The sequence below is a fragment of the Vibrio sp. PNB23_22_6 genome (assembly GCF_052877535.1).
Genome location: NZ_JBNFXP010000031.1, coordinates 1 through 41,816, shown reverse-complemented (window position 1 = coordinate 41,816; position 41,816 = coordinate 1). Strand labels below are relative to the sequence as shown.

Sequence of the window (41,816 nt, the reverse complement as noted above, 5' to 3'; positions counted from 1 at the left end):
GGAACCCCTCCAGGGTGTTGTCTTACTCTTCACAAAGTAAGCTTGAAAAGTGTTTTCCCAACACGGCTTTTCAAGTGATTTCTTATGATGTGTTCACAAGAAGCAATATGGTGGAGGGGGACGGATTCGAACCATCGAAGGCGGAGCCGGCAGATTTACAGTCTGCTCCCTTTGGCCACTCGGGAACCCCTCCAGGGTGTTGTCTTACTCTTCACAAAGTAAGCTTGAAAAGTGTTTTCCCAACACGGCTTTTCAAGTGATTTCTTATGATGTGTTCACAAGAAGCAATATGGTGGAGGGGGACGGATTCGAACCATCGAAGGCGGAGCCGGCAGATTTACAGTCTGCTCCCTTTGGCCACTCGGGAACCCCTCCAGGGTGTTTTCTTACTCATTGCAGAGTAAGCTTAAGAGTGTTTTCCCAACGCATCTCTCAAGTTCGGAGCGAATCATAGCAAACTCGCTCCGGCTGTAAAGCGTTTTTCTTACGTTTTCACATCGAATGCTGCCTTTTTGGGCAAAGATGATAGAAACTCGGCATTTTGTATGTGGAATATACAAAGTAGATACTGACTTTTTACTCGAATTTACACTCCTTGACGTTATTAAGGGATTCAACTGATAAACTGTAGGCAGTTTAATGAGATAACCCTAAATGACATCAAAATTATGAGCATGAAAGCCACTTTATCTGTTTTAACGCTTTCTATATTGATGGCATCACCGACCGCTATTGCAGCAAAGCGTGGTCCATCGGCTGTTACGGTTGTGACAGAGCAAGTAGAAACGCATGAAATTAACCAATCTCTGTCGCTTATTGGCAAGTTAGAAGCCGCTGAATCTGTGGTGGTTGCCTCTGAGGTCTCTGGAAAGGTCAAACAAATCACCGTTAGTGCGAACCAAAACGTTCAGCAAGGTCAGCTCTTGGTCCAACTCAATGATGATAAAGCTCAAGCGGCTTTGATTGAGGCAAAAGCTTACCTCAGCGATGAGCAGCGCAAGCTCAAAGAGTTCCAACGTTTGTTAGAACGCAATGCGATTACCCAAACTGAAATTGATGGGCAAAAAGCGCGTGTAGAAATAGCACAAGCACGCCTTGACGCGGCTAAAGCTAACCTAGCGGATCTTCACATTACCGCCCCTTTTGCCGGTACCGTTGGTTTTATTGATTTTAGCAAAGGTAAAATGGTGAGCGCAGGCACCGAGCTCTTAACGCTTGATGATTTGTCGGTGATGGAACTGGACTTGCCAGTGCCAGAACGTTACCTGTCAATGCTTTCTGTTGGTATGGAAGTGCACGCAACGACCAGTGCTTGGGGTAATCTCGACTTTACAGGAAGAGTGACTGCCATTGATACCCGCATTAACGCGGAAACGCTGAATTTGCGCGTTCGAATTAAGTTCGATAATCCTGAGAATCGCTTAAAACCAGGTATGTTAATGAATGCAGCGTTGGCATTCCCGGCTATCGAAGCGCCTATTATTCCAGTGCAAGCCCTAGAGTACTCAGGGACGAAACGTTTTGTTTACGTAATCGATGAAAACAACAAAGCCAAGCGTCAGCAAGTTTTCCTTGGGGCTCGAGTTGAGAACGAAGTGGTGATCGACTCAGGTGTGGAAATTGGCGACAAGATCGTCGTTCAAGGCATTGTTAATATGCGCGATGGTGTAGAAGTAAAAGAGATTGCCGCGCCTTCTGAAGTAAAAAATGCCGATGCCAAGGGCGAGCAACATGAAGCCGCTAAGGAAGTGAATTAATGTTACTTTCTGATGTTTCGGTAAAACGCCCTGTTGCTGCGTTGGTGTTAAGTTTGCTGCTCTGTGTTTTTGGCTTTGTTTCATTTACTAAGCTTGCAGTCCGCGAGATGCCAGACATCGAAAGCCCGGTGGTTTCGATCAGTACACGTTATGAAGGCGCATCGGCCACGATCATTGAAAGTCAAATTACTTCGGTACTTGAGGATCAGCTTTCGGGCATCAGTGGCATCGATGAGATCAGCTCAACGACGCGCAACAGTATGTCGCGGATCACCATTACCTTTGAATTGGGTTATGACTTAAACACCGGCGTGAGTGATGTTCGTGATGCCGTGGCGCGTGCACAGCGTTCGTTGCCGGATGAAGCGGACGATCCCGTTGTTTACAAGAATAATGGTTCTGGTGAAGCCTCCCTCTATATTAACCTCAGTTCATCAGAGATGGACCGTACCCAGCTAACGGATTATGCCGAGCGCGTACTCATGGACCGTTTCAGTCTGATATCGGGCGTCAGTTCGATCGACTTGTCCGGTGGTTTGTACAAAGTGATGTACGTGAAGCTAAAGCCGGAGCTGATGGCGGGGCGCTCTGTCACTGCCTCTGATATTACTGCCGCTCTGCGAAGTGAAAACTTGGAAAGTCCAGGTGGTGAGGTTCGTAACGATTCAACCGTCATGTCAGTACGTACAGCACGTACGTACAATACACCGGAAGACTTCCAATATCTTGTCGTGAAACGTGCTAGCGATAACACGCCTATTTATCTGAAAGATGTGGCGGACGTGTTCATTGGTGCGGAAAACGAAAACTCAACCTTTAAGAGCGATGGTGTAGTCAACATTAGCTTGGGCGTCGTTCCGCAATCAGACGCCAACCCACTAGAAGTGGCACAGGCGGTGCGCTCAGAAGTGGATAAGATTCAGAAGTTCTTACCGGACGGTACGCGTCTGGCCATCGACTATGATGCCACAGTATTCATTGAACGCTCGATTGATGAGGTATACAGCACGCTCTTTATTACGGGTGGTCTGGTTATTTTAGTCCTCTATATTTTTATTGGTCAGGCTCGGGCAACGCTTATTCCAGCGGTCACTGTGCCGGTATCGCTGATTTCTTCTTTTATCGCCGCCTATTACTTTGGTTTCTCGATAAACCTGATCACCCTGATGGCATTGATTCTGTCGATTGGTTTGGTGGTTGATGACGCGATTGTGGTGGTAGAGAACATTTTCCACCATATAGAACGCGGTGAATCACCACTGCTTGCTGCCTATAAAGGTACGCGGGAAGTTGGCTTTGCAGTGGTCGCTACGACACTGGTTTTGGTGATGGTGTTCCTGCCCATTTCCTTCATGGATGGCATGGTTGGTTTGTTGTTTACCGAATTCTCAGTCTTGTTGGCGATGTCGGTGATCTTTTCGTCATTGATCGCGTTGACGCTAACGCCAGTGCTTGGCAGTAAGATTCTAAAAGCAAACGTAAAACCAAACCGTTTTAATCTCGTCGTGGATAAATTATTTGCCCACCTAGAAACCGGCTATCGAAAAACGTTAAAAGGTGCACTTAAGTTACGTTGGGTCGCTCCGTTGGTGATTGTTGCTTGTATGGGCGGCAGTTATGCGTTGATGAATCAAGTGCCTGCACAGTTAACGCCGCAAGAAGACCGAGGTGTGATCTTCGCGTTTGTTCGTGGTGCAGATGCAACATCTTATAACCGTATGTCTGCGAATATGGATATTGTAGAAGACCGTTTAATGCCGTTACTCGGTCAAGGTTTCTTAAAGTCATTCAGCATTCAAACGCCCGCCTTTGGTGGTAATGCTGGAGACCAAACTGGCTTCGTGATCATGATTTTGGATGATTGGAACGAAAGAGATGTGACCGCGCAAGAAGCCTTAAACCACGTTCGTAAGTCGTTGGCCGGTATTCCTGACGTACGCGTTTTCCCATTCATGCCAGGTTTTCGTGGGGGCTCAAGCGAACCTGTCCAGTTTGTTCTCGGTGGGTCTGATTATGATGAGCTACTGGTTTGGGCAGAGATGCTAAAAAACAAAGCGGAAGAATCACCGATGATGGAAGGGGCGGAGATCGATTACTCCGAGAAAACGCCGGAATTATTGGTCTCGGTTGATAAGCGCCGCGCAGCAGAACTGGGTGTGAGTGTCAAAGACATCTCAGACACATTAGAAATTATGCTCGGCGGTAAGAGTGAAACCACCTTCGTTGAACGTGGTGAAGAGTATGATGTCTACTTGCGTGGTGATGAAAACAGCTTTAGCAATGCGGAAGACTTGAGTCAAATTTACCTGCGCACCAATAACGGCGAATTGGTGACGTTAGATGCGGTCACTAAAGTAGAGGAGGTCGCGGCGTCAATTCGCCTGTCTCACTACAACAAACAGAAATCCATCACCATTAAAGCGAACTTGTCGGATGGTTTTACGTTAGGCGAGGCACTGAACTTCCTCGACCAACAAGCGATTGATAATCTGCCGGGTGATATTTCGGTGAGTTACTCTGGGGAGTCGAAAGACTTCAAAGAGAACCAGGCTAGCGTCGCGATTGTCTTTAGCTTAGCTTTACTGGTGGCTTATCTAGTACTTGCCGCGCAGTTCGAAAGCTTCGTTAACCCATTAGTGGTAATGTTCACCGTTCCAATGGGGGTATTTGGTGGGTTCTTAGGCCTTGTGGTTATGGGGCAAGGAATGAACATCTATAGCCAGATCGGTATGATCATGTTGATAGGCATGGTGACCAAAAATGGTATTTTGATTGTTGAATTTGCTAACCAACTCCGTGATCGAGGTATTGAGTTTGAAAAAGCCATTATTGATGCCGCCGCTCGTCGTCTTCGTCCGATCATGATGACGGCGTTTACTACGCTAGCTGGGGCCATTCCACTCATTGTTTCCACCGGAGCCGGTTATGAAAGCCGCGTCGCGGTCGGTACCGTGATTTTCTTTGGTATGGGCTTCGCAACCTTAGTGACGTTATTCGTTATTCCAGCAATGTACCGCCTGATCTCTGCGAAGACTCGAGCGCCAGGACATGTGGAAGCGGAGCTTAATAAAGCGCTTAGTCACGATAACAAGGGGCGTATCGCTCACCCATAATATGAGCGATAGCGTAGCCAATCAAAGCGTCGAACACTGGTTGTTCGGCGCTTTTTTATGTCAATCATTTCTGCCATTTCTCAAGCGTTTTTTCTACGCTATACCACTTACTTACCTGAGTCGGTATCACGCATCGTCCATTGCTCGGCTGTTCACTATGCCGTGTGGTTAATAAGAGGATTATTAAAACCGCGAGCTGCCGGTTTAAAACAAAGAGAACGATGAAGCAATTATTGGATCGTGATACGGGCTTTCACTTGTGTGAGGGGGCGTTTTTTGGCGGTAGAATAAAGCCCACCGAAATGGGCTTTAGTTTTCAGTTTAAGAGGTAAACGTCTTAGCGAAAGATTACGCAGGAATCGCAACAGTTTGTGCGACAACCACTTGATTGAAGTCCATGCGAGCTTGCTGTGCTTGCTCAGACAATTGCAGTTTTTTGTCTTGAGTCGCTGTTACAGCATCAACTAGAGCCTGCAATTCATCTTGCATGTCTTGAGGTAGGTGATGATCAGAAAAGTTGGTGTCGTTGCTGTGCTCCAAGGCAAAGGCACGAATACGTTTACGCATTTTCATCAGTGCTGCTAATGCTTCACGTTCTTCTTCCGCCGCTTCTTGAGCCGCATCACGTGCACGTTCGAACTTCGCCATCGCCATCCCTTCCGTTGACCATGGGTCAATGTCCGGAAGTTCTTCAATGTTGATAGTTGGCTCGACGTAATCTTCTTGATGTCTGATATCGAGTGATGTTGCGCGCACGGCGGAGACCATCAGCATGACTGAGATACCAAGTAGAGGTAAACCGCCAACGATCGCTGCTGTTTGTAGTGTGCTTAAACCGCCCATAAACAGGAGAACAGTCGGCAAGAACGACAACGTGAATGCCCAGAACATACGGTTCCAGCGCATTGGTTCTTCCGTTACGTTATTTTGCACAACAGAAGCGAGGATGTAAGAGATCGAGTCAAATGTCGTTGCGGTAAAGATGATACAAAGTATGGTAAATACAGCGATCACGACGGTGCTCATTGGCAGCGCATCCAACATAGCGAAAATAGCAGTGGTAGCGCCTTCAGCATTGAGAATGCCAACCACGTCAAGTTCACCGGATAGCTGCAATGATAGGCCGTAGTTACCTAAGATCATGAAGAACAAGAAACAGCCTAGAGAACCGAAAAAGATCGAGCCAGAGACCATTTGCTTAATAGTGCGACCACGAGATATGCGTGCGACAAACAAGCCCATGCTTGGTGCAAACACCAGCCACCACGCCCAGTAGAAGATAGTCCAGTCTTGTGGGAAATGAGTATCATCAAAGCTACCGTAGCCACCAAATGGTTCTGCCCATGTCGCCATGACAAAGAAGTTAGACAGCATACGGCCAATCGAATCGAGACCGGTTTCCAACATAAAGATGGTTGGACCTGCTACTAATACGAAAGCAAGTAGACCCATTGCGCCCCAGAAGTTGATGTTACTCAACACCTTGATGCCTTTCTCCATACCTGCGTAAGAGGAGTAGGCAAAAATGGCGGTACAGATGAGAAGAACAAGTACTTGGCTAAAGGTATTCTTTGGTAAACCAAACAGGTAGTGCAGGCCTTCACCAATCAGTGGTGCCGCTAAACCTAAACTGGTTGCCGCACCGCCAAGCAAGCCGAAGATGAATAGTACATCGACCACTTTACCTGCCGCGCCTTTACTGCGCGCTTCACCTAGTACAGGCATGAGTGCACTTGATACTTTTAGCACTGGCTGTTTACGCACATAAAAGAAGTAAGCGATCGGTAGTGCTGGGATAAGGTAAATTGACCATGCGATTGGCCCCCAATGGAACAGGCCATACGTTGCCGCCCAGCGAACCGCTTCTTCACTGCCTGGTTCTAGTTGGAATGGTGGCGACTGGTAGTAATATGCCCATTCGATACAACCCCAGTAAAGAATACTGGCACCGATGCCACCGCAGAACAGCATTGCAGCCCAAGACGCTGTTGAGAACTCTGGCTTTTCATCTGGGTCGCCGAGTTTAATTTGTCCCATGTCGCTGAAGACAACATAGATCATAAATACAAAGGCAGCGAGGCCGAGTGCCAAATATAGGAAGCCAAGTTTGTCTGTCATGAAGGTTTTCGCGACAGCAATCCATTCAGCGCCTTCTACAGGAAATAAAATTAAAGGGAAAACAATGGAGAGAAGTAGCGCAATGGCGCCAAAAAAAGTGGGTTTGTCGATAAGAGAAAATGCGTTTTTCAAAGTTCATCGTCCGTTAATGAATAGTTAATTATTATGGGGTGGAGTAAAAAAACGTTCAAACGAGGAAGCTTGTCGTAAAGAAAGATAATTTTGTTCATACCCAAGTAACCTCGAGATGCTTGGTTCATCGAGAATGACTTAGCTTGAAGTCACTTGGGTATAATGACTAACGTTTACACAAGTGCGAGAAGAACACCGCCAACCGTTAATAATGCAGAGAAGTATTGGCTTGCTGAGTATGAATCGTCTTCTTCTGCTTCAATGGTGTCGGGGTGAGCCATAGCTAACGCACCATGGGCAAAAGGTTCCACTTGCTCACCGACGGTTTTGTTTTCCGCTTCTACTTTTTTGCTTTCGTGGTCAATGTGCTTCAGTGCAGCAAGCAAGGATATACCTCCGAACATTAGCACTCGTTCACTGAGTGCAGGTAAAAAGGTGTTATTTTTGTATTGGTGAAGTGAGTAATTTCTTACGTGAATTCTATAAGAAATAGATCTGTTTCTGTCGATTTTACATGACTGAAAAATAAGCAAAAACCCGACCGGCTTTTCGCAGCAAGGTTAGGAAATAGGCAAATATGCTATTTGCATCGAAGAGTGTTGTTCCGTTCGGCAAGGTGTTGGTACGCTTGGAGGAGATTGTCTCTTTGGACGAATCGTACTGGTGGCGCTAATACGTTGAGTTGGTAATCTGCGCTATCTGTTGTGATCGCTTGGCTAGGGGTAATCACGACCACATTTAAGTTTGGATTGCGGTTGAGGATCGATGCTGCCGTGCCTAAGCCGCCTTCAGTGTGGAATTTACCGGCAACGTGAATCACTTGAGTGCCGGGATGTTTTTCTAAGTATTTGACGATGGACTCCGCCATGGTCTCATCCCATGTAACCTGAGCTGCGTATTGCTTTTCAGTTTGTTCCGGTTTGCCATGGTGCATGGATGCCATGAACTTTTCTTTGTATGGGCTGCTTGCTGTGTTGATTTCATCCGCAACAAAATTGCGCTCATCGCTATCGAGTTTATCTAGGTAAGCGACACCTTGGCGACCAATACAACGCACAATGTTTTTTGGCGCGTTTGCGGCAATGACTGGAATCTCAGTTTGCTTGGCAAATTCGACCAACGGGCGGTAATCACTTGCGTAATTTGGCCATGCATTACTTTGTTTCATGAAGTACTGCTCGCCAATTTCACCGTTTAGGTATGAATCCAAGATCGCTTGCTTATCACGCGCCACTTGTTCCATGGAAAGTGCAAGAGGACGGTTTATAGAAGATAGCTGTTTTAGCATGTCGGTCTGAAAACGGTGGATACCAGCGTGTGTATGCCATTCACCAATCAGAATCACATCGGCTTGCTGTAGCTCTGGCGTTAATTGATTGACAGAGATGGCTTCACCAGAAGGAGCATGAAGTTGGTAGTCATAGAAACTGGTCACGTTACCAGCAACGGTATTAGGAGTGGTCGGTGTATTAGATGTACAGCCTGTAATTAAGCTCGTAAAAATCAGACCTAGGGTAGAAAAGCGCATTGAAAGCCTCCAGAAATGTCTGAATGATATTGGTGGAGGCTGACTAGCGAATGAGTAATGGCAATTTAGTCTTTGACGTTAAGCCTTGCCACTCTCCACAACGGTTTTTTTGCGGTAAACACGCAACATAAAATCCGCCTCACACTGGAAAAGTGTAGCGGACTTGAGCTCCTCTCGAAGTTCGTCTGTTGCTTTCCATGCTAAAGGTGTCATCTGCAGAAGATCGAAGGCGACACCATTTTGTAAATCCATGCTGTAGTTAAGCTGTTGCTGATGCTCTAGCTCAAAGCCTTCGATGTTCTCAGGCTCTTCGTTGTGGAGGCGCACGTCTTGGTAAATACGCTCACGGAATTGATATAAGTGGCGAGCCGCAGGGGTGACGGTAATGACCACGCCGTTGTCTCTTATCACTCGTTGCAGTTCCTCGGCTTTGCACGGAGCGTAGATACGCAGAATGGCATCTAATGATTGCTCAGCAAATGGTAAGCGATGGCTCGATGCCACACTGAAATCGCAGTTAGGGTAACGCTTTGATGCAAAGCGAATGGCGATTTTTGAAATGTCCAAGCCGAAGACTTGTGCTTGTTCATCTTGCGCTTGCAGTGATTGTTGCACTTGATCAGTGTAGTACCCCTCACCACAGCCAATATCGAGCAATTGGTGGCGAGTACCTTCTGTGTACTTTGCACACAGGCGAGCCACTTCTTGGCGCAATGGATCGTAATGGTTCCCGTCAAGGAAGCGACGACGCGCTTGCATCATCTCTTTGTTGTCACCTGGATCTTTAGAGCGCTTGTGGTGTGCTGGCATCAAGTTCACATAGCCTTCTTTTGCTAGGTCAAACTGATGGTTGTTTTCACACTTAAACGTCTTTACGGTTAGCGTTAGCGGTAAGTGACATAGAGGGCATTGGTAGTTCATGACGATCTCTGACGGAGGTTAGGGCGACAAATTCTACCAAAAGGATAGCCTCAAGCGAAATAAAAAAGGCCGGATAAACCGACCTTAAATAATCTGAATTCTGGTTCCACACCATTTATCTTACGGAGATGATGGTCACCAGTTCATGGCTTTCTCCAGGTTGTAGAGTTTTACCTTGTTCAATACTTGGCGCATGAAGAGCGGATTCGACACAAAGCATTGTTTCATAGCCGTTGTCTGCCATGTCACCCATACCTTGTGCGCCTTCTGCCCAAGGATTCCACAATACTGCAGAGTTATGACCGTGGTTTTCTACGCTCAGTGTGCGGCTGAATACTGGATCTTTCACGAAGATTTGCGCTTCAGGCTGAGTGTAAACACGATCGATAGTGTCCGTCAGTTGCAGAACGTCACCACCTTGGCATACTTCGCCGGCTTTCAAGCTATCAATATATTCAGATCCCATACCGGTGGTGTGCGCTTGCTTGACGTCACCCACGTTGAGGTAAGTGTGCAGTGCACCAGAGAACGTCCAAGCATCGTCATCAATATTGGTCACTTTTAGTGTGATTTTCAGTTCTTCACTCACTTCAACAATTAGGCGAGCATCAAACATGTGTGGCCAAATGTCGTGAATCTCTTTTGAAGGGAGCAAAGCCAGTTCAACGATCACACCATTGTCGTTTTCGCGATGCTCAACCAGTTCCCATTCTGCTGTACGAGCAAAACCGTGTGCCGGCGCGGCAATGCGACCAAACCAAGGCCAGCAGACTGGGATACCGCCGCGGAGTGCGGCTTTACCATCAAAAAGGGCTTTTTCGCTCATCCAAATGAGATCGTCTTGACCTGCAGGCGTAAACGAAATCACATGACCACCGTGTAAAGCGATACCAGCGATGGCTTTATCATGAATAATGCGAACCACTTTTACTTGGTCGATTTCTACGACAGTGACATTGTCAGATAGAACGGTTAAGGCAGGTAGAGTATTTAAATCCATGTGATGTTTCCTATAGCTGGGGGCGGAGGGACCTTGACCCATTTACCACGGTTACTAGGGCGCATGTTGAAGGCAACCCTCAATTTCCAGATACAAAAAAGGCGACTCTAAGGCCGCCTTTTATTCAAATCTTATGTTTCAAACACAAGCTTCGCTAATAACTCAATATCTAATTACTTAGAAACGTGAGCGATTAGGTCTAGAACTTTGTTTGAGTAACCGATTTCGTTGTCGTACCAAGATACAACTTTAACGAAGTTATCAGTTAGAGCGATACCAGCTTTAGCATCGAATACTGAAGTTTGAACTTCACCGATGAAGTCTTGAGAAACAACTTGATCTTCAGTGTAACCTAGAACGCCTTTTAGTTCGCCTTCAGAAGCTTCTTTCATTGCTGCACAGATAGCTTCGTAAGATGCGCCGTTCTTAAGGTTAACTGTTAGGTCAACTACAGAAACGTTAGCTGTTGGTACGCGGAAAGCCATACCAGTTAGTTTGCCGTTTAGTTCTGGAAGAACAACGCCTACAGCTTTAGCAGCACCAGTTGAAGATGGGATGATGTTCTGAGAAGCACCACGACCACCGCGCCAGTCTTTAGCAGAAGGACCGTCTACAGTTTTTTGAGTTGCTGTAGTCGCGTGAACTGTTGTCATAAGACCAGATTCGATACCGAACTTGTCGTTAAGAACTTTAGCGATAGGCGCTAGACAGTTAGTAGTACAAGAAGCGTTAGAAACGATGTCTTGACCTGCGTAAGAAGCGTGGTTAACACCCATTACGAACATTGGAGTTGCGTCTTTTGAAGGACCAGTAAGAACAACTTTCTTCGCACCAGCTGTGATGTGCTTACGAGCTGTAGCATCGTCTAGGAATAGACCAGTTGCTTCAGCTACTACGTCAACACCGATTGCATCCCATTTTAGATCTTCTGGGTTACGCTCAGCTGTTACACGTACAGTTTTACCGTTAACGATTAGGTTACCGCCTTCAACTTCAACAGTACCGTTGAAACGGCCGTGAGTTGAGTCGTACTTCAGCATGTATGCCATGTAATCTACGTCGATAAGGTCGTTAATACCTACAACTTCGATGTCGTTGCGCTCTTGCGCTGCACGGAATACGAAACGACCGATACGGCCAAAACCGTTAATACCTACTTTGATAGTCATTATAGTTGCTCCACAACTTAATTTCTGATTAAAGATAACTGGTAGTAAAATTACAGAATCCAGTAAACATCTGCAACAGATAATCGGACTTAACTTGTCTAAAGTCAAAAAAATGCGACGTTTTTTTTAACAATTCTTCGCAAGTGCTCGATTTTTAAACTTTTTGCTGGCTATTCTACATTCCAGTTGGCGTAATATAACTTTTGAGATAAGTACTCGTAGCAATTTAATTACACGTGGTGTTCTGGTGAGAAAGTATGTGCTACAAATGTTACGAGAATCAAGTTTTTTGCCAAAAAAGTCATGACCAAAAAAAATAGAAGGAATAACCATTGGTGAAAGAAAGTAGAGTAAAGGTGATGAAGTCTGATGAACAGTGGCGTGAACAGCTTTCAGATGAAGAATTTCGAGTCTGTCGAGAGCAAGGCACAGAGCCACCATTTACGGGTAAGCTATTGCATAATAAGGAGACAGGTGTGTACGCCTGTACCTGTTGTCATGCCCCTCTGTTTGTTTCAGATAGCAAGTATGATTCTGGCTGTGGTTGGCCAAGTTTTGATGCGCCAATTGATGATAAAGCAGTACGATATTTAGATGATCTAAGTCACGGAATGGTTCGAACTGAGATTCGATGTGCGACCTGTGATAGCCATTTAGGTCACGTTTTTGAAGATGGTCCCCAAACAACGGGTGAACGTTACTGCGTGAATTCGGTGTCGTTAATTTTCAACAAATCTGGTCAATAATACGGATATTCATTGAAAGAATGTTTCATCCTTTCAATGAATAGACGACTTGTTCACGATGACCATGCATAAATAAACTCCCGAGTTTAACGGGAGTTTATTATTTTATAAATCGTTAGGAATCATCCTTGGTGAATAATTTCCTTTGGCTATCGACTTAGAAATAGAACTAGCCAGATCTTCCAACTCTTCATACGTTTCTGCTTTTGTAAAATTGAACATCCGCTTCAATTGGGTTTCATCGGCAAGAGGCACATCAAAGCGTTTCCCCACCATTGCCCATAAGTAAGCTTGCTCTTTATTTCCTAGGCCTTGGTTAATGCTCGCCATGGACTCGAGTATGACAGGATTCAGATTGCTAGCGTTGGACATCGATAACGCATTATTAAGTAAAACGAGTGTTTTGTGTGGGTCGCGGCTAGTATAGAAGGTCGCGAGGGCATATTGCAGTTCAGCGGAATTTAACTCTGGTTTGCCTTCTTTTTGAAGAAACTGACGACGGGCCTGCTCATCACCCGTTTGTGACCACAAGAAATAAAGCGTCGATGGATCATCCGATCCTTGTAGTTCAGCCACTATTCGATCCAGTTCATCAATGCTATGAACTAACGCATTGAAGCGCTTTCTCTTCAGCGCACTTTGATCGATTGGTGTGATCTGAGAGGCAAGCTCTAAACATTTACGGTATTTTGCGACTAAGCCGTATTCAACCACTTGATTGGCTTCAGAGGGCTCTTTGAGTTGTTCAAAGCGGTGCCAAACCAGATCCGTTCGTGGGATTCGGCATTGTCCGTCGTCCATATTGAGATGTTCACAACGCAGCTTAGGGTTGTTTTGACATAATTCTTCTGTCGTTATATTGCCTTCAAAGCAGCCTGTTAATGTTGCAGTGGCAAGACTTGCCAGTAACCAGTATGTTCGTTTCATGGTTTGCTTGTGATCCGTTACACCAATTCATTTGTGTGTTCTTGACTCTGTTTCTTAACTCGTTATGTTCTGTAAACGAATGTGATAAGAAGGTACATTATGGACGCAGAACAACTATTAAAAGCGATCACGCCAGAAGTCTATGACCGATTAGTCTATGCAGTAGAAACAGGAAGATGGCCAGAGGGTACAACACTTTCCCAGCAGCAGCGAGACTCATGTATGCAAGCTGTGATGTTGTATCAATCAAAACATAACACCGATGCTCAGCACATGACGGTAGCGGCAGGTGGTGAAATCAGCTTTAAGTCTAAGCAAGAATTGAAAAAGCAATTCTGTGAAGATGAGAGTGACATCGTCCGCGTGAACCCAAACCATACCTGATGGTGTGAGACAATTATACCAATCGTAGTAAATAATTGGTGATTATAGCTTGTAATAACGCTCGATAACTTCGTTTAAATTTTTGATTGTAGAATCACTATTTATCGAAAATTTTAGCCTTGTTCTTAAACGTTTTTCCTGTGCTGACTCTGCTCACTTACGGTGATTGAGATTAGAAGAAAAAGCCCAATTATCATCATTGGGCTTATGCATTCTAAACGTGTAGGTGCGCTAAGCTTACAGGCTCATTTCACCGCGTAGAACTTGCTGCATTTTTTCCTTGATTTCTTCGTACGACAGGTTTTGGCTAAGTAAGTAGTGCAATTTCGCCAGTGCCGCTTCGGAAGTCATATCAAAACCACTGATCACGCCAGAATCAGCAAGCGCACAGCCCGTCGCATAGCCACCCATATTCACCTTGCCCGCTAGACATTGCGTTAAATTGACCACAATAACCCCACGTTCAGAGGCTTCTTTCAAGTGGCCTAATAGCTCTGGATTTTGTGGCGCGTTGCCAACGCCGAAAGTGAGTAGGATCATTGCGTTGACGGGTTGGCGTAACGTGTTACGGATAACTTCGTGTGAAATACCCGGATACATAGTGATCACACCAATTGGCTGTGGCGTGATGTTATGTACTTTGAATTCACCTTCTGGTTTTGTACCCACACTCACATTGTTGCTGATCTGGATGTTAATCCCCGCTTCCAATAGTGGCGGAAGGTTCGGTGAAGTAAACGCATTAAAACCATCTGCGTGAGATTTGGTGCTGCGGTTACCACGCATCAATTGGTTATTGAAGAAAAGTGTCACTTCATTGATTGGGTAATTTGCGGCAATGTGTAACGCATTTAATAGGTTTGCTTGACCATCAGAGCGCAGTTCAGCCAATGGAATTTGCGAACCCGTTACGATGACCGGTTTACCCAAGTTTTCAAACATGAATGACAAAGCAGACGCAGTGTATGCCATGGTATCCGTACCATGCAGAATTACGAAGCCATCGTAGTCATCGTAGTTAAAACGAATATCGTCAGCGATTTGCTGCCAATCTGCGGGCGTCATATCGGATGAGTCGATCAGAGGCTCGTACTCATGAATCGTGTATTCTGGCATTTCCGCACGGTGAAACTCGGGCATACTGGCGAGTTGCTTTTCCATAAAGCCAGCCACAGGCACGTAGCCGTGATCCGATTTTTGCATGCCGATGGTGCCACCGGTGTACGCGATGTAGATGTGTTTTCTAGTCATCGTTCTACTTTGTTTTCATGTATGGGAACAGTGGCGGGGATTATAGCGAAATGAAGCCTAATAAAAAGGGGCATCTCGCACAGAGATGCCCCTTTTTGGCTAAGCTAAAAAAGCTATTGTACTTGGCAGGTCAAACAGAACGCATATTGACCTTTTGGATCGTTAAAGCTTCGCAGCATGCTTGCGTCTTGTTCGAATTGTTGAACCACTGGCTGAAGACTTTTTGGTAGAAAGCTTGAGGCATCGATACCTAAAGACACTTTCGCCTGATTCATGAATTCTTGAATGAATTGTTCTGAAGGCGATAATGGCTCTTCAACCCAGTAAATGTTGTACTTATCGAGTTGCGCCAATTCTGCTGCCAGCTTGACCGCATCATCAAAGTCACCCATTTGGTCTACAAGTCCGAATCCTTGCGCATCTTGGCCTGTCCAAACACGACCTTGCGCGACTTTATCGACTTGTTCTAGCGACATATCACGATTAGAACCCACTAAAGAAATAAAGCGTTTGTAGCCGTGTTCGATACCGAGTTGAAACGCTTGAGACGCGCCTTCCGATAGACCCGTAGTGAGTCCTTCACCAGAGAAGGGGGATGTGCCAACCCCATCGGTATTGATACCCAGTTTATTAAAGCCTTTCTCAAAAGTCGTGATCACGCTGAAAATACCAATGGAGCCAGTGAGAGTGGTTGGCTGAGCAACGATCTTATCTGCACCCATTGAGATCCAATAACCGCCAGATGCCGCTAAGCTAGACATAGAAGCCACGACGGGCTTACCTGCTGCTTTGAGTGCCTCGACTTCATTGCGAATCACTTCTGAAGCAAACGCGCTACCGCCAGGGCTGTCAACACGAAGAACCACCGCTTTTACTTTGTCATCGTTACGCGCTTGGCGAAGTAGACTCGCGACCGTATCGCCACCGATACTACCGCGTGGCTGCTGACCGTCCATAATGGTACCGCTCGCGACCACAACCGCGACGTCACTTTCGGCGATATTAACATCTGGACGAATCGTTGCGAGGTAGTCGTAGTAGCCAATGGCGTTGTAACTGTCTTTACCATCACTGCCAAACTTATCCGCAAATAGGCGACGAATATCTTGACGGGTGGCGAGTTCATCCACCAACCCTACTTTTACCGCCAATTGTGCAATGTCACCATCGACAGACTTCATTTCAGCCAAAAGCTCATCCATCGTTGGGTTAAGAACGTTGGCATTGATGTTGCGGTTGGTGGCGACGTCATCAACGTAAGCGCTCCAAAGCTGAGTAATCCAACGAGTGGCAGACTCTTTTGCTGCATGAGACATATCATCACGAATGAATGGTTCAATGGCAGACTTATAGGTACCGACACGAAAGACATGAGTAGAGACATCGAGCTTTTCTAGCAGAGTTTTGTAGTACATCGAGTAAGAGCTGTAGCCTTTAATCAGTACACCACCGTCTGGGGCTAGGTAAACTTTGTCGGCGTAGCTTGCTAGATAGTATTGGCTTTGATTGTAAAACTCTCCAACTGCGTAGATTGGTTTGCCGGAAGACTTGAACTCATTCAATGCTTTTGCGATGTAGCGAAGCTTGGTGAGATTGGTTTCTGGCATATCACGTAGCGCAAGCACAAGGCCTGAAACTTTCGGATCATCTTTCGCGTAGCGAATGGTATCGACAATATCGAACAAAACATTTTCTTTTGGCAGCTCATTGCCTAATACTGAACTTGCAACTGAGTCCATCGGGTTGACGTAACGACGTTGCTCCACGATAGGTCCAGAAAGGTTCATGACTAACGCCGATTCTTTCTCAATAACGGGCTGGCCATTCCCTGTGTAGGTAAAAGCAAAATAGAAAATGGCGATCATCAATAAGAAAATCAAGTTAGCCAATGCAAGCCTGACAAAGGTGATGGCTTTCCAAATCCCCTTAAATATCAGACCAATAAATTTGAAGAGTTTTTTCATCTTGTCTCCACAATGAGATAGTCATTCCCTAATCTTATAAAGTCTGGGTTCTTATCTCTAAGATCTCATAAGATAACATTTTTTTAGCTTATCACGGTCACTCAATAATTGGCATATTTTCACTTGAGATTGATCGGTGTTACAAAAATGTAAACGTGCGTTTGATTTTTTTATGGCGCAGGCGTACTCTGGTCAGACCACAAAAATAACAATGGATGTTGAGCGATGTCTGCCATGTACCCAAATTTGTTAAAGCCATTAGATCTCGGTTTCACTCAATTGAAAAACCGTGTGTTGATGGGATCAATGCACACCGGTTTAGAAGAGCACAAAGAGGGGCTGCAGAAGCTCGCTGCTTTTTATGAAGAACGTGCGAAAGGTGGCGTTGGTTTGATTGTTACCGGCGGTTTTTCCCCTAATTTACGTGGTCGATTACACCCTTTAAGCGCTGAGTTCAGCAAGCCGAAGCATGCTAAAGCGCATAAAGTGGTCACTGACGCCGTGCATAAACACGGTGGTAAGATTGCCTTACAGATTCTTCATGCTGGTCGTTATGCGATGCATCCATTCGCGCAAAGTGCATCAGGCACGAAAGCACCCATCGCCAAATTTGCTCCGTGCAAAATGAGTGAACGCCAAATCAAGAAAACCATTGATGCTTTTGCCAATAGTGCCGAACTGGCACAGTTCGCTGGTTATGATGGCGTGGAGTTAATGGGCTCAGAAGGTTACTTGATCAACCAGTTTTTATGTCAGCGCACTAACATGCGATATGACGAGTGGGGCGGTAGCTACAAAAAACGCATGCGCTTTCCGGTTGAAATCGTTAGGGCGGTTCGTAAAGCGGTGGGTGACAAGTTCATTATCATTTTCCGTTTATCGATGCTTGATCTCGTAGAACAGGGCAGTACCTTTGAAGAAGTGATAGAACTTGCTAAAGCGTTAGAAGACGCGGGAGTGACCATCATTAACACGGGTATTGGTTGGCACGAAGCGCGCATACCAACGATTGCTACTCAAGTCCCACGCGGCGCATTTACTTGGGTTACAGAAAAGGTTAAGCCGCATGTTTCTGTGCCTATCATCACCTGTAACCGAATCAATACACCGGAAGAAGCTGAGCGTATTCTTGCTTCGGGCCAGGCTGACATGGTTTCCATGGCGCGCCCATTCCTCGCTGACCCATATTTTGTCGCGAAAGCAGAGCAAAATAAATCTCAATTCATCAATACTTGTATCGGCTGTAACCAAGCGTGCTTGGACAATGTGTTCAAAGGAAAACGTGCAAGTTGTTTGGTCAATCCTCTTGCCTGCTATGAAACCGAAATTGTGGTTAAGGACGCATTTAAGAAGAAAAATATTGCTGTAGTGGGCGCGGGGCCTGCGGGTTTGGCATGTGCGACGACCTTGGCTAAACGCGGGCATAAAGTCGACCTGTTTGAGAAGAATGATCGTATTGGGGGGCAGTTCCGCCTCGCGATGCAGATCCCAGGTAAAGAAGAGTTTCGCGAAACCATTCGCTATTTTGCCAACCGTCTTGATGAAACGGGCGTCCACTTGCACTTATCGACGGAAGCAAATTACGATTTACTAACGGAGTACGATGAGGTTGTCATGGCATCGGGTGTTGAGCCGCGTAAAGTGAACATTGATGGCATTGATAACCCGGAAAATGTCATCGATTATCAGACTCTGATCCGCGATAAAACCCCGGTGGGTGAAAAAGTGGCGATTGTTGGTGCTGGTGGCATCGGTGTTGACGTTGCAACCATGATAACGGAACCAGAAGGACAAACTCTGGACGATTGGTTACATGAGTGGGGCATTGATAAAGAGATGTCTCAACCTGGCGGTTTATACCCTTATCCCGACTCAATCAGTGATAAAGAAGTGTGGGTGCTTCAACGTCGTAAAGGCCGTGTGGGTAAAGGCCCTGGCAAAACCACTGGCTGGATCCATAAACGTACACTGGAAAAGCGCGGCGTTTATCTATTGGGTGGTGTATCGTACGATAAGATTGATGTTCAGGGATTACATATTCATGTCGATGGTAAAGAACGTTTGATTGAAGCGGATACTGTGGTGATTTGTGCTGGACAAGAGTCAGTACGACCGTTTGAAGACAAATGGCATCAATTGGGTGATAAGCTACACATCATTGGTGGCGCGGACCACGCAGGTGAACTCGATGCTGTTCGAGCGATTCGTCAGGGGGTTAAGCTCGCTGTTGAGCTTTAGCGATTCAAAGTAAGAAAAAGCTGCGTGTTTTGCGCAGCTTTTTTTGTTGTGAGAATCTCTTTCTCCTCACGCGCTGACACCATTTAAAACAGAGTGTTATTCGTGGTAGGGGATTGTGCTAAAGTGAGCAACGTAAACAATAATAGCTATATTCAATAAGGAACCGTTCATGGATGCTCTCGATCTTTTGCTCAATCGTCGTTCTATCGCTAAGTTGTCAGAGCCTGCGCCTGAGGGGGTGGCACTAGAAAACATCATTCGTGCTGGTCTTCGCGCGCCAGACCACGCTGGTTTAACACCATGGCGATTTGTCATCGCTCAAGGCGAAGGTTTAAAGAAACTCTCGGATATTCTGGTTAAAGCCGCTATCGCAGACAATAGTGAAGACGCGGTGATTGAAAAAGTGAAGAATGCCCCGTTTCGTGCACCTATGGTGATCACCGTGATCGCTAAGGTCACTGAGCATGAAAAAGTGCCAGCGTTTGAACAATACCTTTCTGCTGGCTGCGCAGCACAAGCGATGCAAATGGCAGCGGTAGCACAAGGCTTCCAAGGCTTTTGGCGTTCAGGTAAGTGGATGTTCCATCCAACAGTGCACCAAGCATTTGGCTTAGAAGGCGAAGATCAAATTGTTGGTTTTCTATATCTGGGGACGCCGGGTTGTACTGCAATGAAAGTTCCAGAGCGTGAACTCTCTAAGTTTGTTGAGTTTTTATAGCGTTAAATATTAAAGCCGATTAGATAAACGAAATTAAATAGAGGCCATTCCTACGGGGATGGCCTCTGTTCATATATTTATCCATAGGCCGTGTTATAAGATTGGGCGTTAGCGTGAAGAAAGATACGATATTAAAGAAGATTACTCTAACTTGATTCGCACCCTCTCGCCATAATCGGTTAGAATGTGGTTATTATGTTGAAGTAATTGAGAAAGCGAAGATTTATAACGAACAGTGTCTTTTTAGTGCTTAATAAAAATAGGAGGTAAACAGGTGAAAAAGAGATAAAAGAAACCCTAAACATTACTGCTTAGGGTTATCTTGTGCATTGACCAGATTGTGTTCTAGCTAAGCACCTTTAGATTCGAACCCAAAGGATAGCAAAGAACGCAATCGCTTAACATTATTTTATCTTTCAATCTTCGTTTTAAAGCGAAGTAAGGGTTATATATGCGTTTTTTCCGTAATTTGTTGTTTAAAATTAAACCTTGGGATCTCATGGCTTTGGGTCTCAAGCTACTTGCTCATGTGCTTTTCTGTGAGAAGTAGTGGCTGGAACGGTAGTTAATACAAGATATGGATTAATTACTGTTTATCTGTACAGTTTCTCTTGATTTGTTAGGGCGACATTAGATAATGTGGCCCTAATTATTATGACTTCCAAAAACTTATGTCTCGTCTGTTTATTGCTGAAAAACCAAGTTTAGGCCGCGCGATTGCGGCGGCACTTCCTAATCCTCAAAAGAAAGACCAAGGTTTTATTCGTTGTGGCAACGGCGATGTGGTCACTTGGTGCATTGGCCACCTGCTAGAGCAAGTTGAGCCTGACGCATACGACGAGCGTTACAAAAAATGGAACCTGGCAGATTTACCGATTGTTCCCCAGCAGTGGCAATTAAGACCAAGGAAAAGTGCCAGCAAACAGCTCACTGTGATCCGTAAGCTTCTAAAAGAGGCAACGGAAGTGATTCACGCCGGAGACCCAGATCGAGAAGGTCAGTTGCTGGTGGATGAGGTACTGGATTACTGCAAGCTTTCCAAAGCCAAAAAAGAGGCCACTCAGCGCCTGCTGATTTCCGATTTGAACTTACCCGCAGTCAAACGCGCGTTGAACTCGATGCGTAGCAATCGTGATTTCATTCCTCTTTCGGTGTCTGCGCTTGCACGCTCAAGAGCGGATTGGCTTTATGGAATGAACATGTCTCGCGCGTATACCTTGCTTGGGCAAAAAGCGGGTTATCAGGGGGTGTTGTCGGTAGGGCGGGTGCAAACCCCCGTGTTGGGCTTGGTGGTTCGCCGCGATGAAGAGATCGAAAACTTTGTGCCTAAAGATTACTTCACGCTACACGCTCTCATTCCGTATCAAGATCACAATGGCGCTTTTGATATTCGAGCACGCTGGAAACCCAGTGAAGCTTGTAAGCCTTGGCAGGATGAAGAAGGGCGCATTTTAAACCGAAAACTGGTAGAGAATGTGGCGAGTCGCATTGCAAACCAACCCGCTAACGTGACCGAGTCGGAGCAAAAGCAAACCAAGCAATCTGCGCCACTTCCGTACTCCTTATCTGCGTTACAGATTGATGCGGCAAAGCGTTACGGCATGAGCGCACAGCAGGCCTTGGATACCTGTCAGGCATTGTATGAAAAGCACAAGTTGATCACTTACCCTCGTTCAGATTGTCGTTACCTACCGATAGAGCATTATGCGCAAGCGGGGGCGGTGACATCGGCTATCTCGAACAACGCTAAAGAGCTTCATAGCGCGGTACAAGGTGCCGATTTGTCCATCAAATCCAAAGCATGGAACGATAAAAAGGTCGATGCGCACCACGCGATCATTCCCACACCGAAACAAGCCAATGTGAATGCCTTGTCGGGTAACGAGATGAAAGTGTACCAGCTCATTGCTCGCCAGTATTTGATGCAGTTTTATCCAGCAGCGGTGTATGCAGAAGCGAAGCTGGTCTTCGATATTGCGGGTGGCACGTTCGTGGCGAAAGGTCGTCAGTTGGTGTCCCCTGGTTGGAAAGCGTTAATGGGTAAAACGGACAAAGAAGATGAGGGCATTGATGCGGTGCCACCGTTACCCGAAGGAACCGTGCTGACGTGTCGCGAAGGGGAAATAAAAGATCGCAAGACTGAGCCGCCAAAACATTTTACAGAAGCAACGCTGCTGCAAGCCATGACAGGAATTGCCCGTTATGTTGCCGATAAAGAGCTGAAAAAGATCCTCAGAGACACCGACGGTCTTGGTACAGAAGCCACGCGTGCGGGGATTCTCGATACGTTGTTTAAGCGGCAACTTTTGACTCGGCAAGGTAAATCGATACTGAGCTCCCAAGCAGGGCGAGGTCTGGTTCATGCTTTACCGATCGATGCGACCTACCCGGATATGACTGCAAACTGGGAGCACCAACTGCAAGGAATGGCCGAGAGAAATCAAGCTTACCAACCGTTTATGCACGCTTTAGAGCAGCGTATCGATGGATTGATGGGACAGGTCAAAGCAGGGCCGATTCCTGAGTCGTTACGACATTTGCCAAAAGTCGAGCGACCAGCTTTTAAACGTAAGAAACGCAGTTATTCAAAGGGCAGTACATCTAAATCAAGTGCCGCTAAGCGTCAATCCTCCTAAAGAGTAAAGCGGCACATTTGGGTGCCGCTTTACTCTTTACCTATTAATCAAACAAGTTATCGTTATTGTGAATCGCCCCTCTTACATCGTCCTGAGTGAGAACACGCTTACCTAAGTCTTGTTTCACTTGTTTGCCCAAATCCACCAGCGCATCGCGATTGACTTGGGTTTGACGCTTGCCTGCACTTCTTAAGCAGTAATTGAGATCATGATCTTCACTGCAAATTCACCAAGTCTGGTTTGAAAATGGCGAAACTCAAGTCATTAAGTTGGGTTTAAGACGCAGGGAGAGAGGACGAAAGAGCATCTTCAGAAATCGTCAGTGATGAGCCATTTTTATTCATTGCTCGAAGTTGGTACTATTTCCTCATCATGTACCAAAAGACCGACGTATGCTGCCATTGATTTATCACCCTATCTATTCGCAACTCGATTTGCCAATTGGGCACCGCTATCCAATCATGAAGTATCAGTTTCTTTACCAAGCGGTATTGACGAAGATGAATGAAGCACGTTGGGGTCATCAGATACAGCTTTTCCAACCTGAGCCATTGACCGCCGATCACATTAAGCGAGTGCATGGCGAGGAGTATGTGGATTTACTGGTCAGTGGTACTTTGCCCGCAGCGAAGATGCGTCGAATTGGTTTCCCTTGGAGTGAGTCATTAATGACCAGGACGTTCACCTCGACGGCAGGCACCGTCCTGACAGCAGAACTCGCACTAGAGCAGGGAATCGCGATTCATCTTAGTGGTGGTTATCATCATGCTCATAAAGACTTCGGAAGTGGTTTTTGCCTTTTCAATGATTTGGTGATTGCTGCAAAACATATGCTAGATAATGAGCTGGTGGATAAAGTGTTGATCATTGATAGTGACGTACACCACGGCGATGGTACGGCAACCTTGTGTGAGCATGAGCCAGACATTGTGACTTTATCATTTCACTGCGATAAAAACTTTCCGGCGAGAAAACCAGCCTCCGATCTTGATGTGCCTCTCGCTCGAGGAACGGATGATGAAGCATTTTTGATGGCATTTAAGGAAGTGACCAAGATGGCAATTCACCTGCATCGTCCAGACTTGGTGATTTACGATGCAGGCGTCGACATTCACACCGATGATGAACTGGGGTATTTCGATGTTTCCACGCAAGGCGTCTTGGAACGCGACCGTTTTCTAATGCAGTTGATGAAAGACAAAGGCATTCCGGTCGCGGCTGTCGTTGGGGGAGGCTACCGAACTCAACACGCCGATTTAGTGCCCATTCACATGCAGCTCATTCATGCGGCCCACGATGTGTTTTTTCGGCAATGAACCGCTTCTACAAGTCACTGGTGAACGTCGAGTATTACTGTTTTATCTCAGATTCTAAAAACTAAGAGGTAGAGGATTCACGCCACCATTGCACTAAATGCAGCAACGCAAATAGGGCATGTCCAAAGAAATAAACTTGGATAAACGTGACGGACAGTTTGTGGATCGAGAGTAGCCACTCACTTGGACCACTAGTGAAAACCGTTAGATACCAAACGGAGCCAGTCACAACCGCAAGTATGAGCGCTAAAATCCCGAGCCCTTCTATTGTTGCTGCTAACCCGGATGGCTTGGCTTCGGGTAGCTCAAGTTTCAATAACGACTCTGCGTCCTCTTTAATCACTTGGTAATGACCAGATAGCCAAGGGTAAAGATCTTGAATTTTACGACGCATGATGACCTTAGTGGCGAAGATTAGGCTAACCGGAAGCAACACCAGACCAGAATAGATATGAATAAAGGCGAGGTCGCTAATTTGGTTCAATTCAGTGTCTCCATGGACATGCATCAAACCGCTTGAAAGTAATTGCAATAATACCCAGAAAAGCACCGCAAAATGTAGGTATCGTTCGATATTGGGTAATGTTCCAAAAAGCGTTTTTAGACCTACTTTTAGTTTGTTTTCCATATATTTACGTCCAAATTGTGACTCTTCACATAGGTTGATATCAGTTTATAACTAAGTGAATAAAGCTTAGTTGAGAGTGTAAATAATTACGAACTGATATGTTGAGTTGAACTATGCTAAGTGTCGATTTGGTTAGAAGTACACTTGATATCTATAGGTGAACAAAAATTACAGTTCTGCTGTTGCTTGATTGTGGCAAAGCTCTGTGAAAGATCATTATCATGATGGGGTGACAGCGACGAAGCGCAATATTTCGCCCTTTGGTTTCAGGCTGAATTTAACATCGAATGGAAAGCCGAGTGCGACTAAACGCTTGGGAGAACAGATACGGCCGTAGTAGACGCTGTAGCGGTTTTTATATAAATACATTGACTCACCTCATTGACTCAGTGAGCAATTCGAGTGGGCCAGAAAAGAAAAAAGCCGCTGAAAATAAGCGGCTTATCTCTATGAATAGTGGCGGAGAGATAGGGATTTGAACCCTAGGTACGCTATTAACGTACGCCGGTTTTCAAGACCGGTGCTTTCAACCACTCAGCCATCTCTCCGTTGTTGAGCGCATAATATAAGGCTTTGAAAATCTTGTAAACCCCAAAATGAATCGTTTGGACGTTTACTGCTCGATTATGAACTGTTTGCTGATAAAAGATACAAAAAAGCTCCCCGGATGTAGAGATTTTGCTCGAATTAATTGCTTTTCGAATAGAAGCGTTGTAATTCTGTTAAGCCTTGCATCAGCACTGGTAGCTTGGGTGTGGTTTCTCGCAAGCGCTTGTAGTCGTCATTGTACAGTTTATAGTTACCAAACTTGTCGATGACGGTTGTTTGAGAACCAGTGATTAAGGCAATTTCTTGGGTATCACCCGCTAAGATCCAGCGACGGCGGCTTTCATCAAATAAATTGCGGCCACTGCTGTAGTCGTAGGGATTGGATGATACACCCAACATATCTTGTAGCAGTGTGACTGAAAGATCCAAGTGGCTTGTGCTATGAGAAAACTCCCCAGGAAGCATGCCCGGCCAATGAATAATCATAGGCACCTGAAGTTGGTAACGACTGTAGTTGCTGTTAGCGCCCCAACTGTTGGTATTGGTTTCATTAAACTCACTACCATGGTTAGAGGTGATAATCACAATGGTGCTGTTTAATAATTGCTGTTGCTCAAGGGTTTCAATAATCCCTGCAACGGTCTTGTCTGCGGATTTAACGGCTTTTTCGTATGCCTTTTTGAAGCGTTCACTCGCAAGCGTTTCTTTGTTCGCAACTGTAGGTTCTGATTCGAAATTATCAACAGCTGTCACTTCGATATAGCTAAACCATGGCTGTTTCGCTTGTTCTGTTAGCCAATGCTTCCAAGCATTGATGGATTGTTTATCGTTGTGTGCTTGCGTTCCATCAAGCTGCTCTGCAAGGTTTAGATCTCTGAAGATGACTTCGAAATACAGAGTATCTTCAAATCCATTGCCGCTAAACAGGCCAAAGTTATAATTTTGTTCTGTTAGTACATCAAGCAGTACAGGAGCAGAGCCTTGAGCTTTGATACTGCTTGCGTAGCTGCTCGGTAAGCCGTAAAACAAGCCAAACGCCCCGTAAGCGTCGTTGCTTGAGCTGTAATGATTGATAAAATTTTGGTTGTTTTGCGCAAACCGATAGAGTTCTGGCATTTCGTCTTGGTTAAGTGCATCGGCACGAAGGTTGTTGACGCTGATCATCAGTACGTTCAACTTACTACCACGACGGTTAAATTCAAGCGGTTCGAGCGGGTAGTTCACGAGGGCTACATTGTTTTGGTTTTCTGCTAAGCGCTTAAGGTACTCTTCATGATCGAGTAAGCCATGCTTTTCCATGAAGCTTTTCGCTGTCATCGGATAAGACAATGGGAAATTAGAACGCTGGCTAGTAATCGGGTTATAGAAGTAGGCATCAGCCCAAATGTAAACCAAGTGACTAGTGATAAAGCTCAAGAAGAACACAGCGGCCAATGGACGGCCTATGTGTTTGTAAGAAAGTTTGCGCTGTTTGCGCCAAACCCATTCAGACAGACCAAGCTGAATCAGGAAGATCAGTGGCATAACAACAAAAAGGTGTTGTAAATCTGTACTAATGGCGCTTTTATCTTCACTAAATAACAGCTCCCAAACGACAGGGGTCAAGTGAAGGTTAATTGACTGATAGGCCTGCGTATCGACCAACAAAAGGGTTTGACCAATCGTCGCGAATATCACTGCCACCAAACGGAAAAGCTTCCGAGATGGCAGGACAAACGTCAGCGGGAATAGAACCAACAGATAAAGAGCGAAAACGAGGAAGCCAAAATGGCCAACCCAAGAAACCGCAAGATAGAATTGTCCCATCAAGGTTTCTGGCCAAGGCGACTGAACGATATAGCGTGTACCTATCAACATCGATGCGACGATATTGAAGAATGCAAACCAATGACCCCAACCAACCAGTCGAGATACGCGTTCGCCGTATGAGTTTCCGCTGTCTACCATGTACTTGTTCTATTGTCCGTGATTAGTGTGTTTTTGGCACGTCAAGAGAAGACATCAGTGCCTGAGCAAATTTTTCAGCAATAAGTTTGCGTTGTGAAGCAGCAACTTGTTGATTTAAGACATTGGTTGCGATATTTCCGGCAATCATTAGCGTCAACTCAGGAGAAGCTGCGTGTTTTTCTAGGACAGCACCCACTTCAGCAAGAATTTTCTCTACTTGTTCGTCAGTATATTTAGATGTAATCGGCATAAAGACTCTAATAATGATAGTAAAAGCGGCTTATGATAACCTACAATGCCTAATAACTTAAACCTTGTAGCAAGATAAAATCACTATGAGCCTTCATCTTTCAAATGTCATTTTGCACCAACTGTGCAAAAACGATCAGGACGAACTGGTTGTAAACTTTCGCCCGGCATCGTTAGAGAACGATACCTCGACAGAGAATCTCGTTGCGGAACTGCATCGCGTATTCCATTCTAAAGCGGGCAAAGGTTTCGGCTCTTTCCAGTCAGACAGCGAATTCCAGTTTTGGCTTCAGGAAATGCGCAAAGGAGAGAGAGATTTTTACGACTTCTCACAAATCAGTGCAAATCGCTTGAAACAAGAGTTGATTAAGTATCCATTCGCTGACGAAGGTATTTTAGTCTTCGCTGAGTATCAAAGTTTAGCCACTGACTATCTGTTTATCGGTATTTTACCAATGAACCAAAGCCTAAAAGTAACAGAAGGCTTAGATATTAGTGCCACTGACTACCTAGACATCACTAAAATGGACATCGCTGCACGTATTGATCTATCTAGCTACGATACGGATCGCGATTCAAATCGTTACCTTTCGTACATTAAAGGGCGTGTTGGTCGTAAAGTGGCGGATTTCTTCCTCGATTTCTTGCAGGCAGACATAGGTTTAGACACTAAGTTGCAAAACCAAGTGTTGATGCAGGCGGTAGAAGACTTCTGTGCAGATTCAAAGTTGGAAAAGCAAGAAGCGAACGAGTACAAGAAGCAGGTTTACAACTACTGTAACGAGCAAATCAAATCGGGCGATGAAGTGCAAATAGCTGAACTGTCTGGTGAATTGCCGGCAAGCCAAGGTGGCACGAGTTTTATGGACTTCACCAAAGAGCAAGGTTATGAGTTAGAAGACTCTTTCCCTGGTGATCGTTCAACTGTCCGTAAGTTGACTAAGTATGTCGGGGCTGGTGGTGGTTTGAACATCAGCTTCGATAGTCTGTTACTTGGAGAGCGTATTTTCTACGACCCTGAAACCGACACACTAACGATCAAAGGCACTCCACCAAACCTAAAAGATCAGTTAAGCCGTAACTAATTCATAAAAAAGAGAGCCGCGTGCTCTCTTTTTTTATGTGCAGTGTGCAAGCGAAGAACAAGCTCTTATCGGTTGTTGGCTCATCCTTCACTCAATCGTTAAAAATGAATGAAGGCGAATTTAGTCACGGATAAGAAAGAACATTTGGAGGATATGCTCTTGGCAGTGGAAGAACCCATTCTCGATATTGATAACATTCTTGATTCATTGTCAGGTGACGAGGCGGCCGTTCGCTTTTTGCTTGAACTTTTTATTCACGACCACTCCGGTGATGGAGGGAAGTTCAGGCAGTTAATGAATAATGACGACCGAGAGAGAGCTCAACGACTAGTACATAGCCAGAGGGGCGTATCTGGTAACTTAGGGGCGATGGTTCTGTATAGCGTATCTAGCGATATTGAACACTTAATGAAGCAAGGTATTGAAGTTCCAAAGGCTCTGATTGCCAAGTTGAGCAATGAACTGAAACGAACGGTCGATTTTGCCCAGCAAGTTCTCAATCTTGAAAAGATGCGATAATTACTAACGGGTTGAACTCTCTCTGGCTTAAAATAGCCGCGATAGCCAAGTTACTTCTGTGACTTGGTTATTTCTTTTTTGTTCTGTAGATTTTGACCATAGGTAATTTCATGTCTATCCGCCGACTATCCTCATTGATGGTGGCTTGTTTCGTTTTGACGCTTTCAGGCTGCTCGCTGCTGGAAATCAAAATTGATAGCCAAACGGTTCCGCTGACCAAGCAAGAATTAAACATGCGTATTATGACACGGGAATACGCTCAACAGTTTTTTGCTCAAGTCGAGCAAGCCGCAGATGTGCTCCACGAACGTTACGAGCCGAGAGATAAAGTGCATCAGTCTTACATTTTACTTTGGAAAATTAACGCAGAAGAAGGCTTGCAAGCTGCGGCATACCAAGTTTCTCCTATGGCCGCGTTGATTGATACTTGGGTGTTTACACTGCAAATGAATCAGTTTTACTCTCAAGGCGCTGGGAAGGATTTGTTTGCCACCACAGAAGCCCAGCAAGTTTCCGCCCACCTTGCGAAAGAGGTCGATAAGCTAGCGCAATCGTTATTGAAGAAAGACGTATACAACAAGACCAAACTCTTTGTGGCAGACTTTGTTGCACAATACCCGTTTGCTGATTTAAGCATGATTCGTACACCGGCTTATCGAGCGTGGTTAGAGGCGAGCAAAATCAGTGAAGAGGAGGCGGTGACGACGTTAGGTACGATGCCAGAAGCGATTGGTGATGTATCTGACCGGCTAAGCCTCGTGTCTGAGCAAACGCCAAAAATTATGACGTGGAAAGCACAGTTATTAGCGTTGAACAGCGCGGCAAGTATTGAACACGTTAATGCCGCATTGAATAGCTTAAAAGTGACATCAGAGTCTCTTAAAGACTTTATCGACAACAATCCTGAGTACATGCGAAATCTGGCACAGCAAATGGCCGTGCAGTTGCAGCCACTGGTTGAAGATATTGATGAAAAAGCGGAAGAGCGTTTATCTCAGCTAAGTGAAGAGCGACAAGCACTAGAGAAAATGGTGGCGAGAGAGCGTCAAGAGATCGCACAAATCATCTCAAGTGAGCGTGCTCAGTTTGCTAAAAACTTGGACCATGTTTCACAGGAAGTGGTGAGTTTGGCGATGGACAAGCTGATTGAACTGGTGAAGAGCACCATTATCTACTTCATTTTATTCATCTTGGTGATCTTCTTTGCGCCTCTAGCATTAGGCTACATGTTAGGTAAACGCTCTGCGGTGAGAGTGAAACCAACGTCAGTCTAAAGAGAAACATTTAAACGTAAGATCAAAAAAGAGCGCACGAAGCGCTCTTTTTTTGTTTGGCTGACGAGATTAAGCGGTTTGCTGTTTTAGTTCGCTTTCTTCTTGTTCTGCCCTGTCCACAGTTGGTTCACATTTATCAACAAACCAACCCATGTAAGAAGTGAAGATAGTTACGATGATACAAACAAAACTCAGCCACATGAATGGTGCGTAAGATAGGGTGGCCACACCAAGAATGCTTGCCATGTAGATACCGTTATCACTCCATGGCACCATACCTGATGTTAGCGTTCCACCGAATTCAGCGTTGCGTGATAGATTCTTACGTTTGTAGCCCAAGCGGTCATAGTTTTTCGCACAGATTTTTGGTGTCAGGATGAGCGATACGTACATTGCAGAGCCAAAAACGTTACCCATGAATGCTGTACCAATGGTGCTGGTAGCGAGTGAGCCCGCACTTTGGACTCGTTTCTCGCACAGTTTCGCAATGGTGTCCAAAACACCGACTTTATCGAGTAAGCCACCAAAACCCAGACCGAATACGATTACCGCAACCGAGCTAAGCATGGAAGACATCCCGCCACGGTTAAGAATCGAGTCAATGAACTCCACACCAGAAGAGATATCAAATGGAGCCCATGCGGTATTAAATGCGGTTAGGAAGTCGACATCCTGAATCATGACTGCCCAAATGATACCCAGCAGTGAGCCAAAGCTGATGACCGGGAAAGAAGGCATACGCATCGCAAGTAGACCTAACACGATGATGACAGGCACAAATGAATAAGGGGTGATATAAAACTGTTGCTCCATCGCCAGAATGACTGACTCCACTTGGCTCATGTCGAGTTTACCTGCGTAGTGGAATCCGAACGCAGTAAACATAATGCCAGTGATGATGTAGCTGATTAGGGCGATCGGCAGCATGCCTTTGATGTGCTCTACCACTTCAACGTTTGACATTGAAGAAGCGAGGATGACCGAGTCAGAGAGTGGCGACATCTTGTCACCAAAGTAACAACCTGAAAGCACCGCACCTGCAGTAATTGACGCGGGTACACCAAGACCTTGTCCAATCCCCATCATTGCGATACCAGCCGTACCAGCCGCGCCCCAAGACGTACCCGTAGCAAGAGCTGTCAAAGAACAAATGATCATGGTTGCGAGTAAAAAGATCGATGGGTGAATCGCATTTAAACCATAGTAAATAATGCTTGGCACAATGCCACCAGAAATCCATGTCCCCACGAGTGCGCCAACAGCCAAAAGAATAAGTACCGCACCTAAGCCATTAGAAATGCCGTTTAGTGCCGCTTTTTCTAGGTCTTTATACTGGTGACCAAGTTTTAGGCCCAATAGCATAATAATGAACCAACCAATATAGAGTGCGAGCTGAATTGGCAGGTTTAATTTGGCAGTAAATGAAAACGCCAAAAAAAGAAACAAACCTAGTGCGATCAATGCCTGTATCAGACTAGGAAGGCGTGGTGTAACTTGCTTCATATGTGCCTCTGTCGTTCTTGGAGCAATAGAGGAAGGCGCTCCCTGTTGTAATCGGGCCTAACATACATTAACAAAAATTATATTTCGAACATTTGGTGATTTATCTTGCCTATCGTCCATATAAACGTTTGCTTGTAAAATATATACACTGTAATTATTAATCAAAATGGACTTAAATGTTTTGTAGTGTAAATGTAGCGTGCTTCATATGTTCATTTTCTCATTTAGTGGTAAGACCATAACCAAACACCCCTCGGCTTTTGTTCGTGAATGGCCGTTTTCATAGAGAACAAAAGAAAGGAATGCCTCTTTGGATGACATTTCTAAGCATAAGTGCCGAAAAGTTGTACTTATTTTCAAATTAGTGCTTGAGATTTTGTGTCGAAAATTGAACTATGGAGAAAGTTTCAAAAATATACATGGAGAGTTAATGCGATGAGAGTAGGTTTAGTTGGTTGGCGCGGCATGGTCGGATCGGTTTTGATGCAGCGTATGGTCGAAGAGAATGACTTCGATTTGATCGAGCCAGTTTTCTATAGCACGTCTCAAGTGGGTATTCCTGCACCGCTATTTGTAAACAGCAAAGATGCGGGCCTACTGCAAGATGCTTTCGATATTGACAGCTTAAAGCGGCTTGATGCCGTGATTACGTGTCAAGGTGGTGGTTACACAGAGAAAGTTTACCCGGCGTTACGTCAAGCGGGTTGGAAAGGCTACTGGATTGATGCCGCTTCTACACTGCGTATGGCAGAAGACTCCATCATCACGCTAGATCCGGTAAACTTAGCACAAATTCAGCAAGGCATTCACGGTGGTACCAATACGTTTGTTGGTGGTAACTGTACAGTGAGCTTGATGCTAATGGGCCTTGGTGGTCTGTTCGAGAAAGGCCTAGTTGAGTGGACAAGTGCAATGACGTATCAAGCGGCGTCTGGCGCAGGTGCACAAAATATGCGTGAGCTGATTTCTCAGATGGGTGTGATCAACGACGCGGTGAGTTCCGAGTTGGCGAATCCTTCTAGCTCTATTCTTGATATCGACAAGAAAGTGGCTGACATCATGCGCAGTTCTTCATTCCCTACTGATCAATTCGGCGTGCCGCTAGCGGGCTCTTTGATCCCTTGGATCGATGTGAAGCGTGATAATGGTCAAAGTAAAGAAGAGTGGAAAGCGGGCGTTGAAGCGAACAAAATTCTTGGTTTCCAAGATGCGCCAGTGCCAATTGATGGTACTTGTGTTCGTATTGGTGCAATGCGTTGTCATTCTCAAGCATTGACGATCAAGCTGAAGCAAAACGTGCCAATGGATGAAATCGAAGAGATCATTGCGACGCACAATGACTGGGTGAAAGTAATTCCAAATAATCGTGACATTACCGCTCAAGAGCTAACGCCAGCGAAAGTAACAGGCACGCTATCTATTCCGGTAGGGCGCTTACGTAAGATGGCTATGGGCGATGATTTCCTAAATGCCTTTACGGTCGGTGACCAACTACTATGGGGGGCGGCAGAGCCTCTACGCCGAACTCTACGAATTATCCTTGCTGAAAAGGCTTAATCTATCCCAGTTCTAAGATATCTATTTTGAATGCGCCCAATTGGGCGCTTTTTTATCATGACTGATTTTTAGTCTCTTCATTTCTGACAATGCGTTTATCAGGGTCGGCAAGTTCACTACCACAATGCTTACAGTGCATTGCATCTGAATCATGACCTGAGCGATTGCAGTTCGGACATTTTACTAGTTGTTTGTGAGCGTTCATTTCATTACTTAATTCTGCAGTAATAATACCGGTCGGTACGGCGAGAATTGAATAGCCCAGCAGCATGGTCAGTGCAGCTATCGCTTTACCTAAATCTGTTTGTGGCACCATATCCCCGTAACCAACAGTCGTGATGGTTACAATGGCCCAGTAAATACTCTTCGGAATGCTAGTAAAACCGTTGTGAGGACCTTCAATCACGAAGATCAGTGACCCCAAAATAGTAACGAGGATCCCCACGGTACTAAAGAATATGAGGATCTTGCGGCGCGCCATCAGCAGTGAGCGTAACAGGATATTTGAGTCTTGTAGGTAACGAACCAGTTTTAGAATACGGAAGATGCGCATCACGCGCAGTAAACGCACTACCCCCATAAAGGACGCACCAGGGAAGAAGATGGCCAGATAAGTGGGTAAAATCGCGAGCACGTCTACCACACCATAAAAGCTAGTGGCATATGACTTAGGTTTTGGTGAGCAGTAGAGTCTTAGTAGGTATTCAATGGTAAATAGGGCAGTGAACGTATATTCAATGTACCGAAGCTGTTGAGACCACTCTGTCATCACGCTTGGTAATGACTCAAGAATAAGAACCACAAGTGATGTAATGATGGCGATAATCAGCGCGATATCAAAGGCGCGCCCGGCACGGGTATGTGTACCGAAGATAACGACGTATAAATGATGCTTAATAAACTTGCGAGGCATGATGTTGCACTGTCATTTTTGAAAATGAAATCAATCACAACATCATACCAGAAGTTTATGAACTTACGCTAAGCCAGGGAATAGGTTTCTTAAACCGTTAGCAATGAACTCAATGCCCAGCGCACCAAGGATCAGACCCATGATACGTGTAATGACGTTGATGCCTGTTTGGCCAAGGAAGCGAACGATCAAAGGAGCGGAACGGAATAGCAACCAAGAGCATAAACAGAACAGCATAATAGTGATACTAATGCCGACAGTATCCATCATGCTCGGGTAACGCGCACCGTATACGATGGTTGAGCTGATTGCACCAGGACCAGCCATCAGCGGCATAGCCAGTGGCACAACACCAATCTGCTCACGGCTAACGTACTCGGTTTTTTCCTGCTTGTTCTGTTTATCTTCACCTAATTTACCGCTCATCATTGAGAAAGCGATACTTAAAAGCAGCAAACCGCCAGCCACACGAAATGAGTCTAGGGAAATGCTGAACATGTCTAGCAGTAACTGACCAGCAAAGAGTGAAATGATCAAAATAATCGCAACCGCTATGTTTGCTGTCGTTGCGGTTTTGTTCTTTTCTTCAGGTGTCATATGACCGGTTAATGAAACAAAAACAGGCATGATACCGACTGGGTTAACAGCGGCAACTAAGCCTAGGAAAAACTGCAGGAAAATCGCTAGCTCAAAAGTCTGCATATCGCGTACTCATAAAGGATCACAGTAGTGAAAAAGGGAAGGAGTAATTTAGTCGCTAAATGTAAGGCAAAAGTCTAGTAGGAAGAAATGAAAAAAACTAACGTATCTGGCCTACTATTTGTGAGAAAAACTAATTATTGAAGAAAACGTATGTAATCTGTAAGTGATTTGTTACGTAAAAAGATGGTGAGAGAATGAGCTGTTTTATACAAGCGTTAACATTCGCACACTTTTGATAAAAAAATAGAGGGATTGTAGAGAGATAAGGTAAAGCGGATATACTCTCAGTGGCACATAAACTTGGCACTACATGTAATTTTGTTGGCCGAAAATGAAACTTTTTTACACATTATTGTTGTTTCTTATAGTTTCAAATCTGTATGCTGTTTTTTTGTACTGAAGTTAAATTATTTTAATTTTTATATTTATCAGTTATTTAGCTTGCTTTGTTGTGGTTAACCACTACTTTTGAGGTATTTCGAGAGAGAGAAGTGATCCAGGTCAATTTTTTTCACACTCTGAAATATTATACTCAGTCCTGAAAGCAATTTACTAAGACGGTTGTTTGCTAAATAACTGATGAACAGTAAAAACGAAACACAATAGCCTTACTAAAAAGTTTTTAATATTTGTTAATTTTAGGAGATTCCCTATGCCTGTAACTAATTTGGCTGAACTAGATGCTCTAGTAGCTCGTGTTAAAGCGGCTCAAGAAGAATTCGCTACGTTCTCTCAAGAGAAAGTGGATGCAATTTTCCGTGCAGCATCTCTAGCAGCTAACCACGCTCGTATTCCGCTAGCACAACAAGCGGTTGCTGAGTCTGGTATGGGTATTGTTGAAGATAAAGTAATCAAGAACCACTTCGCGTCTGAGTTTATTTACAACAAATACAAAGACGAAAAAACGTGTGGCATCCTTGAAGAAGATGATAACCTAGGCACGATGACTATCGCTGAGCCTGTAGGTATTATTTGTGGTATCGTACCAACAACAAACCCTACTTCTACCGCGATCTTTAAATCTCTAATCTCTCTTAAGACTCGTAACGGTATCATCTTCTCACCACACCCACGCGCTAAAAACTCTACTAACGACGCAGCTAAACTTGTTCTAGATGCAGCAGTAGCAGCGGGTGCTCCAAAAGACATCATCGGTTGGATTGACCAACCATCTGTAGAGCTTTCTAACGCGCTAATGAAGCACGACGGTATTGCTCTTATCCTTGCAACTGGTGGTCCAGGCATGGTTAAAGCCGCTTACTCTTCTGGTAAGCCAGCAATCGGTGTAGGTGCAGGTAACGTTCCTGTCGTTATCGACGAAACCGCTGATATCAAACGAGCTGTTGCTTCTATCCTGATGTCTAAAACATTCGATAACGGTGTAGTATGTGCCTCTGAGCAAGCTGCAATCGTCGTTAGCGAAGTATACGACGAAGTGAAAGAGCGTTTCGCTTCTCACAAGGCTCACGTTCTATCTAAAGCTGACGCTGACAAAGTACGTAAAGTACTTCTTATCGATGGCGCGCTAAACGCGAAAATCGTAGGTCAACCTGCTCCAGCAATCGCTGAAATGGCTGGCGTTAAAGTTCCTGCTGACACGAAAGTGCTTGTAGGTGAAGGTCTAGGTAAAGTATCGATCGATGATGAGTTCGCTCACGAGAAACTATCTCCAACGCTAGGTCTATTCCGTGCTGACAGCTTCGAAGACGCGGTTGCTCAAGCGGTAACAATGGTTGAAATCGGTGGTATCGGTCACACCTCTGGTCTTTACACTAACCAAGACGTAAACGCTGACCGCATCCGTTACTTCGGTGACAAGATGAAGACTGCACGTATCCTTGTAAACATCCCGACTACTCACGGTGGTATCGGTGACCTTTACAACTTCAATGTAGCACCTTCTCTAACTCTAGGTTGTGGTTCATGGGGTGGTAACTCTATCTCTGAAAACGTTGGTCCTAAGCACCTTATCAACAAGAAAACTGTAGCTAAGCGAGCTGAAAACATGTTGTGGCACAAACTACCTAAGTCTATCTACTTCCGTCGTGGTAGCCTACCAATCGCAATGAGCGACCTAGAAGGTAAGAAACGCGCGTTCCTAGTAACTGACCGTTTCCTATTCAACAACGGTTACGCTGATGAAGTAGTTAAACTGCTTAAAGAGCAAGGCATCGAAGTTCAAACGTTCTTTGACGTAGAAGCGGATCCAACACTATCTGTTGTTGAGAAAGGTGCAGAAGCAATGAAGAGCTTCCAACCTGACGTAATCCTAGCTCTAGGTGGTGGTTCTCCAATGGACGCTGCTAAGATCATGTGGGTAATGTACGAGCACCCAGAAACTCACTTCGCGGAACTAGCAATGCGCTTTATGGACATCCGTAAACGTATCTACAAGTTCCCTAAAATGGGTAAGAAAGCTGAGCTTGTATGTATCACTACAACTTCAGGTACGGGTTCAGAAGTTACGCCATTCGCGGTTGTTACAGACGACAAGACTGGTGCTAAGTACCCACTAGCGGACTACGAAATCACGCCAAACATGGCTATCGTTGATGCTAACCTGGTAATGAACATGCCTAAGTCTCTAACAGCGTTTGGTGGTTACGATGCAGTAACTCACGCTCTAGAAGCTTACGTATCTGTTCTTGCGAACGAGTACTCAGATGGTCAAGCTCTACAAGCACTTAAGATGCTTAAAGAGTACCTACCTTCAAGCTACGCGAACGGTGCAAACGACCCAATCGCTCGTGAGAAAGTACACAACGCGGCAACTATCGCTGGTATCGCTTTTGCGAACGCATTCCTAGGTGTTTGTCACTCTATGGCGCACAAGATTGGTGCTGAGTTCCACCTACCACACGGTTTAGCGAATGCACTACTAATCTCGAACGTTGTTCGTTACAACGCGAACGACAACCCAACTAAGCAAACTGCGTTCTCTCAATACGACCGTCCACAAGCACGTCGTCGTTACGCTGAAGTTGCTGACCACCTAGGCCTAAGCCAAGAAGGTGACCGTACTGCTCAGAAGATTGAACGTCTACTAGCATGGTTGGACGAGCTGAAAGGCAACCTAGACATCCCAATGTCTATCCAAGCAGCAGGTGTTTCTGAAGCTGATTTCGTAGCGAAACTAGATGAACTAGCGGTTGAAGCGTTCGATGACCAGTGTACAGGTGCTAACCCACGTTACCCTCTAATCACTGAGCTAAAAGAAGTGTTACTTGCTTCTTACTACGGTAAAGCGTTCGTTGAAGGTGAAACTTTCGAAGGTACAACGGTTATCAAGAAGAAAGCAGACCAAGAAGCAGCGAAAACTGCGCCAAAAGCAAAAAAAGAAAAAGCTGACGCATAATTAAGCGTTGCTTATGAGATAAGGTTTTCGCTAGCACGAAATCTTAATCGGGAAACTTAAAGCCCCAACCTAAAGGTTGGGGCTTTTTTTTGTTCAGCGAGAATGACCTTGCTTAGCAGAAGAATTTCATATCACACTTCTGTCGTGACCACGCGACCACTAAAGTAATCGTTAGTCACGATATAAGCCGTATTCCTCACCAATTCGTCTTGGACCTCTGCCCAGTGACTTTCTTCCACGTTTTCACTGCTATGGCTCACCGAAGGGATGACACCACCGACCCGGATATTGAAAGGGGTGAGCTCTTTTGCCCAACTATAGGTAAACCCTGATACTAAGGCAGCTATGCTTTCTACACCTGACAGATTTACGTGGTTGTCATGTGAGATAACGTTGACGATGACGCCCTTCTTTTTTCTAGAACGAAAACGTTCTGCACTCACTTGGCCATAGGTATACAGGCATCGTGCCGCGGAGGAGAGATGATCAATGTAGGTGCTCATTGGCTCTGGCGCCATTAAACTGGGCAGCGTGGAGCAGGTCCAACAATTCACGACAACGTCCGGTGTCGTGCCTAGTCGCGACTCTATTTTATCAAACAGTAGGTTGACTGACGTTGTGTTAGCACTACAAACATTTATCTCGTATACCTTGTCAGAAAACACGCTAATTTGATGATAGGTTTCATTTAAGGAACTTAAGTCTTCGTCACACAGAACCACGGTCGCGCCAAGATGGGCGAAATGACTAGAGCAGGTTCGGCCAAGAACGGTTCCTGCAGAGGTAATGAGAATGACTGAGTGTTTAATATCCATAGCATCTTCAGTGTATGTGTATTTGTAAACAATACAAGAAAGGGTCGTGCTAACAGCATGGATGAAATTTATTGATTATGTGTGAATACGTTCAAACTACGCTTAGTCAATGGTAGGTAATGTTTAGGAATTAGTAAGCAGTCACATTTCTTACGTCCTTGAAATGCAATTTTTATGATAAACATTGAATCGCTACGCTTGTACTTGGATCTGATACTGGCGTTGTGCCGCAACCAATTGGTTATAGAGGCCTGCTTCAGGAATCAATTGCTTATTACGTTCACCTAAGCTGCGACGTTCATGACCGGATAAGTTGTGGTAGACCTCTTCTGGTAGGTTAAAGGTATCCTGAGGCATGTAGGTTAGCGCATCTGGCTTTAGGTAGTGACTGAGCTTTGCCGATGGCAGCCCAGCGTGATGAAACTGTTTTGTTTGCTCTGCGGCGATCTCATAACTGCTGCTGTCTGAACGCAATGCTTGTGGGTGAGATAAACCAAATTGATGACGAAGAATATCGTCGCTTGTTTTAATTTCTGGTACTTCTTCGACGGGAACGACATCACGCACGTCATTTGAAAACATCGACATTATTAGCGCAAAATCAGCACGACGACCATCATGTACAGCATGGTTAATCCCATTGCCGAACTGAAGCTCGTTGATGATTGCTGCTTTGTCTAAAGTATGAATTTGCATGATGCTCCCCGTTGATGCTTCTATAACGGCACTAAGAGGGAGAACTTTAGGGGGAATTACACGATAAGAGGGGGAATGAAAAATAAAAAAGCCCGCGAAATCGCGAGCTTTTGCATAAAACTAAATTGAACTTGGGAGAAGAGGTTACTTCGCTAGGTTCTCTGCTACGAAATCCCAGTTTACAAGTGCCCAGAAGCCGTTCATGTAATCAGGACGTACGTTGCGGTAATCGATGTAGTACGCGTGTTCCCATAGGTCAACAGTCAGAAGTGGAGTAGAACCTTCTTCTGTTAGTGGCGTCGCTGCGTTAGAAGTATTCACGATTTCTAGAGAACCGTCAGCTTTCTTAACGAGCCAAGTCCATGAAGAACCGAAGTTGTTGATCGCTGAATCAGTGAACTTTGCTTTAAACTCTTCGAAAGAGCCAAAAGCTGCATTGATTGCTTCCGCAACCGCGCCAGTTGGTTCACCGCCAGCGTTTGGCGCTAGACAGTGCCAGTAGAACGTGTGGTTCCAGATTTGTGCAGCGTTATTGAATACACCACCAGTAGAAGTTTTAACGATCTCTTCTAGTGTTTTGCCTTCGAACTCAGTACCAGGGATAAGGCCGTTTAGCTTAACAACGTAAGTGTTGTGGTGCTTACCGTGGTGGAAATCTAGCGTTTCTGCCGAGATGTGTGGTTCTAGCGCGTCTTTCGCGTAAGGAAGAGCTGGTAGTTCAAATGCCATTGATTGATTCTCCATAGATATGAAAGGATTACCTTTCGATTGCTTCCAATGTTCTTATTGATTTGTAGTCATGGCGACTGACTTGGAAAGTATTTTAGCAAGTTTTTACTTTATTAAAACCCCGATGTGAAAATATTTTGAGGTGGCTAAGTAAAAGACGTATCAATTATGTGGTTTTTATTCTGCATTTATTGAGTAGAATGTGGCAATAATTAAAGTTCACATCCATGAATGAGGAAGCGATGGAAACTATCGACAAAATCAAACAACAGATTTCAGAAAACTCAATCCTGTTGTACATGAAAGGTTCACCGAAACTGCCTAGCTGTGGTTTCTCTTCTCAGGCAGCGCAAGCGTTGATGGCATGTGGTGAGAAGTTCGCTTACGTAGACATTCTACAAAACCCTGATATCCGCGCAGAGCTACCAAAATACGCGCAATGGCCAACATTCCCACAACTATGGGTTGAAGGCGAGTTGATCGGCGGCTGTGACATCATTTTGGAAATGTTCCAGAAAGGTGAGCTTCAGCCTCTAATCAAAGAAGCGGCAGCACGTGTTGAAGGTGACGCTGAGTAATTCGTCAATACTCACATTTAGCGATAGAATATCAAGGAGCCGAACTGGCTCCTTTTTCTTTTTTAGGTTAGTGGAATGAATATAAAGCTTTACTACGTACATGACCCGATGTGCAGTTGGTGTTGGGGATACAAGCCCACAATAGAAAAACTGAAACAACAACTGCCAGGTGTGATTCAATTTGAGTATGTGGTGGGCGGCCTTGCGCCAGATACTAATCTGCCAATGCCGCCAGAAATGCAGCAAAAAATTGAACAGGTTTGGAAGCAAATCGAGTGTCAGCTTGGCACGAAATTCAATTATGACTTTTGGACATTGTGCACGCCAGTGAGAAGTACGTACCAATCGTGTCGTGCGGTTATCGCAGCGGGTTTTCAAGACTCTTACGAGCAGATGCTGGAAGCCATTCAGCATGCTTACTATCTGCGAGCAATGCCTCCTCATGAAGAAGCAACCCATCTACAGTTAGCAAAAGAGATTGGTTTGAATGTCCAACAGTTCAAGAACGATATGGACGGCACTTTGCTGGAAGGTGTTTTCCAAGACCAGTTAAGCCTTGCTAAGAGCTTAGGAGTCAGTTCTTACCCTAGTTTGGTATTGCAGATTAACGATGCTTACTTCCCTATCGATGTTGATTACTTGTCGACGGAGTCAACCCTTAAGTTGATCCGTGAACGTATTATCGACAACATGCCAGCACAATAAGCTGTCATCTAAAGTCAGATTGTAACCCTCCCCGAAAAACTGGTCGCTCGCAATTAGAGGTTTTCCGTTTACACTGAAACAAACGGAGAACGCA

At 45.2% G+C, this 41,816-nt stretch carries 34 protein-coding genes, 3 tRNA genes and 1 pseudogene; 15 read left to right on the top strand and 23 right to left on the bottom strand.

Annotated features, from left to right (window positions below):
- Nucleotides 1–108 precede the first annotated feature (108 nt).
- Together ACVA54_RS18020 and ACVA54_RS18015 are read right to left on the bottom strand one after the other, a co-directional pair.
- Nucleotides 109–193, bottom strand: a tRNA-Tyr gene (locus ACVA54_RS18020).
- Nucleotides 194–290: 97 nt separating this feature from the next.
- A tRNA-Tyr gene (locus tag ACVA54_RS18015) sits at nucleotides 291–375 on the bottom strand.
- 293 nt (nucleotides 376–668) lie between these two features.
- Here ACVA54_RS18015 and ACVA54_RS18010 point away from each other — a divergent pair.
- Both ACVA54_RS18010 and vmeF read left to right on the top strand, forming a co-directional pair.
- Complete coding sequence (locus tag ACVA54_RS18010; protein WP_099080309.1) at nucleotides 669–1,757, top strand: efflux RND transporter periplasmic adaptor subunit; 1,089 nt, start codon at nucleotides 669–671, stop codon at nucleotides 1,755–1,757.
- Entirely contained in the window at nucleotides 1,757–4,870 is a 3,114-nt protein-coding gene (vmeF, locus tag ACVA54_RS18005; protein ID WP_446649817.1) for a multidrug efflux RND transporter permease subunit VmeF, read from the top strand. The genes ACVA54_RS18010 and vmeF overlap by 1 nt, the downstream gene beginning before the upstream one ends.
- A gap of 348 nt (nucleotides 4,871–5,218) precedes the next feature.
- On the opposite strand, the gene ACVA54_RS18000 is transcribed toward vmeF, so the two are convergent.
- The 6 genes and pseudogenes from ACVA54_RS18000 to gap form a co-directional block, all read right to left on the bottom strand.
- On the bottom strand, nucleotides 5,219–7,120 hold the full coding sequence (locus ACVA54_RS18000; protein ID WP_446596511.1) for a BCCT family transporter: 1,902 nt from the start codon (nucleotides 7,118–7,120) through the stop codon (nucleotides 5,219–5,221).
- 173 nt (nucleotides 7,121–7,293) lie between these two features.
- A pseudogene (locus ACVA54_RS17995) lies at nucleotides 7,294–7,515 on the bottom strand (hypothetical protein); the annotation flags it as partial.
- 185 nt (nucleotides 7,516–7,700) lie between these two features.
- Nucleotides 7,701–8,648, bottom strand: coding sequence for a ChaN family lipoprotein (locus ACVA54_RS17990; protein WP_446641527.1), 948 nt, complete (start codon nucleotides 8,646–8,648; stop codon nucleotides 7,701–7,703).
- A 78-nt stretch (nucleotides 8,649–8,726) separates the two neighbouring features.
- On the bottom strand, nucleotides 8,727–9,569 hold the full coding sequence (gene rlmA, locus ACVA54_RS17985; RefSeq protein ID WP_099080305.1) for a 23S rRNA (guanine(745)-N(1))-methyltransferase: 843 nt from the start codon (nucleotides 9,567–9,569) through the stop codon (nucleotides 8,727–8,729).
- A 115-nt stretch (nucleotides 9,570–9,684) separates the two neighbouring features.
- Nucleotides 9,685–10,569, bottom strand: a complete 885-nt coding sequence (locus ACVA54_RS17980; RefSeq protein ID WP_119463653.1) for a D-hexose-6-phosphate mutarotase — start codon at nucleotides 10,567–10,569, stop codon at nucleotides 9,685–9,687.
- Nucleotides 10,570–10,742: 173 nt separating this feature from the next.
- On the bottom strand, nucleotides 10,743–11,738 hold the full coding sequence (gap, locus tag ACVA54_RS17975; RefSeq protein WP_099080303.1) for a type I glyceraldehyde-3-phosphate dehydrogenase: 996 nt from the start codon (nucleotides 11,736–11,738) through the stop codon (nucleotides 10,743–10,745).
- 359 nt (nucleotides 11,739–12,097) lie between these two features.
- Here gap and msrB point away from each other — a divergent pair, with 359 nt between their 5' ends.
- Nucleotides 12,098–12,484, top strand: coding sequence for a peptide-methionine (R)-S-oxide reductase MsrB (msrB, locus tag ACVA54_RS17970; RefSeq protein ID WP_099080302.1), 387 nt, complete (start codon nucleotides 12,098–12,100; stop codon nucleotides 12,482–12,484).
- Nucleotides 12,485–12,589: 105 nt separating this feature from the next.
- Here the strand turns inward: msrB and ACVA54_RS17965 are convergent, their stop codons facing one another.
- The gene (locus ACVA54_RS17965) at nucleotides 12,590–13,411 is read right to left on the bottom strand and encodes a DUF2989 domain-containing protein (RefSeq protein WP_099080301.1); all 822 of its coding nucleotides are present in this window, start codon (nucleotides 13,409–13,411) and stop codon (nucleotides 12,590–12,592) included.
- A 99-nt stretch (nucleotides 13,412–13,510) separates the two neighbouring features.
- On the opposite strand from ACVA54_RS17965, the gene ACVA54_RS17960 reads away from it, so the two are divergent.
- The gene (locus tag ACVA54_RS17960; protein WP_099080300.1) at nucleotides 13,511–13,795 is read left to right on the top strand and encodes a YeaC family protein; all 285 of its coding nucleotides are present in this window, start codon (nucleotides 13,511–13,513) and stop codon (nucleotides 13,793–13,795) included.
- 237 nt (nucleotides 13,796–14,032) lie between these two features.
- Here ACVA54_RS17960 and ansA read toward each other — a convergent pair whose 3' ends face one another.
- Both ansA and sppA read right to left on the bottom strand, forming a co-directional pair.
- Complete coding sequence (gene ansA / locus ACVA54_RS17955; protein ID WP_119463652.1) at nucleotides 14,033–15,046, bottom strand: asparaginase; 1,014 nt, start codon at nucleotides 15,044–15,046, stop codon at nucleotides 14,033–14,035.
- A 113-nt stretch (nucleotides 15,047–15,159) separates the two neighbouring features.
- Complete coding sequence (gene sppA, locus ACVA54_RS17950; RefSeq protein ID WP_119463651.1) at nucleotides 15,160–17,010, bottom strand: signal peptide peptidase SppA; 1,851 nt, start codon at nucleotides 17,008–17,010, stop codon at nucleotides 15,160–15,162.
- A 225-nt stretch (nucleotides 17,011–17,235) separates the two neighbouring features.
- On the opposite strand from sppA, the gene ACVA54_RS17945 reads away from it, so the two are divergent.
- The 3 genes from ACVA54_RS17945 (at nucleotide 17,236) to ACVA54_RS17935 (ending at nucleotide 22,602) form a co-directional block, all read left to right on the top strand.
- Entirely contained in the window at nucleotides 17,236–19,248 is a 2,013-nt protein-coding gene (locus ACVA54_RS17945) for an FAD-dependent oxidoreductase (protein ID WP_446641526.1), read from the top strand.
- A 169-nt stretch (nucleotides 19,249–19,417) separates the two neighbouring features.
- Nucleotides 19,418–19,966 carry an NAD(P)H nitroreductase gene (locus tag ACVA54_RS17940; protein WP_446619257.1) on the top strand — a complete coding sequence of 183 codons (549 nt, stop codon included), beginning with the start codon at nucleotides 19,418–19,420 and terminating at the stop codon, nucleotides 19,964–19,966.
- Nucleotides 19,967–20,637: 671 nt separating this feature from the next.
- Entirely contained in the window at nucleotides 20,638–22,602 is a 1,965-nt protein-coding gene (locus ACVA54_RS17935; RefSeq protein WP_446619258.1) for a DNA topoisomerase III, read from the top strand.
- A gap of 43 nt (nucleotides 22,603–22,645) precedes the next feature.
- Here the strand turns inward: ACVA54_RS17935 and ACVA54_RS17930 are convergent, their stop codons facing one another.
- The gene (locus tag ACVA54_RS17930) at nucleotides 22,646–22,828 is read right to left on the bottom strand and encodes a hypothetical protein (RefSeq protein WP_099080295.1); all 183 of its coding nucleotides are present in this window, start codon (nucleotides 22,826–22,828) and stop codon (nucleotides 22,646–22,648) included.
- A 166-nt stretch (nucleotides 22,829–22,994) separates the two neighbouring features.
- Between ACVA54_RS17930 and ACVA54_RS17925 the strand changes: the two genes are divergently transcribed.
- A complete protein-coding gene (locus ACVA54_RS17925) occupies nucleotides 22,995–23,918 on the top strand; it encodes a histone deacetylase family protein (protein WP_446580480.1) in 924 nt (307 codons plus the stop codon).
- A 61-nt stretch (nucleotides 23,919–23,979) separates the two neighbouring features.
- Here ACVA54_RS17925 and ACVA54_RS17920 read toward each other — a convergent pair whose 3' ends face one another.
- The 5 genes from ACVA54_RS17920 to ACVA54_RS17900 form a co-directional block, all read right to left on the bottom strand.
- A complete protein-coding gene (locus ACVA54_RS17920) occupies nucleotides 23,980–24,546 on the bottom strand; it encodes a cytochrome b/b6 domain-containing protein (RefSeq protein WP_099080293.1) in 567 nt (188 codons plus the stop codon).
- 219 nt (nucleotides 24,547–24,765) lie between these two features.
- Nucleotides 24,766–24,915, bottom strand: coding sequence for a hypothetical protein (locus ACVA54_RS17915; RefSeq protein WP_446649816.1), 150 nt, complete (start codon nucleotides 24,913–24,915; stop codon nucleotides 24,766–24,768).
- Nucleotides 24,916–25,003: 88 nt separating this feature from the next.
- Nucleotides 25,004–25,094 (bottom strand) — tRNA-Ser (locus ACVA54_RS17910).
- Between the two features lie 139 nt (nucleotides 25,095–25,233).
- Complete coding sequence (locus tag ACVA54_RS17905; RefSeq protein WP_446649815.1) at nucleotides 25,234–27,042, bottom strand: DUF3413 domain-containing protein; 1,809 nt, start codon at nucleotides 27,040–27,042, stop codon at nucleotides 25,234–25,236.
- Between the two features lie 22 nt (nucleotides 27,043–27,064).
- Complete coding sequence (locus tag ACVA54_RS17900) at nucleotides 27,065–27,292, bottom strand: YejL family protein (RefSeq protein WP_099080276.1); 228 nt, start codon at nucleotides 27,290–27,292, stop codon at nucleotides 27,065–27,067.
- A gap of 85 nt (nucleotides 27,293–27,377) precedes the next feature.
- Between ACVA54_RS17900 and yejK the strand changes: the two genes are divergently transcribed.
- The 3 genes from yejK to ACVA54_RS17885 all read left to right on the top strand — a co-directional run bounded on the left by yejK (nucleotide 27,378) and on the right by ACVA54_RS17885 (nucleotide 30,169).
- Nucleotides 27,378–28,376 (top strand): nucleoid-associated protein YejK, encoded by a 999-nt coding sequence (gene yejK, locus ACVA54_RS17895; RefSeq protein ID WP_099080275.1) that lies wholly within the window; start codon nucleotides 27,378–27,380, stop codon nucleotides 28,374–28,376.
- Nucleotides 28,377–28,541: 165 nt separating this feature from the next.
- Entirely contained in the window at nucleotides 28,542–28,895 is a 354-nt protein-coding gene (locus ACVA54_RS17890; protein ID WP_446649818.1) for an Hpt domain-containing protein, read from the top strand.
- A 110-nt stretch (nucleotides 28,896–29,005) separates the two neighbouring features.
- Nucleotides 29,006–30,169 (top strand): chemotaxis protein, encoded by a 1,164-nt coding sequence (locus ACVA54_RS17885; protein WP_099079474.1) that lies wholly within the window; start codon nucleotides 29,006–29,008, stop codon nucleotides 30,167–30,169.
- 69 nt (nucleotides 30,170–30,238) lie between these two features.
- Here ACVA54_RS17885 and nhaC read toward each other — a convergent pair whose 3' ends face one another.
- Nucleotides 30,239–31,672, bottom strand: coding sequence for a Na+/H+ antiporter NhaC (nhaC, locus tag ACVA54_RS17880; protein WP_446649814.1), 1,434 nt, complete (start codon nucleotides 31,670–31,672; stop codon nucleotides 30,239–30,241).
- Nucleotides 31,673–32,107: 435 nt separating this feature from the next.
- Between nhaC and asd the strand changes: the two genes are divergently transcribed.
- Nucleotides 32,108–33,229 (top strand): aspartate-semialdehyde dehydrogenase, encoded by a 1,122-nt coding sequence (asd, locus tag ACVA54_RS17875; protein WP_446580473.1) that lies wholly within the window; start codon nucleotides 32,108–32,110, stop codon nucleotides 33,227–33,229.
- Between the two features lie 55 nt (nucleotides 33,230–33,284).
- Here the strand turns inward: asd and ACVA54_RS17870 are convergent, their stop codons facing one another.
- Both ACVA54_RS17870 and ACVA54_RS17865 read right to left on the bottom strand, forming a co-directional pair.
- Nucleotides 33,285–34,142, bottom strand: a complete 858-nt coding sequence (locus ACVA54_RS17870; RefSeq protein ID WP_099079477.1) for an ion transporter — start codon at nucleotides 34,140–34,142, stop codon at nucleotides 33,285–33,287.
- A gap of 63 nt (nucleotides 34,143–34,205) precedes the next feature.
- Nucleotides 34,206–34,844, bottom strand: a complete 639-nt coding sequence (locus ACVA54_RS17865; RefSeq protein ID WP_099079478.1) for a YchE family NAAT transporter — start codon at nucleotides 34,842–34,844, stop codon at nucleotides 34,206–34,208.
- A gap of 652 nt (nucleotides 34,845–35,496) precedes the next feature.
- On the opposite strand from ACVA54_RS17865, the gene adhE reads away from it, so the two are divergent.
- A complete protein-coding gene (gene adhE, locus ACVA54_RS17860; protein WP_099079479.1) occupies nucleotides 35,497–38,199 on the top strand; it encodes a bifunctional acetaldehyde-CoA/alcohol dehydrogenase in 2,703 nt (900 codons plus the stop codon).
- Nucleotides 38,200–38,330: 131 nt separating this feature from the next.
- Here adhE and ACVA54_RS17855 read toward each other — a convergent pair whose 3' ends face one another.
- From ACVA54_RS17855 to sodB, 3 genes are all read right to left on the bottom strand, one after another.
- Complete coding sequence (locus ACVA54_RS17855; protein ID WP_119463645.1) at nucleotides 38,331–39,014, bottom strand: SDR family oxidoreductase; 684 nt, start codon at nucleotides 39,012–39,014, stop codon at nucleotides 38,331–38,333.
- 192 nt (nucleotides 39,015–39,206) lie between these two features.
- Complete coding sequence (locus ACVA54_RS17850) at nucleotides 39,207–39,710, bottom strand: VC2046/SO_2500 family protein (protein WP_119463644.1); 504 nt, start codon at nucleotides 39,708–39,710, stop codon at nucleotides 39,207–39,209.
- Between the two features lie 144 nt (nucleotides 39,711–39,854).
- Nucleotides 39,855–40,439, bottom strand: coding sequence for a superoxide dismutase [Fe] (gene sodB, locus ACVA54_RS17845; RefSeq protein WP_099079482.1), 585 nt, complete (start codon nucleotides 40,437–40,439; stop codon nucleotides 39,855–39,857).
- A 242-nt stretch (nucleotides 40,440–40,681) separates the two neighbouring features.
- Here sodB and ACVA54_RS17840 point away from each other — a divergent pair, with 242 nt between their 5' ends.
- Together ACVA54_RS17840 and ACVA54_RS17835 are read left to right on the top strand one after the other, a co-directional pair.
- Nucleotides 40,682–41,017, top strand: coding sequence for a Grx4 family monothiol glutaredoxin (locus ACVA54_RS17840; protein WP_099079483.1), 336 nt, complete (start codon nucleotides 40,682–40,684; stop codon nucleotides 41,015–41,017).
- Nucleotides 41,018–41,092: 75 nt separating this feature from the next.
- Nucleotides 41,093–41,722 (top strand): DsbA family protein, encoded by a 630-nt coding sequence (locus tag ACVA54_RS17835; RefSeq protein ID WP_446649813.1) that lies wholly within the window; start codon nucleotides 41,093–41,095, stop codon nucleotides 41,720–41,722.
- Nucleotides 41,723–41,816 lie beyond the last annotated feature (94 nt).

Excerpts from the sequence above, each read along its gene's own strand:
- ACVA54_RS18010 (WP_099080309.1), top strand. The coding sequence starts at position 669 with ATGAGCATGAAAGCCACTTTATCTGTTTTAACGCTTTCTATATTGATG.
- vmeF (WP_446649817.1), top strand. The coding sequence starts at position 1,757 with ATGTTACTTTCTGATGTTTCGGTAAAACGCCCTGTTGCTGCGTTGGTG.
- ACVA54_RS17990 (WP_446641527.1), bottom strand. The coding sequence starts at position 8,648 with ATGCGCTTTTCTACCCTAGGTCTGATTTTTACGAGCTTAATTACAGGC.
- rlmA (WP_099080305.1), bottom strand. The coding sequence starts at position 9,569 with ATGAACTACCAATGCCCTCTATGTCACTTACCGCTAACGCTAACCGTA.
- ACVA54_RS17980 (WP_119463653.1), bottom strand. The coding sequence starts at position 10,569 with ATGGATTTAAATACTCTACCTGCCTTAACCGTTCTATCTGACAATGTC.
- gap (WP_099080303.1), bottom strand. The coding sequence starts at position 11,738 with ATGACTATCAAAGTAGGTATTAACGGTTTTGGCCGTATCGGTCGTTTC.
- msrB (WP_099080302.1), top strand. The coding sequence starts at position 12,098 with ATGAAGTCTGATGAACAGTGGCGTGAACAGCTTTCAGATGAAGAATTT.
- ACVA54_RS17965 (WP_099080301.1), bottom strand. The coding sequence starts at position 13,411 with ATGAAACGAACATACTGGTTACTGGCAAGTCTTGCCACTGCAACATTA.
- ACVA54_RS17960 (WP_099080300.1), top strand. The coding sequence starts at position 13,511 with ATGGACGCAGAACAACTATTAAAAGCGATCACGCCAGAAGTCTATGAC.
- ansA (WP_119463652.1), bottom strand. The coding sequence starts at position 15,046 with ATGACTAGAAAACACATCTACATCGCGTACACCGGTGGCACCATCGGC.
- sppA (WP_119463651.1), bottom strand. The coding sequence starts at position 17,010 with ATGAAAAAACTCTTCAAATTTATTGGTCTGATATTTAAGGGGATTTGG.
- ACVA54_RS17945 (WP_446641526.1), top strand. The coding sequence starts at position 17,236 with ATGTCTGCCATGTACCCAAATTTGTTAAAGCCATTAGATCTCGGTTTC.
- ACVA54_RS17940 (WP_446619257.1), top strand. The coding sequence starts at position 19,418 with ATGGATGCTCTCGATCTTTTGCTCAATCGTCGTTCTATCGCTAAGTTG.
- ACVA54_RS17935 (WP_446619258.1), top strand. The coding sequence starts at position 20,638 with ATGTCTCGTCTGTTTATTGCTGAAAAACCAAGTTTAGGCCGCGCGATT.
- ACVA54_RS17925 (WP_446580480.1), top strand. The coding sequence starts at position 22,995 with ATGCTGCCATTGATTTATCACCCTATCTATTCGCAACTCGATTTGCCA.
- ACVA54_RS17920 (WP_099080293.1), bottom strand. The coding sequence starts at position 24,546 with ATGGAAAACAAACTAAAAGTAGGTCTAAAAACGCTTTTTGGAACATTA.
- ACVA54_RS17915 (WP_446649816.1), bottom strand. The coding sequence starts at position 24,915 with ATGTATTTATATAAAAACCGCTACAGCGTCTACTACGGCCGTATCTGT.
- ACVA54_RS17905 (WP_446649815.1), bottom strand. The coding sequence starts at position 27,042 with ATGGTAGACAGCGGAAACTCATACGGCGAACGCGTATCTCGACTGGTT.
- ACVA54_RS17900 (WP_099080276.1), bottom strand. The coding sequence starts at position 27,292 with ATGCCGATTACATCTAAATATACTGACGAACAAGTAGAGAAAATTCTT.
- yejK (WP_099080275.1), top strand. The coding sequence starts at position 27,378 with ATGAGCCTTCATCTTTCAAATGTCATTTTGCACCAACTGTGCAAAAAC.
- ACVA54_RS17885 (WP_099079474.1), top strand. The coding sequence starts at position 29,006 with ATGTCTATCCGCCGACTATCCTCATTGATGGTGGCTTGTTTCGTTTTG.
- nhaC (WP_446649814.1), bottom strand. The coding sequence starts at position 31,672 with ATGAAGCAAGTTACACCACGCCTTCCTAGTCTGATACAGGCATTGATC.
- asd (WP_446580473.1), top strand. The coding sequence starts at position 32,108 with ATGAGAGTAGGTTTAGTTGGTTGGCGCGGCATGGTCGGATCGGTTTTG.
- ACVA54_RS17870 (WP_099079477.1), bottom strand. The coding sequence starts at position 34,142 with ATGCCTCGCAAGTTTATTAAGCATCATTTATACGTCGTTATCTTCGGT.
- ACVA54_RS17865 (WP_099079478.1), bottom strand. The coding sequence starts at position 34,844 with ATGCAGACTTTTGAGCTAGCGATTTTCCTGCAGTTTTTCCTAGGCTTA.
- adhE (WP_099079479.1), top strand. The coding sequence starts at position 35,497 with ATGCCTGTAACTAATTTGGCTGAACTAGATGCTCTAGTAGCTCGTGTT.
- ACVA54_RS17855 (WP_119463645.1), bottom strand. The coding sequence starts at position 39,014 with ATGGATATTAAACACTCAGTCATTCTCATTACCTCTGCAGGAACCGTT.
- ACVA54_RS17850 (WP_119463644.1), bottom strand. The coding sequence starts at position 39,710 with ATGCAAATTCATACTTTAGACAAAGCAGCAATCATCAACGAGCTTCAG.
- sodB (WP_099079482.1), bottom strand. The coding sequence starts at position 40,439 with ATGGCATTTGAACTACCAGCTCTTCCTTACGCGAAAGACGCGCTAGAA.
- ACVA54_RS17840 (WP_099079483.1), top strand. The coding sequence starts at position 40,682 with ATGGAAACTATCGACAAAATCAAACAACAGATTTCAGAAAACTCAATC.
- ACVA54_RS17835 (WP_446649813.1), top strand. The coding sequence starts at position 41,093 with ATGAATATAAAGCTTTACTACGTACATGACCCGATGTGCAGTTGGTGT.